Below are 55,789 nucleotides of genomic sequence, written 5' to 3'. Positions count from 1 at the left end.
CGCCGAGCCCGCCACGGCGGACCGGCTGGTGGAGCTGGCGCTGAGCACCTGGGGAAGGATCGACGCCTGTGTGACCAGCGCCGCGATCAGCTCTCCCGGCATGTTCCACAAGAGCGGTGCGGAGTCGTTCGCCTCGGTCATCCGCACCAACCTGCTGGGCAGCGCGCAGGTCGCCGCGGCGTGCGCGGCCGTGATGCGCGAGCAGCGGCACGGCCGCATCCTGCTGGTGGCCTCCACCGCCGGTCTGCACGGCGAGCCGACGGTCTCGGCGTACGCCGCGAGCAAGGGCGGGGTGATCGCGCTCGGCCGCTCCATCGCCGTGGAGGGTGCGGCGCGCGGAGTGTTCACCAACATGCTGCTGCCCTACGCCCTGACCCAGATGACGGACGCGGGCATGGAGTCACGGCACCGCGACCTCATGGACGCCGCCGCGGTGGCGCCGGTGGCCGCCGCGCTGTGCGACCCGCGCTGCACGCTCAACGGAGAGGTCATCGTCGCGGCCGGCGGAGGACTGCGGGTGGCGAGCTCCGTCGAATGGGGCACCGTCGCCCTGCCCACGGGTTCCGCGCTGGACCCGGCCGGGCTGGCCGGGCTTGTGGCCGACAGCCGCAAGGGGCCCGCCCACGAATACGTCAACGCCCAGGACGGCTTCCTGGACTTCGCCGAGGAGATGACCCGATGAACGCCGGCCCGCTACTGATCAACCTGCTCGTCACGGCGGTGGCCGTCACCGCCACCATGCTGGCGACCATGGCGTACGCGCTGCGCACCCGGACCCAGAGCATCGTCGACACCGTCTGGGGGCTGGGTTTCGTCGTCATCGCGGCCGTCACCTTCGCCGCCTCGGCGATCCAGGGTGAGGGCCTGACCGCACGCCGCGTCGTCGTGCTGGTCCTCACCGCCGTGTGGGGACTGCGGCTGGGCGCCCACATCCACCGGCGCAACCGGGGGCACGGCGAGGACCCGCGCTACGCGGCACTGATGCGCCGGAACACCGGCCCGGTCGCCCCGTACGTGCTGCGCACGATCTACTGGCCGCAGGGGGCGATCATGTGGGTGGTGTCGCTGCCGGTCCAGGTGGCGATGTACGAGCCGGCGGCGCTGGGCGTGGTGACCTGGGCCGGGATCGCGGTCTGGACGGTCGGGTTCCTCTTCGAGGCCGTCGGCGACCGGCAGCTCGCCCGGTTCAAGGCCGACCCGGGCAACCAGGGCAAGGTGATGGACCGGGGCCTGTGGGCCTGGACCCGGCACCCCAACTACTTCGGCGACGCCACCGTCTGGTGGGGGCTGTTCCTCGTCGCGTGCTCGCACTGGACCGGGCTGCTCACCGTCGTCGCGCCGATGCTGATGACCCACATGCTGGTCAACCGGAGCGGCAAGGCCCTGCTGGAACGGCAGATGGCCCGGCGCCGCGGCCCCGAGTACACCGACTACCTGGCCCGTACCAGCGGTTTCCTCCCCCGGCCGCCGAAACGCCGGCCGGCCGGCGCCCGCCCCTGAGACCCCGATGCGGTCCCGGCCCGGGGGCCTCAGGCCCCCGCGGCCGGGAGGTCCGCGGGCCCGGCCAGGTACTCGCGGTACTCGCGTTGCCGGCGGAAGCCGAGCTCCTCGTTGACCGCCAGCATGTGACGGTTGTCGTCGGCGTTGTCGGTCTCGATCTCGGTGACCTCGGGGCGCTCGGCCCGCAGCCATTCGAGCATGGCGGCCTTGACCCAGATGCCCAGCCGCCGCCCGCGGTGCCCGGGCACGACGACGGTGTCGTACTGCGCGGCCCGGGCGGGCGCCGCCGCGGGCACGACGATCTCGGTGAAGCCCGCCACCCGGTCACCGCGCACCGCGGCCACCGTGTAGAGCTCGTCGCCGCGTTTGGCCACCATCTCGGCCATCTCGCGGACCCGGTCGGCGTCCCAGCGCATCTGCTCGCCCGCGGGCAGCTCCGCCATCGCGACCTTGGCCTCGGCGAAACCGTCCGCGAACGCGTCGGGCACGGTGCCGGTCCACCGGACGAGCTCGTATCCGGGCGGCCCCGGCCTGAGCAGCGCCGCCAGCCGGTCCGGCCGGACGTCCGACATCCGCAGCACCAGTTCGCGCATGGTCAGCACGCAGCGGAAGCCGTGCGACTCCAGGAACGGGACGGCGGGGGCGTCGGCGAAGACCTGGGAGATGACAGTGCCGCAGTCGCTGGCCCGCAGCGCGTCGCCCGCGACCGCGAGCAGCCGGGAACCGATCCCCTGGCGCCGCCGGTCCGGACGGACCTGGACGTCGATCTCACCGGCCCGGCCGGCCTCGTGGGGAAGGCGCAGGCAGGCCACGCCGGCCATGCCGGTGTCCTCGACCGCGGCCCACAGGAGGTACCGGCTGCCGCCGCCCCATCCCAGCAGCCGGGCAGAGGTCTCGGCGAGCGTCGGCACCGGCCCGTCGGGGTGGTCGCATGCCTGGGCGGCGGCCACGACGCGGTGCCACTCCCGGATCTGGCCGTCCGACGGATCATCGACCGCGATGATGTCCATCACGCTGTTCTACCGGATCCCGGACCTCCGTAAGAGGTCCACGCGGTAAGACGCCTTGCCCCGTCGGGGGTTGCGGCGCCGAGGGCGGTCAGAGACTCCACCAGCAGTAGAGCCCGTGTCCTTTCTCCTCCGCCCGGCGGGCCAGGCCGGAGAGATCGCCGAGGAACTCGGTGAGCGCCTCCGGGTCGCCCTGGCCCCAGAACTCCTCGGTCTGCGACCACGGCACCGCCACCTCGGCGAGGCGCTCCCGATCGGAGATCGCCAGCGCCGTCGCGAGCGTGCCCGTCAGCGTGACCACTCCGTGCTCGGCCTCCTCGTCCCCCGGGTCGATGGGCTCCCCCCACCGGTCGTCCTCGATGACCTCCTCGTAGGGCCGTCCCGTCAGCAGTTCCTCCAGGGTGCCCATCTGCACCGACGGATCGATGCCCTTGGTCGCCACGGTGTCGAAGCCGCCCACGGACGGGCCGCCCGGCAGGTCGAAGGTGCCGGCGGCCGTCTCGTCGTCCGCCGCGGCGAAGTAGTCGTACAAGTTCCCCATTCCCCCATGCTCGCAGATGCCCGTACGCCCGCGACGGGTTCGGTCCGGACTCCCCTCCCGCGCACGCCCGGGCGCCGGGCCGGGCAGCCGGAGTTGGGCGGGCCCTGGCCGGGCGCATGGCTTATCCAGATGGTCCTCCGGGTACCGCCACCAGCGACAAACCAGGAGCAACCGGGGGGTTCTCATGCTCAGCATGATCCGTAAAGTGGGGCTTTCGTCCGACGTGCTCTACGCCATGGGATTCGGGTCGATCATCATGTCGGTGGCCTCGTGGACGCTGTCGAAGAAGATGGAGGCGGCGGGCATCGACCGCGCCGACCGGTGGGGCATCTTCGTCGGGGAGTGGGCGCCGGCCTTCTTCGCCCTCGGCTCGGCCATGCGGCTGGAGGAGCAGTGGGGCCCGGCCGGCGAGCCCGGGGAGCTCAGCGAGATGCGGGAGCGCTCGCGGACCGCGATGCCGGTCTGACGCGCCTCAGACCAGGTCCTTGAATTCGTGCAGGGTCAGGTCCAGCACGACGGCGGACATGACCACGAGAGTGCGCAGCGGCTCGGGGACCGGATCGGAGATCTCCACGGCGTAGCGGTCGGCGGTGGTCAGCAGTTCCGCGAGGAGCCCGGCCCATTTCTTGTTCACCAGTGCGGCCCGCCTGCCCTGGTCGTCGGACACGACGAAATGGCGAAGCGAGAGATCGCCGGTGATCGTGCCGACCGGCTGGTCCGCCGCGCCCAGCAGCGTGTAGTGGCGGGTGGTCCGCTCCGCGCGGATCGCGCCCACCAGTTCGCCGTCGGGCCGGCGTACCAGGGTGAGCCGCCTGCTCTCCTGCTGCTCGACGGTGAGCAGGGGGGCGCCGTCCGCGCCGCTCACGACCAGTGACCGCACGTCGGGCAGCGCTCCGGGCCGGGCGGCCAGCAGCGCCTTGCGGCGTGACCGCACGTCGGTCTCGGCGGCCACGGCCAGTAACGCGTTGTCCGCGTTGAAGATCTCGTATCGGACCTGTGTGGGCAGCATCTTGCGCGGCTGCTCGACTCGGAGAACCGGGAAATCGAAGAGGTCGCTCACGGATCGAGTATCACCGGAAAAACGGCTCTGGAACACGACGCGGGGGCCGGGCCGGCCCGCGCCATGCCCGAGGCTCCGCCGCTCCCCCGGATCGCCCCTGGTCGCGCGGGTCACGGACGGCTCATGCCCCGTCCCGCCGAGCCTGGAGGAGTTCGTCGAGTGCGGAGAGGATCCACCGCTCGGTGGTCTCCTTGGTGACACCGAGGCCGTCGAGGATCCGATGGCCGGCCCCCTGGTCGTCGCTGAGCAGGCCCAGCAGGATGTGCTCGGTGCCGATGTAGTTGTGCCCGAGCCGCAGCGCCTCCCGGACGGTCAGGTCCCGTACCTTCTTGGCCTGGGCGGTGAAGGGGATGTGGCCGGGCGGGACCTCCTCGCCGGGCGGGCCGGCCGCCGCGGCGACCGCGGCGCGGACCTCGTCGGGCGAGACGCCCTGCGCCTGGATCGCCCGGACCGCCAGGCTCTCCGGCTCGGCCAGCAGGCCCAGGACCAGATGGTCGGTGTCCACGTGGTCGCGTCCGGCCCGGCGCGCCTCCTCCTGTGCCTGGGTGATGACGTGCTGCGCCCGCTCGGTGAAGCGCGCCCACACCCCTGAGGCCAGCGGCTCGGGACCGTCCGCCGCGCGGGGCACGAAGCGCTTCTGCACGGCCTGTTTGCTCACTCCCATGCTCTGGCCGATGTCGGTCCAGGACGCCCCGGTCCTGCGGGCCTGGTCGACGAAGTGCCCGATCAGGTGATCGGACAGCTCGCCGAGCCGCTCCGAGACCAGGACCGCGTCGGACAGGTGCTCCAGCGCGCCTCCCTCGGGATGGCGGTTCTTGACGAAGGTGATCAGGTCGTCCAGTCGTGCCGGTAGGTTCTCCATGCGTCAACCCTAGGTTGACCCTCTTTCCATCGTCAACCCGAAGTTGACGATCAAAGGGCCGCGACCGAGGGGTTGACGACCGGCGGGTCGACGACCGAGGAGGTGCCGATCGGAGCGGGCCGGCCTGGGGGTCAGGCGGCGGGTTCGGCGTTGACGTTGTGCAGCAGCCGGCGGAAGCCGAGCACGGAGACCGCCACCGCGGCCGCTCCCAGCACGGCCACGATGCTGGTGCGCACCCAGAGGAAGAAGCCGATCGACTGGTGCAGCAGCAACCACAGGCTGATCAGGGAGTTGACCAGGAAGACCAGCGACCACAGCAGTGAGATGCGCAGGAAGAACTGCCGGACCCGGTCGTGCTCGAGGAACGCGTCGGGCATCGGCACCATGTCGGTGGCGATCTTCTGCGCGAGCGGGCGGCGGAGCGGCACCGAGCACAGAAAGGACATGCTGACCAGCAGCGTGCCGAGCGTGGGCTGCAGGAAGTAGACGACGACGCTCCCCGTGGCCGCGGCCAGGACGGCCCGGATCGTCACGCCCACCGCGGCGAGCATCAGCGTGCCGGACACCGGCCGCCGCCGCACCACCCGCCACAGCACGCCCGTGTAGACCCAGCCGACCGCCGCGATCAGCGCGCCGTGGAATCCCAGCAGCACCAGCGCCGCGTAGAACACCGCGACCGGCGCGATCACACCTTCGATGAAGTTCGGCAGCGCGTGCCGCAGCATGGCCGGCAGGCGGGGCAGGTCGAAGACCGGATGGTCGCAGGGACGATGCGCGAGTGCGGTCGCCGCTCCTGCGGAAGGAGGTTCCTCTGCGAGATCCATGCGGTCGAGGTCCATACGGTGTGGTCGTCCCCCGGTAGACGTGGAAGTGGTTCGCCGCCGATCCGCGCGGCCGACCTGAGGGTGCGTCGAGACTCGCCACACGCTACGGGATGATCGACCCGAGATTGCCGGAATCGAATCGAAATCGTGTGATTCCAGTCGCCCCATGCCGTCACCCCCTCCACGGAACGGGGTCAGGTACGGCGCCGGAACGCCGCGCGGCGGACACCACGCTCCCAGTCCGTTACGTCCGCCTGGTCGACGTCGGCTGGAGCGGCAGGAGTCGAACCTGCTTTTCGCCGGCGTTGGAAACCGGCCGCCTATCCGTTGGCTCACTCCATCGGGGTCGTTCTGCTTGGTTCGATGCGTCCGGGGCCGCGCTGGTTCGCGAACGGCGGCCACGATTTCCCGGTTCTCCCGCCACGCAACGCCGCGCCACGCCGCGCCACGCCGCCGTCGCGCGGCCCGGGCCGGGCGCGCGGCCCCGTCAGAGGTCGGGGTCGGCGGCGTTCGCGGTCGCCACCGGCCGCAGCGGCCGGCGCAGCGGGACGATCATCATGGAGAAGTCCGCGGAGGCGATGATCCGCTCCTCCGAGTCGGTGACCCGGCAGTCGACGATGACGAGCTGGCGGCCGGCCTTGAGCACCTCGGCGCGGGCGTAGACGACGTCACCGTGCGGACGGCCCAGGTAGCGGACGTGCAGATCGGCGGTGACCAGGCTCTGCTTGCCCTGCTCGAACCCGCTGCCCCGGGCCGCCGCGGTGCCCGCGGCCACGTCGATCAGGGTCGCGATGGCGCCGCCGTGCAGATTGCCGGTGCTGTTGAAGGCCTCCTCGCGCACGGGCATGGACAGCACCGCGTGCCGGGGGCCGATCTCCAGCATCTCCAGGTCGAGGAGAGTGTGCAGCGGGGTGCCGCCGCGCAGCGCGGAGCGCACGAACTCCCGATCGGACTCGGGCAGGTCGGCGATCCGGATCGTCTCCGGCGGCAGGTCGTTCATGGGGGTCATCCTATTGATGGCCGCCTTACCGGTCTTTCGCACCTGCCCGATATCTACCGAAAGTCATAGGTACATCACCGACTGTCGTTAGGTGGGCCCAAAGTTCATCCCCGGAGACCCGCACGTGGTAAACCAAAGCAGCGTCAAACGACTCTTGTGGTGAAAGTAGGCGAAGGGGGCCCGCCATGAGGCATGCACAGGACGGGGCGTCCGCGGCGATGAACGCAGCGTCCAGGGTTCTCGTGGTCCGGGGCAAGAACGAGCCCCAGGAGCTGGAGAACCCGGACGTCGCCTGGGCGGGGCGTGCCCGCGAGGGGGTCTGGGCACCGACCAAGGACGGGCAGCGGATCCATATCGGCATCGAGTGCGCGGCGGGCGACCGGCCGGCGACGGTGCTGCGGCCGAGCCTGCGGGTGTTCGTCGGCATCGAGGTGGACACCGACATCGTCGCGCAGACCACGGCGTCGGGGATCCGCCTGGTGACGGTGCTGCACGGGCCCGAGGCGCCCTCGGAGTTCCGGTTCCCCGTCACCCTCGCCGACGGCCTGGTCCTGGAGCCCATGCCGTCGGGCGGGTTCGACGTGGTGCACGTGCGGTACGGGGCGACCGTGGGCCGCTTCTACACGCCGTGGGCGTGCGACTCGATGTTCCGGCCGATCACCGCCGACTACCGGCTCGACGGATCGACGGTTGTGATGCGCGTGCAGCACGAGGGGGCGATCTACCCGGTGGTGGCGGACCCGCTGTACGCCCGCTGACCACGCGGCGCTGCCGGCGGGGGCCGGTCCGGCGCTCTCCCACACGGGCGCACTTCCCAGAGATGGTTGATCCACTCGCCCGCGGCGGGCCGCCGGGCCCGCCGGGCCGGGCGGCACGCCCGCGCTCGCGCCGATACCGGCCGCGAAGGCGAACGGTCCTCATAAACTGGGGCTAGGCCGACCGTGACGGGAGCACCGTGATCTTCACGCATGACATCGAGCACGCCCTCGGCGCCGTGGTGGATCTGATCAACACGGCGCCCGCCGCCGGCGAGGCCGAGCACCTGCCCGACCTGGCGGCCCTGCGGGCGTACGTCGAGCGCAACCGCATCAGCGACGTCCCGGAGCTCACCTCCGCCGACCTGGCGGCGGTGCGGCGGCTGCGCGCCGCCTTCCACGACGTGTTCGCCGCCGACGAGCTGACCGCCACCGTCTCACTGATCAATCGCATCGTCGGCGCCACCCGCACCTCACCGCACCTCACCGACCATGACGGGCACGACTGGCACATCCACTTCTTCGGGCCCGGTGCCCGGATCGCCGAGCATCTGGCGGCCGAGTGCGGGATGGCGCTGGCGTTCGTGGTCTCCGCCGGCGAGCTCGACCGGCTGCGGACCTGCGAGGCCCCCGACTGCGCACGGGTGCTGGTGGACCTGTCCCGGAACCGCTGCCGCCGCTACTGCGACAGCCGTACGTGCGGCAACCGCATGCACGTCGCGGCCTACCGGGCCCGGCAGCGGGAGGCGCTGGCCTGACCGCGGCGCCGCGGTCCCGATCACCCGGGGCGCCGTCGCGGCGTCATCCGGGCGGGGCGGTGCCGGACAGGGCGGCGACGGCGGCCAGCGCCCGGCGGGCGGCCGCCGGATCGTGCACCCGGAAGACGCGGGCGCCGAGCCAGGCCGAGACCCCGAGCACCGCCATGGTGCCGACCCCGCGCCGCTCGACGGGCTGGCCGAGGGTCTCGCCGATGAAGTCCTTGTTGGAGACCGCGACCAGCACCGGCCACCCGGTGGCGGTCAGCTCCCCGAGCCGCCGGGTGACCTCCAGCGAGTGCCTGGTGTTCTTGCCGAAGTCGTGCGCGGGGTCGATGAGGATCGCGTCGCGGCGTACGCCCAGCGCGGCGGCCCGCTCGGCCTCGGCGGTCACGTGCCCGACCACGTCGGCGACCACGTCGGCGTAGCCGGCGCGGTGCGGCCTGGTGCGGGGCCGTTGCCGGCCGGCGTGCGCGCAGACCAGCCCGATGCCGTGCGCCGCGGCCACCTCCGCCAGCCGCGGGTCGACGCCTCCCCAGGTGTCGTTGAGCAGGTCGGCTCCGGCCGCCGCGACGGCCTCCCCGACCTCGGCCCGCCAGGTGTCGACGCTGATCACCAGGCCGGGATGGCGTTCCCGTACGGCGGCGACGAGGTCGACGACCCGCCGCAGTTCCTCGGTCACGTCCACCTCCTCACCGGGACCGGCCTTCACCCCGCCGATGTCGACGATGTCGGCCCCCTCGGCGGCGGCCCGGCCGACCGCCGCGAGCGCGGCGTCGAAGCCGTACGTCGCGCCGCGGTCGAAGAAGGAGTCGGGGGTGCGGTTGACCACGGCCATCACCGCGAAGCCGGGGAACGTCCGGCCGCCCAGCCGCAGCGGCGGCCGCGGCGGGCAGGTCATCGGCTGGCCGGTCATCGGCGCCCTCCGCTCAGCAGGCCCCGGCGGCGGGGCCGCCGGGCGACGTACACCACACCCGCCCTGATCTCCACGTCGTGGACGGGCAGCCCGCGGCGGGCCGGCCCGCGCCGCACCTCTCCCCCGTCGAGCGCGAACCGCGCGCCGTGCAGCGGGCACTCCAGGCAGTCCTCCACCAGCCGTCCCCTCATCAGCCGGGCGGACGCGTGCGTGCATACCCAGCCGACGGCGTACAGCCGGTCGCCGTGCCGGCACAGCAGGACGGGCAGTCCCGCGACCCGGCGGATCTGGCCGGGAGCGATCTCACCGTACTCGCAGACCCGGACGAACCCGGCGTCGCGCCGGAGTCCGCCCTGGAGGCGCGCCCGGCGCCGGAGGAACCTCATAGAGATCACAGCGTCACATATCCGCGTTCCCTCGCGCCACGGTCCGCGCTTTCCGTGACCGTTCCCATACCCAGCGCGACATCGATCAAGAACGTGATTCGGTCGCGGCGCCCTCGGCTCGTCACCACCCCAAGACGGTCGCTAACCTCGTATTTCACACGCATCAGGTGAACCCCACCCGATGGACACCCGACGTTCTTCCGTCCGTAGCCAGGAGGTTCCGCTGACCAGGCGAGCACTCATCATCGGGATCACCGGGCAGGACGGCTCATACCTCGCTGAACACCTGCTCCGGCAGGGCTACGAGGTCTGGGGACTGGTCCGCGGACAGGCCAACCCGCACGTGGCACGGCTGCGCAAGCACATCGGTGACGTGCAGATCACCACGGGTGACCTGCTCGACGGGGGCAGCCTCATCTCCGCGATGGAGCGGGTCCGGCCGGACGAGGTCTACAACCTCGGCGCGATCTCGTACGTGCCCATGTCCTGGCAGCAGGCCGAGCTGACCGCGGAGATCACCGGCATGGGCCCGCTGCGGGTGCTGGAGGCGATCCGGGTGGTCGGCGGGGTCAGCGCGTCCCGGACCCCCACCGGCGAGCAGGTCCGGTTCTACCAGGCGTCCTCGTCGGAGATGTTCGGCATGGTCCGGGAGACCCCGCAGAACGAGCGGACGCCCTTCCACCCGCGCAGCCCGTACGGCGTCGCCAAGACCTACGGCCACTACATCACCCAGAACTACCGTGAGTCGTACGGCATGTTCGCGGTGAGCGGCATCCTGTTCAACCACGAGTCCCCGCGGCGCGGCGCGGAGTTCGTCACCCGCAAGGTCTCCCTGGGCGTGGCCCGGATCAAGCTCGGGCTGGCGTCCGAGCTGCGCCTGGGCAACCTCGAGGCCCGCCGTGACTGGGGGTTCGCCGGCGACTACGCCCAGGCGATGCACCTGATGATGACCCAGGAGACACCGGAGGACTACGTGATCGGCACCGGTCACACGCACTCGGTGCGAGAACTGGTCGAGTACGCCTTCTCCAGCGCCGGGCTGGACTGGCAGGAGCACGTCGTCCTGGACTCCAAGTACACCCGCCCGGCCGAGGTCGATCTGCTCTGCGCCGACCCGAAGAAGGCGCGCGACCAGCTCGGCTGGGAGCCGGACGTCACGTTCGAGGAGCTCGTCTCGATGATGGTCGAGTCCGATCTGGAGCTGCTGTCGCGCTCGGGCCGCCCCGACGACGAGCCGTTCAGCCCCGACCACTGGTGAACCCCGCCGGGCCGCCGGTGTAACGCCCCGGCTCGCCGGCACGGGCCCGCCGGTGAGGGGCGGCAGGCCGCCGCGGGCGGCGCGATCAGCAGGGACGGCGCCGTGCAAGGATGACCAGCATGAGTGCCACCGTTCGGCTGTCCTCGGCGGCGGGCCGCTGGATCCTGCTCGCGACCGTCCTCGGGTCCGGCGTCGCGATGCTGGACGCCACCGTCGTCAACGTCGCGCTCCCCCGGATCGCCGAGGATCTCGGGGCCTCCATGTCGGGCCTGCAGTGGACGGTCAACGCCTACACCCTGACGCTGGCCGGCTTCATCCTGCTGGGCGGCTCGCTGGGCGACCGGTTCGGCCGGCGCCGGCTGTTCGTGATCGGCGTCATCTGGTTCGCCGCCGCCTCGGCGCTGTGCGGGGCCGCGCAGAACATCCCGATGCTCATCGCCGCGCGGGCCCTGCAGGGCGTGGGCGGCGCGCTGCTGACCCCCGGCTCCCTGGCCATCATCCAGGCGTCGTTCGCGCCCGACGACCGCGCCCGCGCGGTGGGGGCGTGGTCGGGCCTGGGCGGGGTCGCCGGGGCGGTGGGCCCCTTCCTCGGCGGCGGGCTCGTGGAGACGGCGGGCTGGCGCTGGGTCTTCCTGCTCAACGTCCCGCTGGCCGCGATCGTGGTGCCCGTGGCGCTGCGGCACGTCCCGGAGACCCGTGACGAGGACGCCCGCGGTCGCTTCGACGTCCTCGGGGCGGTGCTGGCGGTGGTGGCGCTGGCCGGGGTCACCTACGCGCTCACCGAGGCTCCGGGCGGGGCCTCACCCGCGATCGTCGTCGCGGCCGCCGTGGCCGGCGTCGCGGCGGGCGCGGCCTTCGTCATGGTCGAGCGGCGCCGGTCCGCGGGCCGGGGCCCGCAGCCGATGCTGCCGCTCGGCGTCTTCGCCTCCCGGCAGTTCTCCGCCGTCAACGCCGTCACCTTCGTGGTGTACGGCGGGATGGGCGTGATGTTCTTCCTGCTCGTCCTGGATCTGCAGGTGGTCGCCGGTTACTCGCCGATCGTCGCCGGGACGGCCCTGCTGCCGGTGACCGTCCTGATGCTGCTGCTGTCGGCCCGCGCGGGAGGCCTGGCCCAGCGGATCGGGCCGCGGGTGCCCATGACCGCGGGGCTGCTGCTGGCCGCGACCGGCATGCTTTTGCTCACCCGGATCGGCCCGCACGCCTCGTACGTGCTCGATGTGCTGCCCGCCGTGACGGTGTTCGCCCTCGGGCTGGCGGGGGTGGTGGCACCGCTCACCGCGACCGTGCTGGCCACCGCCGACGTCCGGCACGCGGGGGTCGCCAGCGGGGTCAACAACGCGGTCGCGCGGGCCGCGGGACTGCTGGCGGTGGCCGCCATCCCGCCGCTGGCCGGGCTCACCGGCGACGCCTACAACGACCCCGGCGCCTTCGCGTCCGGGTTCCGTACCGCCATGGTGGTGAGCGCGCTGCTGCTCCTGGCCGGGGCGGTCCTGACGTTCTTCACCGTCCGCGACGACGTGCTGCGGACCGCCGCGGGCCCGGCCGAGCCGGAGTGCAAGATCCACTGCGCCGTCGGTGCGCCGCCCCTGGAGCCGGACCGCTCACCGCAGACGACCTAGCGTCACTTTGTTCTCTGAGTAGAGAAAGTTCTGTCGATCTTATAGAAAGGTCTTCTCCAGCTGGGCAAAAGTAGGTACCCTCGCGCCAGATGACTCGGAGCCAGACGACTCGGGGAGGGAACGGCGCGATGCGGACCACGGCTCGCCCGGAGAACGCCCATCAGGCGCGGCTGCTGCACCTGCTCCGCGACGAGGGGCCCCAGTCCCGTGCGGAGCTCGGCGACGTCGTCCGGCTGTCCCGCTCCAAGCTCGCCCTCGAACTCGACCGCCTGGTGGAGCTGGGCCTGGTCGAGGGGGCGGGGCTGGCGGCCTCCCGGGGCGGCCGGCGATCGGGGATCATGCGGCTCTCGCCGCGGCTGAGGTTCGTGGCCTTCGACATCGGGGCCAGCTCGGTCGACGTGGCGGTGACCAACGGCGAGCTGGAGATCCTCGGCCATGTCTCCGAGCCCTGCGACGTCCGGCAGGGCCCCACCGCGGTGCTCGACCGCGCGCTGGACCTGCTGGGCAAGCTGCGCGACGAGGGCCTGATCCCGGAGATACACGGCACCGGCATCGGGGTGCCCGGCCCGGTGAGCTTCCGGGAGGGCACCCCCGTCGTGCCCCCGATCATGCCCGGCTGGGACCGGTTCCCGGTGCGCGACGTCATCAGCCAGGAGCTGGGCTGCCCGGTGCTGGTCGACAACGACGTGAACCTCATGGCAATGGGCGAGCTGCACGGCGGGCTGGCCAGGTCGGTCGACGACTTCCTGCTCGTCAAGATCGGCACCGGTATCGGGTGCGGGATCGTCGTCGACGGCACCATCTACCGCGGCATGTCCGGCAGCGCCGGCGACATCGGCCACATCCGGGTCACCGACGACGGGCCGATCTGCGCATGCGGCAACCTGGGCTGCCTGGAGGCCTACTTCGGCGGTGCCGCGCTGGCCCGGGACGCCCTCACCGCGGCCCGCTCGGGGCGCTCCGCCTTCCTCGCCGAACGGCTGCGGGAGGCGGGCCGCGTCACCGCCGAGGACGTCGCGGCGGCGGCCGCCGCCGGAGACCCGGTGGCCGTGCAGATGATCAGGGAGGGGGGACGGCGGGTCGGCCAGGTGCTCGCCGGTCTCGTCAGCTTCTTCAACCCGGGCCTGGTGATCATTGCGGGCGGGGTCGCCCGGCTCGGCCACACGCTCCTCGCCGAGGTGCGCAGCGTCGTCTACCGCCGGTCGCCCCCGCTGGCGACCGGCAACCTGCCCATCGTCCTGTCGGAACTCGGGGACACGGCCGGGGTCATCGGGGCGACCCGGCTCATCAGCGATCACATTTTCTCAGCCGCCTAGTCAGCAGCGGCCGATCAGGAGGTCGGATGGCCACACCCGAGTCACCGTTGCTCGCCATGAGCGGCATCGTCAAGGAGTTCCCCGGCGTCCGAGCCCTGGACGGCGTGGACCTGGAGGTGCGCGCCGGCGAGGTGCACTGCCTGCTCGGCCAGAACGGGGCGGGCAAGTCCACCCTGATCAAGGTGCTGGCCGGTGCCCACCAGCCCGACGACGGCGAGGTGCGCTGGAACGGCGAGCCGGTCCGGCTGGCCGGGCCGACCGCGTCGATGCGGCTCGGCATCGCCACCATCTACCAGGAGCTCGACCTGGTGGACGGGCTGAGCGTCGCCGAGAACATCTTCCTCGGGCACGAGAGCAGCCGGCTCGGCTTCAGCCGCCGGGGCGAGATGAACGCCGCCGCCCAGCGGCTGCTCGACCGGCTCGGGCACGGTGAGATCTCACCCCGCCTGGCGGTGGGGCGGCTGCCCGCCGCGGGCCAGCAGATCGTGAGCATGGCCCGGGCGCTGTCCCACGACACCCGGCTGATCATCATGGACGAGCCCTCGGCCGCCCTCGCCCACGACGAGGTCGCCAACCTCTTCCGCATCATCCGGGAGCTCACCGCCTCCGGGGTCGCGGTCGTCTACATCTCGCACCGGCTGGCCGAGATCCGGGAGATCGGTGACCGGGTGACCGTGCTCAAGGACGGCCGCACCGTCGCCGTCGGGCTGCCCGCCCGGACCACGCCGACCGCCGAGGTCGTCGCGCTGATGACCGGCCGCAGCAGCGAGCACTCCTTCCCGGACCGGGACGCCGAGCCCGGCGAGGAGGTCCTGCGGGTCGAGGACCTGGCCCTGCCCGGCCGGTTCAGCGGAGTCTCCTTCCACGTGCGCGCCGGGGAGATCGTCGGGCTGGCCGGCCTGGTGGGCTCGGGCCGCTCGGAGATCCTCGAGACGGTCTACGGCGCCCGCAGGCCGTCGGCGGGGCGGGTCCTGGTCGGCGGCCGGCCGCTGCGGCCGGGCTCGACGAGCGTGGCGGTCGCGGCCGGCCTCGGCCTGGCGCCGGAGGAGCGCAAAGCGCAGGGACTGCTGATGTACGAGACGGTCGGGCGGAACGTCACCGCGGCCTCGCTGCCGCGGTACTCCCGGTTCGGCTGGCTGGACCGCCGCCGTGAGGCGCGCGACGCCCGGGAGATGGTGCGGGCGGTGGACATCCGCCCGGCCGACCCGGACCGGCCGGTCCGGACCCTGTCCGGCGGCAACCAGCAGAAGACCGTCTTCGCCCGCTGGCTGCTCAAGGGCTGCCGGCTGCTGCTGCTCGACGAGCCGACCCGCGGCGTGGACGTCGGTGCGCGGGGTGAGCTGTACGCCCAGGTCCGGGGGCTGGCGGCCCAGGGGGTGGCGGTGCTGCTGGTCTCCAGCGAGGTGCCCGAGGTGCTCGGCCTCGCCGACCGGGTGCTGGTGATCCGGGAGGGCAGTGTCGTCCACGAGGCACCCGCCGCCGACCTCGACGAGCACCAGGTCCTGGACATGATCATGGAGGGAAGCGCGCTTTGAACGAACACATCCAGGACACCGAGGCGCCGCCCGCCGACGAGCACGAGCGGGTCGAGGCGCTGGCCGCCGAGGCGGCCGCCAGCGGCCCGTCGGCCGGGCCGTTCGCCGGGCTCGGCGGGCGCAGCGAGTTCCGGCATCTGGCGCTGGTCGTGGCGTTGCTGATCCTCTGCGGTCTCGGCGCCATCATGAAGCCCGACAACTTCGCGACGACCGAGAACTTCATCCAGATCCTGACGCTCGCGTCCGTCATCGGCGTCATGACGGTCGGCATGACCTTCGTCATCATCGGCGGGGGGATCGACCTGTCGGTCGGTGCGCTGGTCGCGCTCGCCTCGGTGTGGTCGACGACCGTCGCGACGCAGTCGTACGGCATCGCCGGGATGATCTTCACCTCGCTGGTGGTGGCGACGGTGTGCGGCCTGGTCAACGGGGCGCTCATCGCCTACGGCAGGCTGGTGCCCTTCATCGTGACGCTGGCGATGATGGTGGCCGGCCGCGGTCTGGCCGAGCAGCTGTCGGACCGCAAGTCGCAGATCGTCACGGTCGACTCGTTCCTCGACATCGCCCTGACCAAGGTGCTCGGCATCCCGCTGCTGGTGTACATCTTCCTGGCCGTGGTGGCCGTCGGGTGGGTCGTGCTCAACCGCACCACCTTCGGCCGGCGCACCTACGCGGTCGGCGGCAACCCGGAGGCGGCCCGGCTGGCGGGCATCAACGTCCCGCTGCACACCGCCCTGCTCTACGTGGTGTCCGGTCTCTGCTGCGGCATCGCGGCGATCATGACCACCGCCCAGACCAACACCGGGGCGAGCACGCACGCCCCCAACTACGAGCTCGACGCCATCGCCGCCGTCGTCATCGGCGGCACCCTGCTCACCGGCGGCTTCGGCTCGATCATCGGCTCCATCCTCGGGGTCCTGGTCTTCACCACCATCCAGGACCTCTTCATCCTCAACAACCTCTCCACCCCGATCCAGAACATCGCTAAGGGGGCGATCATCGTCGCGGTCCTGCTGATCCAGCGCTGGGGCAGGACCAACCGCGCCGCCACCTGACCCCTCCCTCTCCACCCCTTCGACACCGGGGGCGCCCCCGCGCCACCGGCTGTGTTCCGCACGCCCCGAACCAGAGGAGAACACCCGTGACCACCCCACAGCTCGGCCGCCGCAACCTGTTGTTCGGCGGCGCCGTGATAGGCGCCGGCGCGCTCGCGACCGCGTGCACCAGCAACTCCTCCAAGCCGGAGGCCGCCCAGGTCAAGGCGGCCGGCGGTGACAACGCGGCCCCGGGCAAGCAGGTCACCATCGGCTTCTCGGCGCCCGCCGCCGACCACGGCTGGGTGGCGGCCGTCACCCAGAACGGCAAGGCTCAGGCCGGGCAGTACAAGGACGTGACGCTCAAGGCCACCGAGGGCACCAACGACGTCACCCAGCAGATCCAGCAGGTCCAGTCGCTCATCGACCAGAAGGTCAACGTGCTGGTGATCCTGCCGTTCGACGGTAAGGCCCTCACCGAGGTCGCCAAGAAGGCGATGGCGGCCGGCATCCCGGTGGTCAACCTTGACCGGATCTTCGCGAGCGCACTGGCGTACCGCACCTGGATCGGTGGCGACAACTACGGTATGGGCGTCAGCGCGGGCAACTACATCGCCCAGCAGATGAAGGGCAAGCCCAGCCCCGTCATCGTCGAGATCGCCGGGCTCGACAACCTCGAACTGACCCAGCAGCGCAGCAAGGGTTTCAAGGAGGCCCTCGCCGCCGCCGGCCTCAAGGTCACCACACGGCAGGCCGCGGACTTCACCGCCGCGACCGGGCAGAAGGTGACCGCCCAGGTGCTGCAGGCCAACAAGAAGATCGACGCCATGTGGAACCACGACGACGACCAGGGCATCGGGGTCATGGCGGCCATCAAGCAGGCCGGCCGCGACAAGGAGTTCCTGATGGTCGGCGGGGCCGGGTCCAAGAAGGCCATGGACGACATCAAGGCCGACAACACCCCGCTCAAGGCCACCGTGCTCTACAGCCCCAGCATGGCCTCCTCGGCGATCTCGCTGGCCCGGCTCCTCGGCCAGGGCAAGGGGATGGGCGACCTGGTGGAGCGCGAGGTTCCCGCCATGGTCACCACGTTCTCCGCGGTGGTCACCAAGGAGAACGTCGACCAGTACATGTCCGTCGGCTTCTCCTGATCGGGGCACCAATCGATGAACCACACCGGCAAGCCGTCCCTCGGGATCGGCATGGTGGGCTACTCCTTCATGGGGCGGGTCCACTCCCAGGCCTGGCGTAACGTCAGCGCCTTCTTCGACACCCCCTACGTCCCGGCCATGGCGGTGCTGGCCGGGCGGTCCGGGGACAAGGTGAGCGCCGCGGCGGCGCGGATGGGATGGGCCGCCGCGGAGACCGACTGGAAGGAACTGCTGCACCGCGACGACGTGCAGGTGATCGACGTCTGCACGCCCGGCGACTCGCACGGAGAGATCGCGATCGCCGCCCTCGACGCCGGCAAACACGTCCTCTGCGAGAAGCCGCTGGCCAACACCGTGTCCGAGGCCGAGGAGATGGTGCGTGCCGCCGAGCGCGCCGAGGCCCGCGGGATCCGGTCCATGGTGGGGTTCAACTACCGGAGGGTGCCGGCCGTCGCCCTGGCCCGGCGGCTCGTCGCCGAGGGCAGGATCGGCACGGTCCGCCACATCCGGGCGCAGTACCTGCAGGACTGGATCACCGATCCCGAGTTCCCGCTGGTGTGGCGCCTGGACAAGGACAAGGCCGGATCCGGTGCGCTCGGCGACATCGGCGCGCACATCATCGACACGGCGGAGTTCATCACCGGTGACCGCCTCGCCGGGGTCTCCGCGATCACCGAGACGTTCGTGAAGGAGCGGCCCGTCGCCGCCGAGTCCGCAGGGCTCGGCGCGTCGGGCGGCTCCGCCCGCGGCCCGGTCACCGTGGACGACGCCGCACTGTTCATCGGGCGCACGGCCGGCGGCGCGCTGGCGTCGTTCGAGGCGACACGGTTCGCGACGGGGCGCAAGAACTCGCTCCGTATCGAGGTCAACGGCTCCGCGGGGAGTCTCGCCTTCGACTTCGAGTCCATGAACGAGCTGTGGTTCCACGACGAGACGCTGGACGACACCGCCGGGTTCCGGCGCATCCTGGTGACCGAGCCCACCCACCCCTATGCCGGGGCGTGGTGGCCCGCGGGCCATCTCCTCGGCTACGAGCACACCTTCACCCACGAGGTCGCCGACTTCCTCTCGGCGATCGCCTCGGGGACCGGCCCGTCACCGTCCTTCGCCGACGGCCTGCACGTCCAGCGGGTGCTGGCGGCCGTCGAGGCCAGCGCCGCGAACGGCAGCGGCTGGACCCCCGTCTGATCCCTCAGGAGACACGATGCCCCGACCGATCACACTGTTCACCGGCCAGTGGGCGGACCTCCCGTTCGAGGAGGTCTGCCGGCTCGCCTCCGACTGGGGCTACGACGGCCTTGAAATCGCCTGCTGGGGCGACCACTTCGAGGTCGACAAGGCCCTCTCGGACGACACCTACATCCCGCGGAAACTGGAGACCCTGGACAAGTACGGTCTCAAGGTCTGGACGATCTCCAACCACCTCGTCGGCCAGGCGGTCTGCGACCACCCGATCGACGAACGTCACGAGGCGATCCTGCCCGCGTCCATCTGGGGCGACGGCTCACCCGAGGGCGTACGGCAGCGCGCCGCCGAGGCGATGAAGGACACCGCGCGGGCCGCCGCCAAGCTCGGCGTGCGGACCGTGGTGGGCTTCACCGGCTCGTCGATCTGGCACACCGTCGCGATGTTCCCGCCCGTGCCGCCGTCCATGATCGAGCGCGGATACCAGGACTTCGCCGACCGGTGGAACCCGATCCTGGACGTCTTCGACGAGGTCGGCGTCAGGTTCGCGCACGAGGTGCACCCGAGCGAGATCGCCTACGACTACTGGACCACGGTGCGGACGCTGGAGGCGATCGGGCACCGGCCGGCCTTCGGCCTCAACTGGGACCCCTCGCACTTCGTCTGGCAGGACCTGGACCCGGTGAACTTCCTGTACGACTTCCGGGACCGGATCTACCACGTCGACTGCAAGGACACCAAGGTCCGGGTGGGCGACGGCCGCCGTGGCCGGCTCGGCTCCCATCTGGCCTGGGCGGACATGCGGCGCGGCTGGGACTTCATCTCGACCGGTCACGGCGACGTGCCCTGGGAGGACAGCTTCCGCGCCCTCAACGCGATCGGCTACGACGGCCCGATCTCCATCGAATGGGAGGACGCCGGGATGGACCGCCTGCTCGGCGCCCCCGAGGCGCTGACCTTCGTCCGGCGGCTGGCGGCCATCGAACCCCCCGCCACCGCCTTCGACGCCGCCTTCAGCTCGGCCGACTGAGCGCCTCCCCGCTCCCCGGTCCCCGGTCCCCGCCGGGCCGACAGGCTCAGGTGCCTGGCTCAGGTGCCGCCCGGCTCAGGGGTCTGCGGGCTCAGGGGTCGCCCGGTTCAAGTGCCGGTGGCTCAGGTGCCGGTGGCGCGGGCGGGGGCCGGCTCGGCCATGAACCAGTCGATGGTGCGGCGCAGTCCCTCCTCGGCCGGCACCAGGGGGTGCCAGCCGAGGAGCTCGCGGGCGAGGCCGGTGTCCGGGCACCGCACCGTGGGATCGTCGGTCGGCCGGTCGACGAAGGTGACCGGCGACCGGGAGCCGGTGAGGTCCCGGATGGTCTCGGCGAGGTCGAGGATGGTGCCCTCGACCGGGTTGCCGAGGTTGACCGGGCCGGGGTGGCCGCTGCGGGCCAGCGCCAGGATCCCGGTGACGGTGTCGTCGACGTAACAGATCGACCGGGTCTGGCTGCCGTCGCCGGCGACCGTCAGCGGCTGCCCGGCCAGCGCCTGGCGGATGAAGGTGGGGATCGCGCGGCCGTCGTAGGGCCGCATCCGGGGCCCGTAGGTGTTGAAGATGCGGGCGATGGCGGTGTCGACGTCCCGGCTGTTGCGGTAGGCGGTCGTCAGCGCCTCGGCGTACCGTTTGGCCTCGTCGTAGACGCTGCGCGGGCCGACCGGGTTGACGTTGCCCCAGTAGTCCTCGCGCTGCGGATGCCGGAGCGGGTCGCCGTAGACCTCGCTGGTGGAGGCCAGCACGAAGCGGGCGTTCTTCTCTCGTGCCAGGCCGAGCGCGTGCAGGGTGCCGAGCCCGCCGACCTTGAGCGTCTCCACCGGGAGCCTCAGGTAGTCCACCGGGGAGGCCGCCGACGCGAAGTGCAGCACGAGGTCCACCTCGCCGGGCACGTGCACGAACCCGGTGAGGTCGCACTCCACCACCCGGAAACCGGGGCGTCCGATCAGGTGGGCGACGTTCTGCGGGGACCCGGTGAGGAAGTTGTCCATGCAGATGACGGAGACGCCCTCGTGGAGAAGCCGCTCGCACAGATGGGAGCCGAGGAACCCGGCGCCGCCGGTGACGACGGCGCGGCGGACATCGCGGGGCGTCATGCCGCCTCACCGCCGTCCGAGCGGGAGGTACGGGCCCGTTCCACCAGCCGGCTGGTGGAGCGCCCCTCGAGGTAGGGCAGCAGTACGATCTCGCCGCCGTGCCGGCGGACGGCCTGCGACTCGACGAGGTCGGTGCGGGCGTAGTCGCCGCCCTTCACCCACAGGTTGGGGCGGACGCGTTCCAGCACCTCCACCGGCGTCCGCTCCTCAAAGATCAGCACCGCGTCCACGCAGTCCAGCGCCGCGAGCACCCTGGCCCGGTCCTGCTCGCCGACCACCGGCCGCCCGGGGCCCTTGAGCTCCCGGACGGAGCTGTCGGAGTTCAGGCACACCACCAGGCAGTCGCCCAGGGCCCTGGCCTGCCGCAGCAGGCTGATGTGCCCGGCGTGCAGCAGGTCGAAGCAGCCGCCGGTCGCCACCACCGTGCCGCCGAGCTCCCGGGTGCGCCGGATGACCTCCCAGGCGTGCCGCCCGGCCTCGGGACCGCCGGCGTCGTCGTGCACGCCGCCCGAGACGACGAAGGCGGACGCGCGGTGCACCGCCTCGGTGACCGCCTCGGTGAGCGTCCGCCCGTCCCGGAGCGCGAGCGCCGCCGCCGCGGCGAAGCAGTCGCCGGCACCGCAGGCGTCCGGCCGCCCGGCGACGCCGGGCGCCGGCACGGCGAACGGGACGCCGCGGCCGGTCCGCAGCAGCGCCCCCTGCGCGCCGAGCGTCACCGCGACCCCGCCCACCTGCCAGTGCGGCACCAGCGCGGCGGCGTCCGCCGCGGCCTGGCCGACGGGGTCGTCCACGCCTGGAGGGGCCGGCGCGAACGCCCGGGCCTCCGCGCGGTTGGGCGTCACCAGCCGGGCGCCACGCAGCGGCGGCGCGCCCCGCGGATGCGGATCCCACACCACCGGGACGCCGCCGGGCAGCTCCGCCAGCAGCCGCCGGATCCCCGCGTGCGCGGCGACCCCGCGCCCGTAGTCGGCGACCAGCACGGCTCCGGCCGCGCGGATCGCGGCCGCCACGTGGTCGCCGACGGGTTCGTCCGCCGCCCGGCCGTCCCCCTGGTCGACCCTCACCAGGGACTGCCCGGCGGCGCGCACGCGCGTCTTGCGCACCGTCTCCCCCCGCAGCGGCAGCCGGGCCAGCCGGACGCGCCCGGCCAGCAGCCCGGCGAGCCGGTCGCCGTGGTGGTCGTCGGCGAGCGCGGTCACCAGGGTGACGTCCGCCCGGCCGAGCTCGGCGGCGAGGGTGGCGGCCAGTCCCGCGCCCCCGGCCCGGCAGCGTTCCCGCACGGCGGCCACCACCGGCACGGGCGCGTCCGGGCAGACCCGGTCGGCCGTGCCGTCGAGATCGATGTCCAGCAGGGCGTCGCCGACGACGACCAGCGGCCCGGGCCTCACGTGCCCGCCTTCCGCAGGCCCCGTTCCCGTACGACCTCGTCCACGACCGTGCAGAGCATGTGGACCACCGCCAGGTGCACCTCCTGGACCGTGGCGGTGAACGGGGCGTCCACGGTGACGGCCTCGGCGCAGACGCCGGCCAGCGGGTTGGGCCCCGGGCCGGTCAGCGCCCAGGTCTCCATCCCGAGCTCCGCGCCGACCTTGGCCGCGGCGATCACGTTGCGGCTGCTGCCGCTGGTGGACAGGCAGACGAGCACGTCACCGGGGCGGCCGTGCGCGCGCACCTGGCGGGCGAACAGTTCGTCGGCCCCGTAGTCGTTGAGGATCGCGGTCAGCGCCGAGGTGTCGGCGTGCAGCGGGAAGGCGGAGAAGGGCCGGCGCTCGTCCTGGAAGCGGCCGACCAGCTCCGCCGTGAGGTGCTGCGCCTGGGCGGCGCTGCCGCCGTTGCCGCAGGCCAGGAGCCGGCCGCCCGCGTCGAGCAGCGCGGCCAGCCGCCGCCCCCAGTCCTCCACCGCGGCGGACTGCCGCTTGAAGTGCCGCAGCGCCAGCTCCAGCCGGCTGAGATGCGCGTCGATCATGATCTTGCTCCTTGGGCCGCCGACCGGAGCCGGGTGGTCTTCCGGCGCTCGTACGCGGTCTCGGTCAGAGCCGCGATCCGCTCCCACGAGTAGCGGGCGTGCGCGCGTGCGGCCCCGGCGCGGGCCAGTGCGGTCCGCCACCGCGGGTCGCCCAGCAGGTCGCGCAGCCGGGCGGCCAGCACCAGGGGATCGCGCGGCGGGACCTGCAGACCGGTGAACCCGTCGCTGATCGTGTCGAGGTGGCCGCCGACGGCCGAGCCGATCACCGGTACCCCGCAGGCCATCGCCTCGACGGGCACCATGCCGAAGGGCTCGTACCACGGCACGCTGACGACGACGTCGGCCGAGCGCATCAGCGCCGGCGCGTCCTCGTGCGGCACCTGTCCCAGGAACACGACCCGGTCCTCGACACCGTGCTCCCGTGCCAGCGCGCGTAACCGGCGCGCCTCGGGGTCCCCGTCGAGCTCGGGCCGCGGCGGGCCGCCGCCGACGAGGAGCTCGGCGCCGGGCACGTGGGCCATCGCCTCGATGACGGTGTCGACGCCCTTGCGGGGCACCAGCCGGCCCAGCGACAGCACGCGGGGCCGGCCGCCCCGCGGCGCCACCGGCCCGGACGGCCGGAACCTCCGCAGGTCCACGCCGCAGGGAATGACGGTCACAGAGTCCGCGGGGACTCCAAGCGCGCATAGTTCTTGGACCTCGTCGGAGCAGGTGGCGATGATCAATTCCGCCTCCCGGGCGATCCGGGCCTCCAGCCACCGGCGTTCCGGCGGGCTGGTGTCGGAGGCGCTCTGGTACCGGCGCTTGACGACGCCCAGCGCGTGGAAGGTCTGGGCCACCGGCAGGCCGAACTCCCGAGCGGCGGCCAGCGCGGCGAGCCCGCTCATCCAGAAGTGCGCGTGCACGACGTCGGGGCACCGGGTGTGCCAGCGCCGGGCCAGATACCGCGCGAACTCCGGCATGTGCGGCAGGAGCTCGTCCTTGGGCACGGGCACGGGCGGACCGGCGGGCACATGCTCGACCGTCACTCCGGACGCGATCCGGACCTTCTCCGGCAGGTTCTCGTCCGATCGGCGGGTGAAGACGGTGACCCGGTGGCCGCGGTGGCCGAGCGCCACCGCGAGCGCGGCGACGTGCACGTTCTGCCCACCGCCATCGGCACCCCCGAGCGCCGCGAGCGGACTCCCATGTTCGGAAACCATGTCGATGATCAATGGATCCCCCCGTGCGTGAACAGCCGAATCAGCCCGAAACGGACCTCATGTCGTTCACGAGAAGTGACACCCCGCGGCATCTCCCGCATATAAGCGGCAGATATGCCGTTTCTCATCAAGCACGTGATAAACCCTTTTCCGCACTGCACGGCATCAAACGCCCAGATCTTCCCGGCAATGCAAAAAGAATCAATGGCCGAGCGCCTCCACCAGTGACCGCAGCAGAGGATTGGTGCGCGCACCGGCCCGCATACGGGCCGCGGCGGCGCCCTCGGCCGACAGACACCATTCCCACCAGAGGTCGAGGGTCTGCTCCCGGGCCGACTCCTCGGCCGTGACCACGGCCGGCCACTGCCAGGCGAGCGCCTGCGCCGTCACCTTGCCGCCCCCCGCCACCGGGTCCACCGCCAGGGCGGGAACGCCGTGCCGCAACGCCAGTACCAGCCCGTGCAGCCGGGTGGTCACCACCAGGTCCTGCCGGGCGATCACCGCGGCGAACTCGGCGGCACTCGCGCACATCGTCCAGTCGCCGCTGTCCAGGCGGGTGTCCAGGCGGAGCCGGGCGCACGCGCGCCGCCCGAGCCACCCGGTCAGCCGCGCCGACACCTCGTCGTGCCGACGGCGCGCCCCGTACTCGCCCTGCCCGGCGGACAGGATCACGCCCACCACGGGCACCGACGGCGTCCGCGGGACGGCCGCCAGGTCGCGCTGGGGCGGTCCGGCGTCCCCATCCCGGGCCAGCACCAGGTCGAAGCCGGTGACCGAGGGGTCGGCCGGGTCGATGACCGAGACCCCGACCGCGACGCGGCGGCAGCCTGCGTAACGGACGTGCAGGTCACGGACCTGCGCTCCGTGCAGCGGGCCGCAGACGAACACCAGGTGGGTGTAGTGCTCCGGCGCGGCGTCCTCCAGCGACAGGCCGCCCGGGCGGAACACCGGGCTCCAGGCCACGTCGTAGCGGATCCCGCCGGTGTCGAGGGCGCCGCACACGGCCTCCAGCGCGAGGGCGTCCCCCGCCGTGATCTCGCCGTGCAGAAAGCTGAACCATCCTGCCAGGAGCACCCGCATACGCGGCGCTTACCCACGTAATAGCTAAATGCACCATTGTTTGCCCCCCTTTTTCGCAGGGCACGGAGAGCAACGGGGGCTGCGCCGGGCACCTCCTTTTTCGAGACGGGGGGTCTCTATGCGTGTGCTCGGAATAAACGCGGTCTTCCACGATCCGGCCGCCGCGCTCCTGGTGGACGGCCGGGTGGTGGCGGCCGCGGAGGAAGAACGGTTCAGCCGCCGCAAACACGGGAAACGGCCGGTGCCCTTCGCCGCCTGGGAACAGCCCCTGGCGGCCGCCCGGTGGTGTCTCGGCGAGGCCGGCCTGCGGCCCGGGGACATCGACCTCGTCGGGTTCTCCTACGACCCGTCGCTGGTGCTGCCGGCCGACGAGCTGGGCCTGGACGACCCCTGGGATCACCTGCGGACGCTGTTCGCGCGGCACGCTCCGGGCTTCCTGGCCGACGGGCTGCCGGGGCTCGATCCCGAGCGCGTCCGGTTCGTCCCGCACCATGTGGCGCACGCCGCCTCCGCCGGGCTCGCGGTGCCCCGCCCCGGCTGCGCCGTGCTGGTCTGCGACGGGCGCGGGGAACGCCACTCGCACCTGTCCGGCGCCTACCGGGACGGCGTCCTGGAGATCCTCTCGAGCCAGCCGCTCCCCCACTCGCTCGGCCTGATGTACGAGGAGCTGACGGCGCATCTGGGGTTCCTGCGCTCCTGCGACGAGTACAAGGTCATGGCCCTCGCGTCGTACGGCAAGCCGCGCTTCCTGGACCGGCTCCGGGAGGCCGTCCACGCCACGGCCGGCGGCGGGTTCGTCACCGAGCCCGTCGACTGGGCGGAGCTGGCGCCGCCGCGCGCGCCCGAGGAGGACTGGACCGACGCGCACGCCGACCTGGCCGCCAGCGTGCAGCGCCGGCTGGAGGAGGTCCTGCTGGACCTGGCCCGCTGGCTGCACGAGCGCACCGGCGAGCGGCTGCTGGCGATGGCGGGCGGGACGGCGCTCAACTGCGTGGCCAACACCGTGCTCTCCCGGGAGGGGCCGTTCGAGGAGGTGTGGGTGCAGCCGGCCGCGGGCGACGCCGGCACCGCCCTGGGCGCGGCGCTGCAGCTGGCCGCCGGGGCGGGCGAGAGCGCGTGGGCCATGCGCGGCGCCGACCTCGGCCGCGGGTTCGGCGACGCGGAGATCGAGGCCGCGCTGCGCCGGGCCCGGGTCCGCTATGACCGGCCCGCCGACGTGGCCGAGGCCGCCGCCGAGACGCTGGCCGGCGACGGGATCGTCGCCTGGTTCCAGGGCCGCAGCGAGTTCGGCCCGCGGGCCCTCGGCCACCGCTCGCTGCTCGCGCACCCGGGGCGGCGGGCGAACCTCGAACGGCTCAACGACGTCAAGGGCCGTGAGCAGTTCCGGCCGGTGGCGCCGATGGTCCGGCTGGACCGCGCCGCGGAGATCTTCAAGCGCGGCCCGATCCCCAGCCCGTACATGCTGTTCGTCCACGACGTGGTGCCGCAGTGGCAGGACCGCATCCCGGCCGTGGTGCACGTGGACGGCACCGCCCGGGTGCAGACGGTGGATCCGGAGGCCGAGCCGCTCACGGCCCGGCTGCTGGCCGCCTTCGAGCACCGGACCGGCCTGCCGGTCCTGGTGAACACCAGCCTCAACACCGCCGGGCGGCCGATGGTCGACGACGTCCGGGACGCGCTGGAGTGCTTCGGCTCGACCCCGGTCGATCTGCTGGCCATCGGCCCCTTCGCCGTGCGGCGATGACCGGCTACTCGGTCGTCGTGCCGACGCTGGGGCGGCCGTGCCTGACCGCCTGCCTGGAGTCGCTCCGCGACGCGCGGGGCCCCGCGCCGCGGCGGATCGTGCTGGTCGACGACCGGCCCGACACCGGTCACGCGCCGCTCCGCCCGCCCGCGGGCCTGGCACCGGACGGTGCGGTCGAGGTGGTGGTCTCCGGCGGGGCGGGGCCCGCCGCCGCGCGCAACCTCGGCTGGCGGCGCACCGGCACGCCCTGGGTGGTGTTCCTCGACGACGACGTACGCGTCCGCGCGGACTGGCGGACGATGCTCGTGGCGGACCTCGCCGACCGGTCACCGCGGGTCGCCGGGGTGCAGGGCCGCATCACCGTGCCGCTGCCCGCGGGGCGGCGGCCGACCGACTGGGAACGCGGCACCGCCGGGCTGGCGCGGGCCCGCTGGATCACCGCGGACATGGCCTACCGGCGCGACGTCCTGGTGGAGACCGGCGGCTTCGACGAGCGCTTCCCGCGCGCCTTCCGGGAGGACGCCGACCTGGCGCTGCGCGTCCTGGCGTGCGGCTGGACGCTGGAGACCGGCAGGCGCGGCACCACCCACCCGGTGCGCGACGCCGGACCGTGGATCAGCGTCCGCGCGCAGGCCGGCAACGCCGACGACGCCCTCATGCGGGCCGTGCACGGACCCGGCTGGCACGAGCGCGCCGGGGAGACGCCCGGCCGGCGGCACCGGCATGTCGCGATCACCGCGGCGGGGCTGGCCGCGGCCGGCCTGGCACTGGCGGGCCGGGGGCGGCCGGCCGGCGCGGCCGCCGCCTGCGCGCTCGCCGCGACCGCGGAGTTCGCCTGGGCGCGCATCGCGCCGGGGCCGCGCACGCCCCGCGAGGTCGCGGTGATGACGGCCACCAGCCTGGTGATCCCGCCGGCCGCCACCTGGCACTGGCTGCGCGGGACCTGGGCCGCGCGCGGCGCCCGCCCGTGGCCCGCCCCGGCGCGGGCGATCCTGTTCGACCGGGACGGCACCCTCGTCCGGGACGTCCCCTACAACGGCGACCCGGCGCTGGTGGAGCCGATGCCGGGTGCCCGCGCGGCGCTGGACCTGGCCCGGAGCCGGGGCCTGCGGGTGGGGGTGGTCACCAACCAGTCGGGCATCGCCCGCGGCCTGGTGAGCCACGACGACGTGGCGAAGGTCGACGCGCGGGTGGCCGAGCTGCTCGGGCCCTTCGACACCTGGCAGCTGTGCCCGCACGGCGAGCACGACGGCTGCCGGTGCCGCAAGCCCGCCCCGGGCATGGTGCGCCGGGCCGCCGCCGAGCTGGGGCTGGCACCGCACGAGTGCGTCGTCGTCGGTGACATCGGCACCGACGTGGCGGCGGCCCGCGCGGCCGGTGCCCGCAGCGTCCTGGTGCCGACCCCGCACACGCGGGGCCCGGAGCTCGCCGGCGCGCGGATCGCCGCGGACCTGACCGAGGCGGTCCTGTTCGCGCTGGCCGGCGGGCCGGGGTGGGCGGTGGCCCGGTGACCCGCCGTGCGCTGGTCGTCCGGCTCGACAACGCCGGGGACGTCCTGCTCACCGGTCCCGCGGTCCGGGCCGTCGCCGCGCGGTGCGGGCACGTCACCGTCCTGGCCGGGCCGCACGGCGAGGCCGCGGCCCGGCTGCTGCCCGGAGTGGACGAGACCCTGGTCTGGCGGGCGCCCTGGGTGGAGCTGGCACCGCCGCCGGTGCGCCCCGACGACCTCGCGGCGCTGGTGGACCGGCTGGCCGGTGGACGCTTCGACCTGGCGCTGGTCCTGACGTCCTTCCACCAGTCGCCGCTGCCGACCGCGCTGGTGCTGCGCCTGGCCGGTGTGCCGTGGATCGGCGCGATCAGCACCGACTATCCCGGCGCCCTGCTGGACCTGCGGCACCGGCTGGACGACGACGTGCCGGAGGCCGAGCGCGGGCTGTCGCTGGCGGCCGCGGCGGGCTTCACACCGGAGGCCGGTGACGACGGGCTGCTCGCGGTGCGCCGCCCGCTGCCGGACACCCGCCGGCTGACCGGGGACGCCCCCTACGTCGTCGTGCACCCGGGGGCCTCCGCCCCCGCCCGGCAGTGGCCCGAGCGGCGCTGCGCCGAGGCGGTGCGGGAGCTGGAGGCGCGCGGCTGGCGGACCGTGGTGACGGGCGGCCCGTCCGAGCGGGAGCTGACCGCCCGGGTGGCGGGCCGCCGGGCGGCGGACCTCGGCGGCCGGACGAGCCTGGCCGAGCTGGCCGGGGTCCTGGCGGGCGCGGCCGCCGTCGTGGTCGGCAACACCGGCCCGGCCCATCTGGCCGCCGCCGTGCGGACACCGGTGGTGTCGCTGTTCGCGCCCGTGGTGCCGGCCGCGCGCTGGGCGCCCTACGGCGTGCCGCACGTGCTGCTCGGCGACCAGGGCGCCGCCTGCCGCGGCAGCCGCGCGCACACCTGCCCCGTCGCGGGGCATCCCTGCCTGTCGTCGGTCACCGGCACGGAGGTGGCCGACGCCGTGGAGAAGCTCGTCGTGGAGGCGGCCTCATGAGGGTGCTGATCTGGCACGTGCACGGCTCCTGGACCACGGCGTTCGTGCAGGGCCCGCACACCTACCTGCTGCCGGTGACCCCGGATCGCGGACCCGACGGGCTCGGCCGCGCCCGCACCTGGGACTGGCCCGCGTCCGCCCGCGAGGTCCCCCCGGAGCGGCTGCGCGCCGAGGACGTCGACGTGGTGATCCTGCAACGCCCGCACGAGGAGGACCTGGTCCGGCGATGGCTGGGCCGCCGCCCCGGCGCCGACCTGCCCGCCGTCTACCTGGAGCACGACGCGCCGGCCGGCGACGTGCCCCTGACCAGGCACCCGGTGGCCGACCGGCCGGAGCTGACCCTGGTGCACGTCACGCACTTCAACGACCTGTGCTGGGACGCCGGCCGGACCCCGACCCGGGTCGTGGAGCACGGCATCGTCGACCCCGGACCGCGCTGGACCGGCGAGCTGGCGCGCGCGGCGGTCGTGGTCAACGACCCGCTGCGGCGCGGCCGGTACGTCGGCACCGACCTGCTGCCCTTCTTCGCGGCCGTCACGCCGCTGGACGTCTTCGGCATGCGGGTCCGCGACGTGCCGGGGCGGCTCGGCATGCCCACCGCACGCGCCTTCGAGGACCTGCCGCAGGCGCGGATGCACACCGAGCTCGCCCGCCGCCGCGTGTACCTGCACCCGGTCCGGTGGACGTCGCTGGGCCTGTCGCTGCTGGAGGCCATGCATCTGGGCATGCCCGTGGTCGCCCTCGCGACGACCGAGATCGTCGAGGCCGTGCCACCCGGCGCGGGCGTGATCTCGACCCGGACGGACGAGCTGATCAAGGCGGTCCGGCGGCTGGTGAACGATCCGGCGGAGGCCGCCGAGCTCGGCAAGGCGGCCCGCGAGGCCGTCGTGGACCGGTACGGGCTGACCCGGTTCCTGGCCCGCTGGGAGGAGGTCCTCGGCGAGGCGACCCGATGACCCGCCCGGCCGTGCTCATGCTGCGGGCGCTCGGTCTCGGCGACTTCCTGACCGGGGTCCCCGCGTACCGGGCGCTGCGCACCGCCTTCCCGGCGCACGAGACCGTGCTGGCGGCGCCCGCGGCGCTGGAACCGCTGGTGCGGCTGTGCGGCGCGGTGGACCGGCTGCTGCCGGCCGCCGAGCTGGCGCCGGTGCCCTGGCGCGGCGAGCCGCCCGAGGTCGCGGTGGACCTGCACGGCAACGGCCCGGCCAGCCATCGGCTCGTGCGGGCGACCGGCGCCGCTCACCTGCTGATGTACGCCTCGGCGGCCGACCCCGGCGTCACCGGGCCGTGGTGGGACGACGGCGAGCACGAGGTCGGCCGCTGGTGCCGGCTGCTGGAGTGGTGGGGCCTCCCGGCGGACCGGACGGCGCTGCGGCTCGACCCGCCCGCCCTCCCCCCGCCGGTCGCGGGTGCCGTGGTGGTGCACCCGGGCGCGGCGAGCCGGGGCCGCCGCTGGCCACCGGACCGCTTCGCCGCCGTCGCCCGCGCGCTCGCCGGCGGCGGCCACCGGGTCGTGGTCACCGGGACCGCGGCCGAGCGGGCGCTCGCCCGCGAGGTCGCCTCCCGGGCCGGGCTGCCGCCGGGCTCGGTGCTGGCGGGGACGACCGGGCTCGCCGGCCTGGCCGCACTCGTCTCCCGGGCCGCTCTGGTGGTCAGTAACGACACGGGGACGGCGCATCTCGCCTTCGCCTACGGCCGCCCGTCGGTCACGTTGTACGGCCCGGTCTCCCCCGCCCTGTGGGGACCTCCGCCGGAGCCCGGCCGGCACGCCGCGCTCTGGCACGGCACGGGTGACCGGCCCGGTGACCCGCACGCCGCCGCCACCGACCCCCGCCTGCTGCGCATCACGGCGGACGAGGTGCTGGCCGCCGCCGCACGGGTGGCCCGGCCCGCGGCTCAGCCCACGTAGCGCCGGGCGGGTGAGGTGCGCTGCGGCTCCTCCAGCAGGCGCAGGCCGCGCTCGATGTGGCCGGGGACCACCCGGCGCTCCCGTACGACCCAGTGCAGCCCCGCCAGCGCGGCCGCCACCGCCGAGACGCTCGCCCGGTCCCGGGGAACCGTGCGCAGGACCGTCACCGTGCGGCGCGCGGCGTCGCGCAGCGGGCGGCGCAGCCAGGCGGTCCACAACGTGTTGCGGATCCCCAGCTTGCGCCGCTGCCTCGGGTCGCGGGCGGTGGAGGCGGCGTGGTGCACGACGACGTCCTCGGCCCAGCACATCCACCACCCCAGCGCGGCCAGATCGAGGCTGAGCAGCTCCTCCTCGCCGCCCAGCCACAGCCTCGGCGAGAAGCCGCCCGCCGCGCGGAACGCCTCCACCCGCAGCATCGAGGCGCCCGCGAGGATGCTCAGCAGCGCCGGCCCGGGCAGCCAGTCCGGTGCGGGCACCGGCGAGTGCCGCAGCTCCGGGGTGATCGGGTCCTCCTCCAGACCGGGCTCGACCAGGATCAGACCGGTCACCGAGGCCAGCCCCGGATGCTCGTCGAGCAGGTCGGCGGCGCGCGTCAGGGCGCCGGGCTCCCACCAGGTGTCGTCGTCGCAGAAGGCGACGTACGGGGTGGTGACCCGCTCCACCGCGAGGTTACGGGCGACCGCGCCGAGATTGCGGGCACTGCGGATCAGCCGTACCTCCGGATGGGCGGCGGCGACCGCGTCCGCGCTGCCGTCCGCCGAGCCGTTGTCGACCACGATGACGGGCGGCCGCTCCGGGAGCCGCGTCATGTGCGCCAGCGTGCGGAGCAGCTCGTCGCGCCGGTCCCGGGTCATGATGACGACCGTCACCCGCGCGCCGGCCCCGGCTCCGTGGGCCCCACGGGCCCGGCCGCCGGTCATGCGGTGACCTCGATGAGCCGGGCCGCCCGTTCGACGGCCGCGGGCAGCCGCCGCCGGCGCAGCAGCGCGGACGGCATCCGGCGCAGCGCCCCGGCCAGCGCCGCCCGGGCGTCGGGGTCGCGCGCCGCCCGGGCCGCCAGCCGCCCGGTCTCGCGCAGCGCCGTCCGCGCCGGCCTGCGCAGCCATGCCGTCAGCAGGGTGTTGCGCAGCTCCGCCCGGTGGCGCCGGCCGGACGGCGGCCGGCTGGCCGAGGGCTCGTGCACGGCGACGACCCCGGGCAGGTAGCAGCGGCTCCATCCCGCCGCCGCGAGATCGTAGGCCAGCAGGCGTTCCTCGCCCACGAAGAACAGCACCGGGCTGAACCCGCCGGCCTCGAGGAACGCCCGGCGCCGCACCACGGACGCGCAGGCGAGGAAGCCCAGCACCGGCGGCCCCGGCAGCCCCGGCTCGCCGGGCAGCGGGGTCCCGGCCATCGCGGCGTTGATCGGGTCGGGCCGGCGGGCCGGGCCCACGAGCGTGTGCGCCGCGATGAGCCCGAGGCCGGGATGGGCGTCGAACGCCTCCGCCGCCCGGCCCAGGGCACCCGGCTCCCACCAGGAGTCGTCGTCGCTGAAGGCGACGTACGGCGTCCGCGCCGCGCGTACCCCGAGGTTGCGCGCCGGGGCGCCGAGGTTGCGGGCCGCCCGGACCACCGCCACCCCGGGAAAGCGGGCCCGCACCGCGTCGGCCGTGCCGTCGGAGGAGGCGTTGTCCACCACGATCACCGGTGGCCGTTCGGGGAGGTCGCGCAGACGGCCCAGGGTGCGCAGCAGCTCGTCGCGGCGGTCCCTGGTGGCGATCACCACGGTGACCTGCGGGCCGTGCCGCCCCGCCCCGGGCCGGACCTCGCCACCGGTCATGAGCACCCCCTCGTTCCGCGTGTCCCCCGCTGTGATCGGCCCGTTGCACCCATTGCACCCGGGGCGGACGGGCCGGTCCGGCGACCGCGGCGATCCGGTCACCCGGCACCAGGGAGATCAATACCGCCCGATGAGCCCCATTCGCCTCACGTGTGTGCGATGCCCCGCCGGTATCGCGGTAAACGGCGGCCCGGGCCGCCGGGGCCGGGCTGAGGACCTTCGCCCCTGACCGCCGGGGCCGCTCCGGGAGATGCTCGGTAGGTGGGCGCCCCACCGGCGCGGGCACAGACCCGCGGCGGCCCGGAGGCGCCCCGATCGCCCTGATGGTCCTATGGCACAGCCGGAACGGAGCGCACCATGGCGCAGACAGCAGGGGCCACCTCGCCCACGGCCGGCGACGCGGCCGCGCCCGACCGGGTCGTCGTCGGTTTCGACGGTTCACCGGGCTCGCACCTGGCGCTGCGCTGGGCCGCCCGGGAGGCCGAGCGCCGCGGTGCCCCGCTCCAGGTGGTCTCCTCCTGGGAGAAGGCCGGCGACCCGGATCCGAGCTCGCCCGACGAGCCCGCGGAGGTCGCCGCGGAGCGTGTCCAGCAGGCGCTCAGGGCGCTCCTGCTGGAGGGGGTGCGGCTGGAGCGCATCTCGTACTCCACGCCGCAGGGACCGGCCGGCCCGGTCCTGCTGGAGGCGGCGACCGGCGCCGACCTCCTGGTGCTCGGCACCACCGGGCTGGAGGCCAAGCAGTCGCCCGGCCCGGTCAGCGCCTTCTGCCTGCGGCACGCCCGGATCCCGGTCGCCTTCGTGCCCAGTTCCTGGCCCGGGCCCGCGGATACCGCTCACGGCCCCGCCTGAGCCGTCCGCGTCCGCCATCCGCCGGTCACGACGCCTGCCGACCGGATAAGGTCGCGGGGGCGTGATCGGGGGTACGGTTCCGCCACGCGGCGCCTGGACGTCCCGGCCGCCGCAGGTGCCGTGCGGGGGGACACGCGGGGGCGTTCATGGAGGCGTTACGGCCCGGGGATCCGGACCGGATCGACGGCTACCGGCTGCTGGCCCGGCTGGGCTCGGGCGCGATGGGGCAGGTCTTCCTGGCACGTTCGGCCACCGGCGCGCCCGTCGCGATCAAGATCGTGCACGCGGACCTGACCCGCGCTGACTCGTTCCGGGAGAGGTTCCGGCGTGCGGTGACCGCGGCACGGGCCGTCAGCGGCGCCTTCACCGTCCCGGTGGTCGACGCCGGTCCCGACGCGCCCCGCCCCTGGCTGTGCACCGCCTACCTGCCGGGCCCCACGCTGCAGGAGGCCGTCACCGCCCATGGGCCGTGGCCCGCTCCGGCGGTGTACGCGCTCGGTGCCGGGCTCGCCGCGGCGCTGATCTCCATTCACCGCGCCGGGCTGGTGCACCGGGACCTGAAGCCGTCGAACGTCCTGCTGGGGCCGGACGGGCCACGGGTGATCGACTTCGGGATCGCGCACGTCGTGCTCACCCGGCCCGGCCGGTTCCTCGGCTCCCCCGGCTACGTCGCGCCCGAACAGGCCACCGGCGGTGTCGCCGGCGTCCCCGGGGACGTGTTCTCCTTCGGCGCGGTCCTGGCGTTCGCCGGCACCGGCAGCGGTCCCTTCGGCGAGGCGCCGCCGCACGCCCTGGTCCACCGCGTCGTCCACGAGCCGCCCCGGCTCGACGCCGTCCGCGACCCCGCCCTGCGCAACCTCATCGCGGTCTGCCTGGACAAGCAGCCCGGCCGCCGGCCGCTGCCGGCCTGGTTACTGGACGGCCTGGCCGCGCTCGTCCCGCCGGACACCGTGCTGAACGGCACGTCATGGCTGCCGCCCGCGGTCGGCGCGGAGGTCGCGCGGGGCGCGGCGACGGCCCGCGCCCTGTGCCGCCCGGTCGTACCGGGCCCGAGCCGGCGCGGTCTCGTCGCGCTCGGCGCGCTGGGAACGGGGGTCCTCGCGGCGGGCGGCGGCACCGCCGTGGCGCTGCTGCGCTCGGCGCCGGACCCCCGGCGGGCGGGCCCGGCCGGGCGGCCGTCCGCTCCCGGCGCTGCCCCGGCGGCGAGCACCGCCAGGCTCGCCTGGAAGCGCTACACCGGCAGCACCCGCGCGGCCGCCCCCGTCGTCGCCGGTGGGGTGGTGTACGTCGGCGCCGGCAACGGCCGGCTGCTCGCGCTCGACGCCGGCGACGGGCGGATCAGGTGGCGGATGCGCGCCGGTGCCCGGATCGTGGGCGCGCCGGTGCCCTCCGGCGGCATCGTGTACGCGACCGGCCTGGACCACTCGGTGTACGCGGTCGACGCCCGGTCCGGCGCGGTGAGATGGCGGTTCCGGCCCGGACCGGTGCTGGGCGGAGCCACCGTGCTCGACGGGATCCTGTGCGTCGGCACCGACGGGCACGGCTTCTACGGGCTGAGCGCCGCGACCGGCACGGTCCGGTGGCGGCACCGCGCCGGCGACCGGCCCGCCGGGCTTCCCGCCGCGATCGGCCGGATGTTCTGCCTTCCCACCGACCAGGGTGTGACGGCGGTGGACGCCCGCACGGGGCGCGTCCGCTGGAGGTCCCCGGCCGGCCACGGCGGCGGCGACCTCGTCGCGGCGGCGGGGACGGTGTACTGCCGAGCCCGGCACGGACGGCACCCGCTCTACGCCCTGGACGCCGCGACGGGCGCACGCCGCTGGACGTACCCGGGCGGTGCCTCCACCGACCGGCCGCTGGCGGCGGGCGGCAGCGTGTTCGCCGGGGACTCCGGTGGCGGCCTGTACGCCCTGGACGCCGTCTCGGGAGCGCCGCGCTGGCGCTCACAGCCCCCGGGCGGCGTCTCCGGGACGCCCGTCCTCGCGGGCCGGGACATCGTGGTGACCTCGGGCCCCTCCGGTGACGGCCGGGTGCACGCGGTCGACGCCGGCACCGGCCGCGCGGCGTGGTCGTACCTGATCCGCGGCGGCCTGGAGCCGGGCCCGGCGGCGCACGGCGGCGACGTCTATGTCAGCGGGAGGGACGGCTACGTCTACGCCCTCACCGGCGGCGGCGCGACCACGTCGCCCTGAGCGGCCGAGACGGCGCGCTGCGGCCCGCGCGCGTCGGTCAGCACGATCGGTCAGCACGATCGGTCAGCACGATCGGTCAGCACGATCGATCAGCACGGTTTCAGCATTGGCCGTCGGCGAGGATCCAGTAGCCGGGACCGGTCTGCTTGAGCGTGTGCGTGGTGAAGGTGTTCCACAGGCCCATCGCGTCATTGGACCCGTTGGCGTAGGTGGAGCCGCCCGACTGGTGGGCCCGCCCCGCCGTGGTGTGCGCGTAGTTGCTGGCCGTCGCGCAGACCGCGCCCGGCGTGGGGGTGGGCGTCGGGGTCACGGTCGGCGTGGGGGTCGGCGTCTGGGTGGGAGGCGGTCCCGAGCCCTCCAGCCCGAAGAACTGGGCGTCGCGGTAGGCCGAGCAGATGGTGTCCAGGAAGTAGGCGCCGGCGGTGCCGCACTGGTCGACGGCGCCGCCCGGGTGGACCGGGGTGCCATGGCCGGCGTTGGCGATCTTGTAGAGGCGGACGGCGTCGTCGCCGTACTTCTCGAGGGTGACACCGCCGGGCAGGCTCTCGGTCGAGGCCGGGGACGAGGAGACGCCGAGCACGTTGGTGAACTGGTCGCGCAGTTCCAGCCCGTTCTTGGGGACGACGACGGCGTCGGACTGGCCGTGCCAGATCGAGACCCGGGGACGCGGGCCGGAGTAGCCGGAGTAGGCGGCCCGGACCAGGTCGCCCCACGCCTGCGGGGTCTTGTCGACGCCGGAGTACTGGCAGGTGTAGGTGGCGTCCGGCGGGGAGCAGCGGTAGGGCAGGCCGGACACCACCGACCCGGCGGCGAACAGGTCGGGGTAGGTGGCGAGCATGACGGCGGTCATCGCGCCGCCCGCCGACAGGCCGGTGATGTAGATCCTGCGCGGGTCGAGGTGGTAGGTGCTGGTGGCGTAGCCGACCATCTGCGCGATGGACAGGGCCTGGCCCTGACCCCGCGTGATGTGCGCCTCCTGGAACCACTGGAAGCAGTTCGGCGGATAGGCCGAGGAGTCGATCCGCTCGGGGAAGACCACCGCGAAGTGGTACAGGTCGGCGTACTTCTTCCACCCGGAGTTGGTGTAGTAGTCGTTGGCGGTCTGTGTGCAGCCGTGCAGGGCCACCACGGCCGGTGCGCCGTCGGGCAGTCCGTCGGGCCGGTAGACCCACATGTTCAGGCCACCGGGGTTGGACCCGAACCCGGTCACCTTGGTGAGGGTGGCGGCATTGGCCGGGCTGGAGGCGAGCCCGACCGCCGCGACCAGCGACAGCGTGCCCAGCGACAGGGCGAGCAGGATGCGCAGGAACCGTTTCACCGATCCGCTCCTTCCAAGCGGGGACCGATGGTGCGGGGGACCCGGAGGCAGGGGTGGTGTGACGCGGGTCACCCCATCGGTCTCCGGCAGGCTAGAAGCGGGCTCCCGGCCATGAAATGTGGGACGTGCCCACATTCCCCCGGCCGCCTGTGGCGGCCCCGTCAAGCACGCGGGTCCGGCGGGCCGGTCCGGTGCCCGGCTCAGGTTGGTGGGGAGGGCTCGCGGCCGGCGGCGGATGCGGGCGGGGCCACGGGAGGTGTGCATACTGTGCGGCATACATCCGATGTCCGGGGGAGAACGCCATGGCCGTCACGGACGAAGCGATCGAGCAGATCAAACAGATGATCGTCTCCGGCCGGCTCCGGCCCGGCCAGCGACTGCCCAAAGAAGCCGACCTCGCCGCCCAGCTCGGCCTCTCACGCAACTCACTGCGCGAAGCGGTCAAAGCCCTGTCCCTCATACGCGTCCTCGACGTACGCCAAGGCGACGGCACCTACGTCACCAGCCTCGAACCCGCCCTCCTGCTCGACGCCCTCAGCTTCGTCGTCGACGTCCACCACGACTCCTCCGTACTGGAGTTCTTCCAAGTCCGCCGCATCCTCGAACCCGAAGCCGTCGCCATGGCCACCACCCGCATCACCGACACCCAGATCGAATCACTGCGCACCCACCTCACCCAGGTCACCGCCGAATCCACCACCGACGAACTCGTCACCAACGACCTGGAATTCCACCGCACCATCACCGAAGCATCCGGCAACACCGTCCTGTGCTCACTACTGGAAAGCCTCGCAGGACCCACCATGCGCGGCCGGATCTGGCGCGGCCTGACCCAGGAAGGCGCCTGGGAACGCACCCACACCGAACACCGCGCCATCCTCGACGCCATCGCCGACCGCCGGCCCGACGTCGCCCGCGCCTGGGCCACGGTCCACATCGCCGGCGTCGAACAATGGCTGCACAACGTGCTCTGATCCCGCCGGAGCCTCACCGGGCGGGCGCCGCGGCGGGCACCTCGGCGCCGTGATCAGCTCCGGTCCTTGGCGAAGGCGAGGAAGTCGCGGGCCACCGGCGGCAGCGGGCGGTGCGCGTGCACCAGGCCGATCGTGCGGGTGATGGAGGGCAGGAACGAGCGGACGATGACGCCCTCGGTGTCCTCGAGCTGGTTTCGGTACCAGAGCAGCGAACCCATGCCCGCCCGCACCCAGTCCAGCCAGGACCCGCGCTCGTCCGACTCGACGGCCGCCACCGGGCTCGCCCCGATCCGGGCCAGCATGGACTCCAGCTCGGCCCGGCGGGCGCCGCCCTTGGCGGGCATGACCAGCCGCATGCCGTCGAGCGCGCGCAGCGGCACCGGATCACGGAGCCGGAGCCCGGGCGGCGAGATCAGCACGACCTCCCGCTGCTCGAACGGGTGCGCCGCGAGGTCTCCGGGCACCGGCAGGTCGGTGATGGCCAGGTCGGCCTGGCCGGTGCGGACCGCGGTGCCGACGGCCTCCCTGCCCTGGCACCGGACGACCCGTACCCGTACCGCGGGCTGGTCCCGGGAGAAGTGCGGCAGCAGCCTGCCGGTGAGCTCGGGCTCCAGGGTGGGCGCCGCCGCGATGCGCAGCTCGGTGCCGCGCCCGTTGCCGCGTGCCGCCGAGACCGCCTCGATGGCGTCGGTGGCGTCCAGGGCGATCCGGGCCTGCCGGACGACCTCCTCGCCCGCCACGGTGAGCACCACCCCCCGCCCGGACCGCGCGAACAGCTCGATCCCCAGCTCACGCTCGAGCTCGCGGATGGCCCGGGACAGCGCGGGCTGGGCGACATACAGGGCCTGCGCGGCCGACGTCATGGTCCCGTGGTCGGCGGTGGCGACCACATACCGCAGCTGCCGCAGATTCATGCATTGAAGGTATGACAACAAGCCGTACCGGTCTTGGACATAGCGGGAATCACCCCTCTGACATTGGGGAGTTATGGGGGGTTATCCCAAAGGTCGATGATGAGAGTTTTAGCAGTTACGTGGGCGAATACCCCGCGCCGCGAGGATTTGTGGTCACACTTCTCCCCTACCGTGATCATGCGGCCGGTGCGGCACCGGCCGCGTGATCACGGCGACGGGGTCAGGCGGACGACCCGGCGGGCAGTTCGGTGGCGTGCGCCTCCTTGACCACGTCCAGGTGATGCCAGGACTCCCGCAGCGTCGCGCCGCGGACCGTCCTGATCCCGTCGAGGGCCTCGACCAGCGCCTCCCTCGACGCGGCCTCCACCTGCCCGACGATGTCGTAGCGGCCGAACCCGAGGGCGAGGTAGCGCACGCCCTCCAGCCGGGCGACCTGTTCCGCCACCCGCCGGGCTCCCCCGGAGGTTCCCGAGACCGACAACCCGAAGCCGGCGAGCTCGGCCGAGCCCAGCGCGAGCGGGGCGGCCAGTCCCGTCACCTGGATGACGCCCGAGCGCATCAGCCGCACCACCCGGGCCCGGGTCGCGGCCTGCGACAGCCCGATGATCCCGGCCAGCCGGGTGTACGGCGCCCGGCCGTCGCGCTGCAGCTCGCGCAGCAACCGCCAGTCGATGTCGTCCAGGGTGACCTCGCCGAGCTCCCGGACGACCGAGTACGCGTCCCGCACCACCGAGACGGAGCGGAAGACCTCGGCGGCCCGTACGCCCGGAATCCGGCGGATCTCGTCCATCTCGCCGTCCAGCGCGTCGTCGTCACGGGCCCGTACCTCGGCGACGAGGGCGAAGCGCCCCGCGGTCACCGCGGCGAACCGCACCGCCGTGCGCTTGGCGATGGCCTGGCCGACACCCCGCGCTGCGCCGTCGACGAGGACCGAGACGTGCCCGATCGCCCCCGTGCCGACGACCTTGGAGTGGACGATGCCGACCACCCGGACGACCCCGGTCTCGAGGAGGCTCTGCACACGGGCCCGCACCGCCGTACGGGAGAGCCCGACGCGGTCGGCCAGCGCCTGGAACGTCGCCCGGCCATCACGCTGGAGCTCGCGGACGAGCACGGCGTCGACCGCATCCAACACGGGGATCCTCCTCGGCATGCACTGAATCGTTTGGTCACCGACTGCAAGATCATTCCATTTCCGGGGGGTTCACCGCGAAGTACGGATCTTGCTCGTGTTCGCGGTGCTGGGGGGCGATAGATGCGTCGGCGATCAGCCGCTGGGGCGACGATTGCTAAGGAGTGTCCACCGCTCCGGCACCTCTCCCCGGTGCCGGACGGGCACCCGGGCGGACCGCGTACCCGCGCACCGGACCACGCCGGAGCCTCTCCGTCGCACGAGCCCTCCGGCCCGGCAAGCCTGACCTGCATGCGCCTCTCCCGATGGTGAGCGAATGCCTCCAAGAGGGAGGCATACGTAAGAAAAGTGCAATGATGCCGCATTCACGTCAAGTAGCGACGCGAGAAAGCGCCAAATCTCACCCTCGCCGTCAGATCTCTCGCACCTGCCGGGTACTGACCGTCACGCCGGGCGGGTGATAACGCGCCCCGCGAACGGAACGGCGCCCTCCGCCACGCCCGCGAGCGCCCCGGAGCGCCGGCCCGCGGCCCGGCCGCCGACCGGCCGGTTCTGCGCACACCCGGGTATGGCACACAATTGAGGGTGGTCTTCGACCACGAATTCCCTTCATGTGATTGGTGTGGACAGCGGTGCGCCTGCTCAACGGTGAGAATCTCGCTCACGACCTCACGTACAACGACGTGTTCATGATCCCCGGCCGCTCCTCGGTGGGGTCCCGGCTCGAGGTGGACCTGTCCACGGCAGACGGCAGCGGCACGACCATCCCGCTGGTGGTCGCCAACATGACGGCCGTCTCGGGCCGCCGGATGGCCGAGACCGTCGCCCGGCGCGGCGGCCTCGCGGTCATCCCGCAGGACATCCCCATCGAGGTGGTGACCGGCGTCATCGACTGGGTGAAGAGCCGGCACCCCGTCTTCGACACCGCGATCACACTCGGGCCCGGCGCCACCGCGGGCGAGGCGCTCAGCCTGCTCTTCAAGCGCGCGCACGGCGCCGTCATCGTCGTGGAGGACGACCGGCCGGTCGGGGTCGTGACCGAGGCCGACTGCCACGGCGTGGACCGGTTCGCCAACCTGCGCGACATCATGTCCCGGGACCTGGTCACGCTGCCGGACTCCGTGGGCGCCCAGGAGGCCTTCGACCTCCTGCACGGGCGCGGGCACCGCCTCGCACCGGTCGTCGACCCGCAGGGCCGGCTGACCGGCATCCTCACCCGCAAGGCCGCGCTGCGCGCCACCCTGTACCAGCCCGCCGCCGACCCGGCCGGGCGGCTGCGGGTCGCCGTGGCGGTGGGGGTGAACGGTGACGTGGCGGGCCGGGCCAAGGCGCTGCTGGAGGCGGGCGCCGACCTGCTCGTGGTGGACACCGCGCACGGCCACCAGGACAAGATGGTGCACGCGCTGCGCCAGGTGCGCGGAACCGACCCCCAGGTGCCCGTCGTGGCGGGCAACGTCGTCACCGCCGAGGGCACCCGCGACCTCATCGACGCCGGCGCCGACATCGTCAAGGTCGGCGTGGGCCCGGGGGCGATGTGCACCACCCGGATGATGACGGGCGTGGGCCGCCCGCAGTTCTCCGCCGTGCTGGAGTGCGCCGCCGAGGCCCGGCGGCTGGGCCGGCAGGTCTGGGCCGACGGCGGGGTCCGCCACCCGCGCGACGTCGCCCTGGCGCTGGCCGCCGGAGCCGCCAACGTCATGGTGGGCTCCTGGTTCGCCGGGACCTACGAGTCCCCCGGCGACCTCCAGCGCACCGCCGACGGCCGGTCGTACAAGGAGAGTTTCGGCATGGCCTCCGCGCGGGCCGTCCGGCTGCGCACCTCCGAGGACTCCCCCTTCGAGCGCGCCCGTAAGGCGCTGTTCGAGGAGGGCATCTCGACCTCGCGGATGTTCCTGGACCCCGCGCGGCCGGGGGTCGAGGACCTCATCGACTCGATCGTGGCCGGGCTGCGCAGTTCCTGCACCTACGCGGGCGCCCGCACGCTCGAGGAGTTCCACGAGCGGGCCGTGGTCGGAGTGCAGAGCTCCTCCGGCTACGCCGAGGGAATGCCGCTCTCCACGAGCTGGTAGCCGCGCGACACCCCGGGAGTCCGCCGCCCTGGGCACCCCAGGCCTGACCGAAATGCATATGATAGGGGGGCGTGCGCGTGATGTCCTGACCGTTCACATTCGCTCGGTTTCGACGCAACCCGGACGACCATTTTTTTACGTCCGAAATAGGGGCTAAAGGGGCATTTTGCGTACGTGGGGGATCGGAGCGTACATGGGACGACTAGCCGTTGCGCGGCGCGACCGGGCGGAGCAGGGCAAACGCAGCCTGCCCCGGGCCCTGGGCCTGACCTTCGCGTCCGCGCTGGTCTGGGGCGTGGCGCACCTCGCCACCGGCCGCCGGATCGCCGGCGCGCTGCTCATGGCCGTGTTCGCGCTGCTGGTCGCCACCGTCGTCATCGCCGTCACGTCGTTCCAGGACGATCTGAAGATCATGGCCGTCAAGCCCGACTGGGTGACCGGAATCATGGTCTGCGCCGTCAGCGTCGGCCTGGTCTGGATCACCGTGGTGATCCGCTCGTTCCAGATCACCCGCCCGTCCGGGCTCGCCTTCCTGCCGAACGCCGGCGCGGGCGTCCTGGTCACCGTCCTGTGCGCCGCGATCGTCACGCCGTTCGTCGGGGTCGCCAAGTACGGCAACACCTACCAGGACGGGCTGACGCACATCTTCCAGACCGGCAGCGGCAGCAAGTCCGTGAACACCGACGACCCGTGGAACGGCCGGCGGCGGGTCAACATCCTGCTGCTGGGCGGGGACGCGGCCTACAACCGGGTGGGAGTCCGCACCGACAGCATGACCGTCGCGAGCATCGACACCCGCACCGGCAACACCGTCCTGCTCGGGCTGCCCCGCAACCTCGAGCACTTCCCGATGCCCCCGGGCCCGGCCCGCGAGCGCTTCCCCGCCGGGTTCACCGGCGACGGACCGCAGAACCCCGGCCTGCTGAACGAGGTCTTCGAGTACGCCGAGAACCACCCCGAGATCGTCCCGGGCATCGCCAAGGGCCGCCGCGGGCCCGAGCTGCTCACCAAGACGATCAGCGGGATCCTGCAGCAGCCCATCGACTACTACATCCTTGTCGACATGTTCGGCTTCGCCGACATCATCGACGCGATGGGCGGCGTCAAGATCAAGATCGACCGGCCGATCCCCTACGGCCGCGACGGCGGCGTGCTCAAGGCCGGCGACCGGACGCTGCATGGCAAGGAGGCCCTGTGGTACGGGCGCTCCCGGACCGACAGCGACGACTACACCCGGATGGGGCGGCAGAAGTGCCTGCTCCGGGCGGTCGCCAAGCAGGCGAACCCCGCCAAGGTGCTCACCCAGTTCGACCGGCTGGTCACCGCGGCCAAGCGGACCATCTCCACCGACATCCCGACGGCGCTGCTGCCCGCGTTGATCGAGCTGTCCGGTACGGTGAAGAAGGACGCCAAGATCGACAGCCTGTCGTTCGTGCCGCCGTTGATCCACACCGGGAACCCCGACTTCGCCGAGATCCGGTCCCTCACCGCCAAGGCGCTCGCCGACAGCGAGGGCAGGCCCTCCGCGTCCCCGAGCGCCGCGACCCCGTCCGTCACCGTCTCCCCCGGACCGGACTCGGCCGGCGCGGAACCGCGGACGCGTACGGGCGATCCGGCGGTGGGACCGCGGACCGTGTCCAAGAGCCCGGGCGGGCCGGCCGCCAAGCCGGTCTCGCTGGACTCCACCTGCCCGTCCTGAGCCGATGCGGTCTCGCCACCGGGTGCGCCTGGCCGCCAACCTGCTCAACCTGTCGACGCCGCTCGGCCTGCTCATCGCGCTGGCCGGGCGCTGCGAGATCCGCGGGGCCCGTGACGGCCTGATCATCTGCGACGGTTACCGGATGCCGCTTCCGGCCGCGCCGGCGTTCACGGTCGGCAACGTCCTGCTGTTCCGGGACGCCCGCGAGCTCGACGGCCGGCCGGAGCTGCTGGCCCACGAGGCCCGGCACGCCACCCAGTACGCGTTCTGCCTCGGCCCGGTGATGCTGGTGCTCTACCTGGCCTGCGCGGGCGTCTCGTTGCTGCTGAGCGGCTGCCACGCCTCCTACAACCCATTCGAGCGCCTGGCGGGCCTGGCCGACGGCGGATACGTCAAACGCCCCCTCCGCCGCCGCGACCTCCCGTGACCTACCGCCCGCACCCCCTCCCACACCTCCACTTCGTGATCATGCAATCGTTCGTCGATTGATTGCATGATCACGGAAGGGGGCGCGACGGGAGGGGAGGGTCAGAGGCGTTCGATGACGGTGACGTTGGCCTGGCCGCCGCCCTCGCACATCGTCTGCAGCCCGTACCGGCCGCCGGTGCGCTCCAGTTCGTGCAGCAGGCTCGTCATGAGCCGGGCGCCGGTGGCCCCGAGGGGGTGGCCCAGCGCGATCGCGCCGCCGTTGGGATTGGTCCTGGCCGGGTCGGCGCCGGTCTCCTTCAGCCACGCCAGGACGACGCTGGCGAAGGCCTCGTTGATCTCGATGACGTCGATGTCACCGATCGACATGCCGGACTTCTTGAGCGCGTGCGCGGTGGCGGGGATCGGCGCGCTGAGCATCCGGACCGGATCCTCGCCACGGGCGCTGAGGTGGTGGATCCGGGCCCGCGGGGTGAGGCCGTGGTCGCGCACGGCCTGCTCGGAGGCGATCAGCAGCGCCGCCGAGCCGTCGGAGATCTGCGAGGAGAGCGCCGCGGTGAGCCGCCCGCCCTCGACCAGCGTCTTCAGGCCCGCCATCTTCTCCAGGGTGGTGTCCCGGCGGGGCCCCTCGTCGGTGGTGATCCCCTCGTACGGGGCGATCTCGCGCTCGAACCTGCCCTCGTCGATCGCGCGGAGGGCGCGCCGGTGGCTCTCGAAGGCGAAGCGCTCCATGTCGGCACGGGAGATGTCCCAGTTCGAGGCGATCATCTCGGCCCCGTTGAACTGCGAGATCTCGGTGTCGCCGTAGCGGGCCTCCCAGCCCTTGGAACCCGCGAACGGCCCGGCGAACCCCAGCTCGACCCCGGCGATCATGGCGTACGCGATCGGGATCTTGGACATGTTCTGCACTCCCCCGGCCACCACCAGGTCGGCGGTGCCGCTGAGGACCGCCTGGGCGGCGAAGTGCACCGCCTGCTGGGACGAGCCGCACTGGCGGTCCACCGTCACCCCGGGGACCTCCTCGGGCAGCCCCGCGGCCAGCCAGGCGGTGCGCGCGATGTCGCCCGCCTGCGGGCCGACGGTGTCGACGCAGCCGAAGATCACGTCGTCGACCGCGGCGGCGTCGACGCCCGAGCGCTCGACCAGCGCCCTGAGCGAGTGCGCGCCGAGGTCCGCGGGATGCGCCTCGGCCAGCCCGCCGTTGCGCCGCCCGACCGGCGTGCGTACGGCCTCGACGATGTATGCCTCTGCCATGGGGTGCTCCTTGCCCTCGAAGAACGGCCGACCGGGCCGACGGCGGTACCGGCGGTGGCTATGCGTGCTGGCTGCTGACGGAGACGACCTCGCCCGTCATGTACGACGAGTAGTCGCAGGCGAGGAAGACGATGACGTTGGCGATCTCCCATGGCTCGGCGTAGCGGCCGAACGCCTCCCGCCGGGTGAGCTCGGCCAGCAGTTCCTCGCTGGTCACCTTGGCCAGATGGGGGTGCATGGCCAGGCTGGGCGAGACCGCGTTGACCCGGACGCCGTGCTCGGCGGCCTCCAGTGCCACGCAGCGGGTCAGCGCCATCACCCCGGCCTTGGCGGCGGCGTAGTGCGCCTGGCCGCGCTGCGCCCGCCATCCGATCACCGAGGCGTTGTTGACGATGACGCCGCCACCGCCCTGCGCCACCATCAGGCGCAGCGCCGCCCGGGTGCAGCGCATGGTGCCGTTCAGCGTCACGTCGAGCACCCGGTCCCACTGCTCGTCGGTCATGTCCACCAGGTCGGCGGTGCCGCCCAGTCCGGCGTTGTTGACCGCCACGTCGATCCGGCCGAACCGCTCGGCCGCCAGGTCGTACAGCGCCCGCACCTGGCCCTCGTCGGTCACGTCGCAGGCCTGCGCGGCCACCCGGTCCGCGCCGTGGGCGTCCGCGAGGGCCGCCAGCGACTCCTTGAGCCGCCGTTCGTGGGCGTCTCCGATGACGACCACGGCGCCCTCCTCCAGACAGCGCCGCGCGGTCGCGCCGCCGATGCCCGCACCGGCCGCCGCGGTGACCACGACGATCTTGTCCTTCAGCAGCCCGCGCCCCTCGGGGTACGGCGGCAGGGTCGGCACGCTCACCGGTCACTCCTCTGTCGGTCCGATGCCGGTAGCGTACCAAGCACTTGTTTGGGTGACGACGGCGCGGCCGCCGGGGATGTACGCGGCGCCGCGGGAAGGGGGGATCATTGGAGCAGCGGCTTCGAGCAGGGGAGGTGCCCGCGACGTGCCCAGAGTCATCGGCTTCGACGCCTTCCGGGTGGCGATGCCCCGCGCCCGGCGCCCGGTGAGCATCCTCGTCCGGCTCACCGCCGAGGACGGCGTGGCCGGCTGGGGCGAGGTCCGCTCCCCCGAGTCCGGCGACGCCACCTGGACCGAGATCGAGGAACGCATCGGCCCGGCCCTGCTCGGCGTCGACTGGGACCGGCCGGAGGACATCGCCGGGCTGGCCCAGCTGGCGGGCCGGCGGGCCGCCGCGGCCGTGGACATCGCCTGCTGGGACCTGTGGTGCCGGGGCCGGGGCGTGCCCGTGGCGCACGCCCTCGGCGGCACCCGCACCTCGGTGGTGACCGGGGCACGGCTGGGCACCGAGCCTCCGCTCGAATTGCTGGCCGGCCGGGTCAACCGCTACATCGGGGCCGGCTACGCCCGGATCACCCTGAACGTGCGGCCGGGCTGGGACGTCGAGCCGGTCCGCACGGTGCGGCTGGCCTACCCCGCGCTGGCCCTCCAGGTGGACGCCGGCAACGCCTACTCCGAGTCGCCCGAGGACCTCACCGCCCTGGAGGCGCTCGGCGCCTACGGGCTGCTGGCGATCGAGCGGCCCTTCGCGGGCGGCGACCTCGGCGCGCACACCCGGCTGCAGCGCCGCATCGACACCCCTGTCGCGCCCGGTCTCGGGGACCTGGACTCGCTCCAGGCCGCCATCGCCCAGGAGGCCGGCCGCGCGCTGAGCCTGCGCCTCGCCCGGTTCGGCGGGCTCACCGCGGCCCGCGCCGCGCACGACCTGGCCTACGCCGCCGGCTGGGACGTCTGGTGCACCGGCCCCGGCCCGTTCGGCATCGGGCAGGCCGCCGCGGTGGCGGTGGCCAGTCTGCCCGGCTGCACGCTGCCCAGCGACGTGAGCGAGATGGCCGGCGGCCCGCGGTTCGTGTCGCCGCCGGTGCGCTCCACCGGTGGCGTCGCCGCCGTCCCGCTCACCCAGCCGGGACTGGGCCACGACATCGACGAGGAGCTCATCGCCCGGCTGGCCGACCGCACCCTGCGCATCCCCGCCCTGTGAGCACCGCGCGGGTCCCGGGTCAGTAGGACTTGGGCAGCCCCAGGCTGTGCTGGGCGACGTAGTTGAGGATCATTTCCCGGCTGACCGGCGCGATGCGCATGAGCCGTACCGCGGTCAGCAGCACCCCGACGCCGTACTCGGTGGTGAGCCCGTTGCCGCCGTGGGTCTGCACGGCCTGGTCGACGCAGTGGACGGCCGCCTCACCGGCGGCGTACTTGGCCATGTTGGCGGCCTCGGCCGCGCCCATGTCGTCGCCGGAGTCGTACAGCCAGGCGGCCTTCTGCCCCATCAGCCGGGCCAGTTCCAGCTCCACCTTGCCGGCCGCGAGCGGATGCGCGAGGCCCTGGTGCGCGCCGATCGGCGTCCGGAACACCTGCCGCGTGTTGGCGTAGTCCACGGCCTTGGCCAGGGCCAGCCGGCCGATGCCCACGGCCATCGCCGTCGCCATGATCCGCTCCGGGTTGAGCCCGGCGAACAGCTGCAGCAGCCCGCCGTCCTCGTCCCCGACCAGCGCCTCGTACGGCAGCCGCACGTCGTCGAGATGGCAGACGAACTGCTTCTCCGGCGAGACGATCTCCATCTCGATGACCGTCCGGGTGAAGCCGGGCGCATCGGTCGGCACGATGAACAGCGACGGGCGCAGCGTGCCCTTCTGGTCCGCGGTGCGCGCGACGAACAGGACGGCGTCCGCCTCGTCGACCCCGGAGATGAACGTCTTCTGCCCGTTCAGCACCCAGCCGTCGCCGTCGCGCCGGGCCGTGGTGGTGATCCGGTGCGAGTTGGACCCGGCGTCCGGCTCGGTGATGGCGAAGGCCATCTTGACCGTGCCCTCCGCGAACCGCGGCAGCCAGTGCTTCTTCTGCTCCTCGGTGCCGGACCGGGCGATGATGGTGGCGCAGATCGCCGGGGAGACGACCATGAGCAGCAGCGGGCACCCGGCCGCGGCCAGTTCCTCGCAGACCGCCGCGAGGTCGCCGATGCCGCCTCCACCGCCGCCGTACTCCTCGGGCACGTTGACCCCGAGATACCCCAGCCGCCCCGCCTCCGCCCACAGCTCGTGGGTCTTGCCGCCGGTCTTGGCCTTCTCGATGTAGTACGACGTGCCGTACCCGGCGCCCAGCTCGGCCACCGCGGCCCGCAGCGCCCGGCGCTCCTCGGTCTCGACGAAGCTCATTCGGTGGACTCCTCCGCGCTGACGGCCGCCGTGGCCGTGCTCTGCTCTGCCGCCGGCTCGGCGGTGATGACGGCCAGGACGGCGCCCGTCTCGACCTGCTGGCCCTGCCGCACGTTCAGCTCCGCGACCACCCCGGCCACCGGAGCGGCGATCTGGTGCTCCATCTTCATCGCCTCCAGGACCACGAGCCGCTGACCGGCCACGACCCCGGCGCCCTGCTCGATCTCGACCCGCACGACCGTGCCGGGCATCGGGGCCAGCAGCGACCCGGGGGCCGCGCGGCCGCCCGGGTCGGGGAAGCGGGGCAGCGCCCGCAGCGTGACCGGCCCCAGGTCGGAGTCGACGAAGACCTCGTCACCGGCCACCGTGACCTCGAACCGCCGCTGCACTCCGGACGCCGCCAGCGTGACCTGCCGGCCGGCGCCCGCCGCGGTGTCCCCGGAGGGCACCAGTCGCACGCCGTCGTGGCCGTCGGCGCGCAGGCCGTCGCGGGTCAGGCGGTAGCCGACCTCGACCGGGCCGCCGGGGCCCTGGTAGCTCTTGCGCTGCGGCTGGGACGGCACGTTGCGCCAGCCGGACGGCAGCCCGCGCTGGACCGCCGCCGCGGCCCGGTTGGCCGCGGCGTCGGCGAGCGCGGCGGCCAGCGCCGACAGCCGCACGGCCTCCTCGTCCGCGAGCGGCGCGGCCAGCCCGGCCAGGTCGCCGCGGTCCAGATAGCCGGTGTCGGTCCGCCCGGCCAGGAAGCCCGGCTCGGCCAGGATGCGGGCCAGCAGGTCGCGGTTGGTGGCCAGGCCGTGGATCCGGGCGCCGCGCAGCGCCGCCGCCAGCCGCCGCGCCGCCGCCGTACGGGTCGGCGCCCAGGCGATGACCTTGGCCAGCATCGGGTCGTAGTGCGTCCCGACCTCGGCGCCGCCGCGCACCCCGCTGTCCAGGCGCAGCCCGTACGACTCCGGTACGCGGAACTCGGCGTCCACGCCCGGGACCTCGAAGGTGTGCAGGGTGCCCGTGGACGGCAGCCACTCCAGCGCCCCGTCCCCGACGGCGGGGCGCTCCGCGTAGAGCCGGGCCTCGATGGCGTGGCCACGCGGCTCGGGCGGCCGTGCGGGCAGCCGCACGCCCTCGGCGACCTCGATCTGCGACCGGACCAGATCCAGCCCGTACACGCACTCGGTGACCGGATGCTCGACCTGGAGCCGGGTGTTGATCTCGAGGAAGAGCGGGCGCCCGTCCGCGGTGACCATGAACTCGACGGTCCCGGCGCCCTCGTAGCCGATCGCCCGGGCCGCGTTCACCGCGGCGTCGCACAGCTCACCGCGCAGCGGGGGTTCCACCGCCGGGGACGGCGCCTCTTCGATGATCTTCTGGTGGCGGCGCTGGATCGAGCACTCCCGCTCCCCCAGCGCCCAGACCGTGCCGTACCGGTCGGCGAGGATCTGCACCTCGATGTGCCGGGCGCCCTCCAGCAGCGGCTCGCAGAACACCGTCGGGTCCGCGAACGCCGACTGTGCCTCGCGCTGCGCCGCGGCCACCGCGCCGGGCAGTTCACCGAGCGTGCGGACGACCCGCATGCCGCGCCCGCCGCCTCCCGCCGCGGCCTTGACCAGGATCGGCAGGTCCCGCTCGGTGACGGCGGCCGGGTCGAGCTCGGGCGGCACCGGCACTCCGGCGGCGGCCATCAGCTTCTTGGCCTCGATCTTGGAGCCCATCGCCGCGATGGCCGCGGGCGGCGGGCCGATCCAGGTGAGCCCGGCGTCGATGACCGCCTGCGCGAAGCCCGCGTGCTCCGACAGGAACCCGTACCCGGGGTGGATCGCGTCCGCCCCGGCGGCCCGCGCCGCGCTCAGCAGCAGGTCGCCCCGCAGGTAGGTCTCGCCCGGAGCCGCGCCCGGCAGCGGTACCCCCAGGTCGGCCTCGGCCACGTGCGGGGAGCCGGCGTCGGGATCGGAGAACACCGCGACGGTGCCGATCCCGAGATCACGGCAGGTCCGGAACACCCGGCGGGCGATCTCGCCCCGGTTGGCGACCAGCAGTTTGTTGATCATGCCCTCACATCCGGAAGACGCCGAAGCCGTCGGCTCCGGAGATCGGCGCGTTGTGGATCACGGACAGGCACAGCCCGAGGACGGTACGGGTGTCGCGCGGATCGATGACGCCGTCGTCGTAGAGCCGGCCGGACAGGAAGTACGGCATCGACTCGGCCTCGATCTGGCCCTCGACCAGCTCCCGCATCGCCGCGTCCTGGGTCTCGTCGTAGACCTGGCCGCGCGCCTGCGCGGCCTGCCGGCCGACGATGGACAGCACCCCGGCGAGCTGCTGCGGCCCCATCACCGCCGACTTGGCGCTCGGCCAGGTGAACAGGAAGCGCGGATCGTAGGCCCGGCCGCACATCCCGTAGTTGCCGGCGCCGTAGGACGCACCCATGATCAGCGAGATGTGCGGCACCGTGCTGTTGGCCACCGCGTTGATCATCAGGGCGCCGTGCTTGATGATGCCGCTCTGCTCGTACTCCCTGCCGACCATGTAGCCGGTGGTGTTGTGCAGGAACAGCAGCGGCGTGTCGCTCTGGTTGGCGAGCTGGATGAACTGCGCGGCCTTCTGCGCCTCCTGGCCGAACAGCACTCCCTGGGCGTTGGCCAGGACTCCCATCGGATAGCCGTGGATCCGGGTCCAGCCGGTGACCAGGCTGGTGCCGTACAGCGGCTTGAACTCGTCGAACTCACTGCCGTCCACGATCCGCGCGATGACCTCCCGCGGATCGAACGGGACCTTGAGATCCTCGGGGACGATGCCCGCGAGCTCCTCCTCGTCGTAGCGGGGGGCCTCGGCGGCACCGGGCCGCGGGCCCAGCCGGCGGTGGTTGAGGCGCCGGACGATCTGGCGCCCCAGCCGCAGCGCGTCCCGCTCGTCGGCGGCCATGTGGTCGGCCAGCCCGCTCTGCCGCGCGTGCATCTCGGCCCCGCCCAGCTCCTCGTCGCCGGACTCCTCGCCGGTCGCCATCTTCACCAGCGGCGGCCCGCCCAGGAACACCTTCGCGCGTTCCTTGACCATGACGACGTGGTCGCTCATGCCCGGGATGTACGCGCCGCCCGCGGTCGAGTTGCCGAAGACCAGCGCGATCGTGGGGATCCCCGCCGCCGACAGCCGGGTCAGGTCGCGGAACATCCGGCCGCCCGGAATGAAGATCTCCTTCTGGGTGGGCAGGTCCGCGCCGCCGGACTCGACCAGGTTGATGACGGGCAGCCGGTTCTCCAGTGCGATGTCGGAGGCCCGGAAGCTCTTCTTGACCGTCCACGGGTTGCTGGCACCGCCGCGCACCGTCGGATCATTGGCGACGATCATGCACTCGACGCCCTCGACCACGCCGATCCCCGTGATCACACTGGCACCGACCGGGAAGTCGGTGCCCCAGGCCGCCAGCGGGGAGAGCTCCAGGAACGGCGAGTCCGGATCCAGCAGCAGCTCGATGCGCTCGCGGGCGAGCAGCTTGCCGCGCCCCCGGTGCCGTTCCACGTACTTGTCACCACCGCCGGCCAGCGCCTTGGCGTGTTCCTGATCGAGCTCGGCCAGCTTGGCCAGCATGGCCGCGCGGCGGGCCTGGTAGTCGGCGCCCCGGGGATCCAGCGCGCTCTTGATCGGACTCACAGCAGCCCCTCCGGGATGTCGACGACGCGCGATCGCAGCCACTCCCCCAGGCCCTTGCCCTGGGGATCGAACCGCGTCGAGGCCGCGACCCCCTCCTGCAGCAGGCCCTCGATCACGAAGTTGACCGCTCTCAGCCGGGGCAGCACATGCCGGGTCACGCTCAGCTCCCGGGTCTCGGGAAGCAGTGACCTGACCCTGTCCTCGGTGAGGAAGTGCGCCAGCCACCGCCACTGCTCGTCCGTCCGGGCCCAGACCCCCAGGTTGGCGTCCCCGCCCTTGTCGCCGCTGCGCGCCCCGGCCACCGCGCCCAGCGGGGCCCTGCGGCTCGGTGCGTCCGGATCGTACGGCTCCGGCAGCGGGCCTCCCGGTTCCGGGCCCTGCGGCTGCGGGGTGCCGGCGGCCGGGTCCTGCGGCGGGATGGCGGCCTCGGTGCCGTCGGGCCGCACGGCGGTGTGGGCGATGTCGCGGGCGGGCACGAAGGCCGGGGTGTAGACGCCGTACGGGGTGCCGTCGCCGGGCGGGGTGGTCATCGTGAAGCCGGGGTAGCCGGCCAGCGCCAGTTCCACCGCCGCGCCGCTGAAGGCCCGGCCGACCACACGACGCTCGGGGTCCTTGACCGAGCAGCGCAGCAGTGCGCTCGCCTCCTGCTCGGTGCCGGCGTCCTCTCGGTCGGTGCGCGCCAGACTCCACTCCAGGTGCCGTGGGCGCTCCGCGAGCCCCTGCTCCAGCTGGGCCTTGACCCACCCGGCCTTGGCGTCGATGGCCAGGCCGGTCAGCACGAACGTCATCTCGTTGCGGAAGCCGCCGAGATGGTTGAGGCAGACCTTGGTGGTCGCGGGCGGCGGCTCGCCCCTCACCCCGCTGATCCGCACCCGGTCGGGGCCCTCCTGGGCCAGCTCGATCGAGTCGAAGCGGGTGGTGACATCAGGCCCGGGATAGCGCGGGCCGCCGATCTCGTACAGCAGCTGCGCGGTGACCGTCTCGGCCGTGACCGCTCCACCGGTGCCGGGGTGCTTGGTGATGACGCTGGAGCCGTCCCGGTCGATCTCCGCGATCGGAAAGCCCAGGGGCTTGCCGAAGCCCGGCGCCTTTACCTTGTAGATCTCTTCGAAGAAGGCGAAGTTCCCGCCGGTGGCCTGCGCGCCGCACTCCAGCACGTGCCCGGCGACGGTGGCGCCGGCGAGCGCGTCCCAGTCGTCACGCGCCCAGCCGAAGTGGGCGGCGGCGGGGCCGGTGACCAGCGACGCGTCCGTCACCCGGCCGGTCACCACCACGTCGGCACCGCTCCGCAGGCACTCGGCGATGCCCCAGGCCCCGAGGTAGGCGTTGGCGGTGAGCGGCCGCCCGTACGGCCCGTCCGCGAGCCCCAGCTCCTCGGCGCGCGGCAGCAGGTCGTCGCCCTCTACGTGAGCGATCGCCACGTCGAGGCCCAGCCTCCCCGCGAGCTCCCGCAGCCGGTCCGCCAGGCCCCGGGGATTGAGGCCGCCGGCGTTGGTCACGATCGCGGTGCCCCGGTCCCGGGCCAGGCCCAGGCAGTCCTCCATCTGGCGCAGGAACGTCGTGGCGTATCCGCCGCCCGGATCCTTCATCCGGCCACGGCCGAGGATGAGCATCGTCAGCTCGGCGAGATAGTCGCCGGTGAGCACGTCGAGCGGTCCGCCCTCCAGCATCTCCCGGACGGCCGTGAAGCGATCGCCGTAGAAGCCCGACGCGTTGCCGATCCGCAACGGCGCCGTTCGGTCTGATCCCATGCGTGCACCCTGTCAGCCGGGGAAGAAGAAATCAATCGCGCTTGATTGTTTTCTTGACGGGCGGGTGCTTGACTGGTGGCCTCATGACCGCCCAGGCCTCCTTCCGCGAACCCCAGCAGGACCGCAGCCGCGCCACCCGGCAGCGGCTGCTGGAAGCCGCCATCGGCTGTCTGGCCTCCGTGGGCTGGGGCGGCACGACCGTCGCGGTGGTGGCCGAGCGGGCCGGCGTCTCCCGGGGAGCCGCCCAGCACCACTTCCGCACCCGCGAGGAGCTGGTCACCGCGGCCGTCGAGTACGGCACCGAGGTGCGGCTGGAGCACCTCCGGCGACAGCTCGGGGACCTGACCTCGCCCCGGCTCAGCACGCTGGAGGTCCTGACGCTGCTGGCGGAGATCTTCACCAGCCCGCTGTTCCGGGCGTCCCTGCAGCTGTGGGTCGCGGCCAGCTCCGACCCCGCCCTGCGCGACCAGGTGCTCCCCCTGGAGGCCCGCGTGGGCAGAGAGGCCCACCGCGCCACCGTCGAGATCCTCGGCGCCGACGAAAGCCTGCCCGGCGTACGGGAGAGCGTGCAGGCCACCCTGGACCTGGTCCGCGGGCTCGGGCTCGCCGACCTGCTCACCGACGACTCGGCCCGCCGCGGCCGGCTGCTCGCCCAGTGGGCCCGCCTCCTCGACGGCGCGCTCCACCCGCCTTCCTGAGCGGACCGGCCGTCCCCTCGCCGCGCCGCCGTCATGGGATGCCGGCAATGGCGTGCGTGCGTGCGCGCGATGAACGTGCAGGGAAACGGGCTGGGGTAATGGTGTGGTGGTATTGGTGTGGGAATGCGAACGGCCCCCACCGGTGTGGTGGGGGCCGTTCGTGAGGGTGTGTCCGGCGGTGTCCTACTCTCCCACACAGTCTCCCGTGCAGTACCATCGGCGCTGAAGGGCTTAACTTCCGGGTTCGGGATGGGACCGGGTGTTTCCCCTTCGCTAAAACCACCGGAACGTGGTGCTCAACACCCACCGGGGTGGGGTTGAAGTTTCCGGAGCGCAAAGGCTCTTCGATTCAGTTATGTGTGCGGTCGGCCGGCCCTGTTGGGGGGTGTGGCTGTTGGTTGGGAACCGCACAGGGACGCGAGCATGTGCTCTTCGTTTCGCTTGAAGTGTTTGTGGTGTGTTCAAGCCGCTCGGCCTATTAGTACCAGTCAACTCCACACCTTACGGTGCTTCCATTTCTGGCCTATCAACCCAGTGGTCTAGCTGGGGGCCTTACACCCCTCGAAGGGGG

The 55,789-nt window shown here is 73.4% G+C and carries 50 protein-coding genes, 1 tRNA gene and 2 rRNA genes (1 of these 53 cut by a window edge); 26 read left to right on the top strand and 27 right to left on the bottom strand.

Annotated elements, in window-relative coordinates; translation table 11 throughout:
• Together ACRYCC_RS14620 and ACRYCC_RS14615 are read left to right on the top strand one after the other, a co-directional pair.
• Positions 1-682, top strand: the 3' portion of a protein-coding gene (locus ACRYCC_RS14620) for an SDR family NAD(P)-dependent oxidoreductase (protein ID WP_433812297.1). It extends 257 nt beyond the left edge of the window; 682 of the gene's 939 nt are visible here — the last part of the coding sequence; its start codon lies off the left edge, out of view; its stop codon occupies positions 680-682.
• Complete coding sequence (locus ACRYCC_RS14615; RefSeq protein ID WP_433812295.1) at positions 679-1,500, top strand: DUF1295 domain-containing protein; 822 nt, start codon at positions 679-681, stop codon at positions 1,498-1,500. Before ACRYCC_RS14620 ends, ACRYCC_RS14615 begins: the two co-directional genes overlap by 4 nt.
• Before the next feature lie 29 nt (positions 1,501-1,529).
• Here ACRYCC_RS14615 and ACRYCC_RS14610 read toward each other — a convergent pair whose 3' ends face one another.
• Together ACRYCC_RS14610 and ACRYCC_RS14605 are read right to left on the bottom strand one after the other, a co-directional pair.
• A complete protein-coding gene (locus ACRYCC_RS14610; RefSeq protein ID WP_433812293.1) occupies positions 1,530-2,510 on the bottom strand; it encodes a GNAT family N-acetyltransferase in 981 nt (326 codons plus the stop codon).
• Between the two features lie 88 nt (positions 2,511-2,598).
• Positions 2,599-3,048, bottom strand: coding sequence for a hypothetical protein (locus tag ACRYCC_RS14605; protein ID WP_433812291.1), 450 nt, complete (start codon positions 3,046-3,048; stop codon positions 2,599-2,601).
• Between the two features lie 193 nt (positions 3,049-3,241).
• On the opposite strand from ACRYCC_RS14605, the gene ACRYCC_RS14600 reads away from it, so the two are divergent.
• Positions 3,242-3,514, top strand: coding sequence for a hypothetical protein (locus ACRYCC_RS14600; RefSeq protein ID WP_433812289.1), 273 nt, complete (start codon positions 3,242-3,244; stop codon positions 3,512-3,514).
• A gap of 6 nt (positions 3,515-3,520) precedes the next feature.
• Here ACRYCC_RS14600 and ACRYCC_RS14595 read toward each other — a convergent pair whose 3' ends face one another.
• From ACRYCC_RS14595 to ACRYCC_RS14575, 5 genes are all read right to left on the bottom strand, one after another.
• Positions 3,521-4,108 carry a phospholipid scramblase-related protein gene (locus ACRYCC_RS14595; RefSeq protein ID WP_433812287.1) on the bottom strand — a complete coding sequence of 196 codons (588 nt, stop codon included), beginning with the start codon at positions 4,106-4,108 and terminating at the stop codon, positions 3,521-3,523.
• A gap of 121 nt (positions 4,109-4,229) precedes the next feature.
• On the bottom strand, positions 4,230-4,970 hold the full coding sequence (locus ACRYCC_RS14590) for a Clp protease N-terminal domain-containing protein (RefSeq protein ID WP_433812285.1): 741 nt from the start codon (positions 4,968-4,970) through the stop codon (positions 4,230-4,232).
• A 131-nt stretch (positions 4,971-5,101) separates the two neighbouring features.
• Positions 5,102-5,794, bottom strand: a complete 693-nt coding sequence (locus tag ACRYCC_RS14585; protein WP_433812283.1) for a VC0807 family protein — start codon at positions 5,792-5,794, stop codon at positions 5,102-5,104.
• A 268-nt stretch (positions 5,795-6,062) separates the two neighbouring features.
• Positions 6,063-6,134, bottom strand: a tRNA-Trp gene (locus tag ACRYCC_RS14580).
• A gap of 147 nt (positions 6,135-6,281) precedes the next feature.
• On the bottom strand, positions 6,282-6,794 hold the full coding sequence (locus ACRYCC_RS14575) for a PaaI family thioesterase (RefSeq protein WP_433812281.1): 513 nt from the start codon (positions 6,792-6,794) through the stop codon (positions 6,282-6,284).
• A 185-nt stretch (positions 6,795-6,979) separates the two neighbouring features.
• Here ACRYCC_RS14575 and ACRYCC_RS14570 point away from each other — a divergent pair, with 185 nt between their 5' ends.
• Entirely contained in the window at positions 6,980-7,552 is a 573-nt protein-coding gene (locus tag ACRYCC_RS14570) for a hypothetical protein (RefSeq protein ID WP_433812279.1), read from the top strand.
• A gap of 197 nt (positions 7,553-7,749) precedes the next feature.
• Entirely contained in the window at positions 7,750-8,307 is a 558-nt protein-coding gene (locus tag ACRYCC_RS14565) for a CGNR zinc finger domain-containing protein (protein ID WP_433812277.1), read from the top strand.
• A 43-nt stretch (positions 8,308-8,350) separates the two neighbouring features.
• On the opposite strand, the gene folP is transcribed toward ACRYCC_RS14565, so the two are convergent.
• Together folP and ACRYCC_RS14555 are read right to left on the bottom strand one after the other, a co-directional pair.
• Complete coding sequence (folP, locus tag ACRYCC_RS14560; protein WP_433812275.1) at positions 8,351-9,220, bottom strand: dihydropteroate synthase; 870 nt, start codon at positions 9,218-9,220, stop codon at positions 8,351-8,353.
• Positions 9,217-9,606 (bottom strand): Rieske 2Fe-2S domain-containing protein, encoded by a 390-nt coding sequence (locus ACRYCC_RS14555; RefSeq protein WP_433812273.1) that lies wholly within the window; start codon positions 9,604-9,606, stop codon positions 9,217-9,219. Before ACRYCC_RS14555 ends, folP begins: the two co-directional genes overlap by 4 nt.
• A 223-nt stretch (positions 9,607-9,829) precedes the next feature.
• Between ACRYCC_RS14555 and ACRYCC_RS14550 the strand changes: the two genes are divergently transcribed.
• From ACRYCC_RS14550 to ACRYCC_RS14515, 8 genes are all read left to right on the top strand, one after another.
• Positions 9,830-10,864 (top strand): GDP-mannose 4,6-dehydratase, encoded by a 1,035-nt coding sequence (locus ACRYCC_RS14550; RefSeq protein WP_433813884.1) that lies wholly within the window; start codon positions 9,830-9,832, stop codon positions 10,862-10,864.
• A gap of 119 nt (positions 10,865-10,983) precedes the next feature.
• Positions 10,984-12,483: an MFS transporter gene (locus tag ACRYCC_RS14545; protein WP_433812271.1), complete on the top strand. Its 1,500-nt coding sequence runs from the start codon at positions 10,984-10,986 to the stop codon at positions 12,481-12,483.
• Positions 12,484-12,611: 128 nt separating this feature from the next.
• Entirely contained in the window at positions 12,612-13,799 is a 1,188-nt protein-coding gene (locus ACRYCC_RS14540; RefSeq protein WP_433812269.1) for an ROK family protein, read from the top strand.
• Positions 13,800-13,825: 26 nt separating this feature from the next.
• Positions 13,826-15,334, top strand: a complete 1,509-nt coding sequence (locus tag ACRYCC_RS14535; protein ID WP_433812267.1) for a sugar ABC transporter ATP-binding protein — start codon at positions 13,826-13,828, stop codon at positions 15,332-15,334.
• The gene (locus tag ACRYCC_RS14530) at positions 15,331-16,389 is read left to right on the top strand and encodes an ABC transporter permease (RefSeq protein WP_433812266.1); all 1,059 of its coding nucleotides are present in this window, start codon (positions 15,331-15,333) and stop codon (positions 16,387-16,389) included. The genes ACRYCC_RS14535 and ACRYCC_RS14530 overlap by 4 nt, the downstream gene beginning before the upstream one ends.
• A gap of 86 nt (positions 16,390-16,475) precedes the next feature.
• Positions 16,476-17,519 carry a substrate-binding domain-containing protein gene (locus ACRYCC_RS14525; protein ID WP_433812264.1) on the top strand — a complete coding sequence of 348 codons (1,044 nt, stop codon included), beginning with the start codon at positions 16,476-16,478 and terminating at the stop codon, positions 17,517-17,519.
• Positions 17,520-17,534: 15 nt separating this feature from the next.
• Positions 17,535-18,707 (top strand): Gfo/Idh/MocA family protein, encoded by a 1,173-nt coding sequence (locus ACRYCC_RS14520; RefSeq protein ID WP_433812262.1) that lies wholly within the window; start codon positions 17,535-17,537, stop codon positions 18,705-18,707.
• Positions 18,708-18,723: 16 nt separating this feature from the next.
• Positions 18,724-19,734, top strand: a complete 1,011-nt coding sequence (locus ACRYCC_RS14515; RefSeq protein WP_433812260.1) for a sugar phosphate isomerase/epimerase family protein — start codon at positions 18,724-18,726, stop codon at positions 19,732-19,734.
• A 122-nt stretch (positions 19,735-19,856) separates the two neighbouring features.
• Here ACRYCC_RS14515 and ACRYCC_RS14510 read toward each other — a convergent pair whose 3' ends face one another.
• The 5 genes from ACRYCC_RS14510 to ACRYCC_RS14490 form a co-directional block, all read right to left on the bottom strand.
• The gene (locus tag ACRYCC_RS14510; RefSeq protein WP_433812258.1) at positions 19,857-20,828 is read right to left on the bottom strand and encodes a UDP-glucuronic acid decarboxylase family protein; all 972 of its coding nucleotides are present in this window, start codon (positions 20,826-20,828) and stop codon (positions 19,857-19,859) included.
• Positions 20,825-22,216 (bottom strand): D-glycero-beta-D-manno-heptose 1-phosphate adenylyltransferase, encoded by a 1,392-nt coding sequence (gene rfaE2 / locus ACRYCC_RS14505; RefSeq protein ID WP_433812257.1) that lies wholly within the window; start codon positions 22,214-22,216, stop codon positions 20,825-20,827. The genes ACRYCC_RS14510 and rfaE2 overlap by 4 nt, the downstream gene beginning before the upstream one ends.
• Positions 22,213-22,791, bottom strand: a complete 579-nt coding sequence (locus tag ACRYCC_RS14500) for a D-sedoheptulose-7-phosphate isomerase (RefSeq protein ID WP_433813882.1) — start codon at positions 22,789-22,791, stop codon at positions 22,213-22,215. Before ACRYCC_RS14500 ends, rfaE2 begins: the two co-directional genes overlap by 4 nt.
• Entirely contained in the window at positions 22,791-24,008 is a 1,218-nt protein-coding gene (locus ACRYCC_RS14495) for a glycosyltransferase (protein WP_433812255.1), read from the bottom strand. The genes ACRYCC_RS14500 and ACRYCC_RS14495 overlap by 1 nt, the downstream gene beginning before the upstream one ends.
• A 189-nt stretch (positions 24,009-24,197) precedes the next feature.
• Positions 24,198-25,076, bottom strand: a complete 879-nt coding sequence (locus tag ACRYCC_RS14490; protein WP_433812253.1) for a polysaccharide pyruvyl transferase family protein — start codon at positions 25,074-25,076, stop codon at positions 24,198-24,200.
• Positions 25,077-25,194: 118 nt separating this feature from the next.
• On the opposite strand from ACRYCC_RS14490, the gene ACRYCC_RS14485 reads away from it, so the two are divergent.
• From ACRYCC_RS14485 to ACRYCC_RS14465, 5 genes are read left to right on the top strand one after another with little or no spacing between them, the layout of a single operon-like run.
• Positions 25,195-26,820 carry a carbamoyltransferase family protein gene (locus ACRYCC_RS14485; RefSeq protein WP_433812251.1) on the top strand — a complete coding sequence of 542 codons (1,626 nt, stop codon included), beginning with the start codon at positions 25,195-25,197 and terminating at the stop codon, positions 26,818-26,820.
• Positions 26,817-28,331: an HAD-IIIA family hydrolase gene (locus ACRYCC_RS14480; RefSeq protein WP_433812249.1), complete on the top strand. Its 1,515-nt coding sequence runs from the start codon at positions 26,817-26,819 to the stop codon at positions 28,329-28,331. Before ACRYCC_RS14485 ends, ACRYCC_RS14480 begins: the two co-directional genes overlap by 4 nt.
• The gene (locus ACRYCC_RS14475; RefSeq protein ID WP_433812248.1) at positions 28,328-29,347 is read left to right on the top strand and encodes a glycosyltransferase family 9 protein; all 1,020 of its coding nucleotides are present in this window, start codon (positions 28,328-28,330) and stop codon (positions 29,345-29,347) included. The genes ACRYCC_RS14480 and ACRYCC_RS14475 overlap by 4 nt, the downstream gene beginning before the upstream one ends.
• Positions 29,344-30,303 (top strand): glycosyltransferase, encoded by a 960-nt coding sequence (locus tag ACRYCC_RS14470; protein ID WP_433812246.1) that lies wholly within the window; start codon positions 29,344-29,346, stop codon positions 30,301-30,303. Before ACRYCC_RS14475 ends, ACRYCC_RS14470 begins: the two co-directional genes overlap by 4 nt.
• Positions 30,300-31,256: a glycosyltransferase family 9 protein gene (locus ACRYCC_RS14465; RefSeq protein WP_433812244.1), complete on the top strand. Its 957-nt coding sequence runs from the start codon at positions 30,300-30,302 to the stop codon at positions 31,254-31,256. The genes ACRYCC_RS14470 and ACRYCC_RS14465 overlap by 4 nt, the downstream gene beginning before the upstream one ends.
• Here the strand turns inward: ACRYCC_RS14465 and ACRYCC_RS14460 are convergent.
• Positions 31,244-32,176, bottom strand: coding sequence for a glycosyltransferase family 2 protein (locus tag ACRYCC_RS14460; RefSeq protein WP_433812242.1), 933 nt, complete (start codon positions 32,174-32,176; stop codon positions 31,244-31,246). The two genes, ACRYCC_RS14465 and ACRYCC_RS14460, sit on opposite strands and share 13 nt — an antisense overlap.
• Complete coding sequence (locus ACRYCC_RS14455; protein WP_433812240.1) at positions 32,173-33,075, bottom strand: glycosyltransferase family 2 protein; 903 nt, start codon at positions 33,073-33,075, stop codon at positions 32,173-32,175. Before ACRYCC_RS14455 ends, ACRYCC_RS14460 begins: the two co-directional genes overlap by 4 nt.
• Positions 33,076-33,432: 357 nt before the next feature.
• Between ACRYCC_RS14455 and ACRYCC_RS14450 the strand changes: the two genes are divergently transcribed.
• Positions 33,433-33,924, top strand: coding sequence for a universal stress protein (locus tag ACRYCC_RS14450; RefSeq protein WP_433812239.1), 492 nt, complete (start codon positions 33,433-33,435; stop codon positions 33,922-33,924).
• Positions 33,925-34,070: 146 nt separating this feature from the next.
• On the top strand, positions 34,071-36,116 hold the full coding sequence (locus ACRYCC_RS14445) for an outer membrane protein assembly factor BamB family protein (protein WP_433812237.1): 2,046 nt from the start codon (positions 34,071-34,073) through the stop codon (positions 36,114-36,116).
• Between the two features lie 100 nt (positions 36,117-36,216).
• On the opposite strand, the gene ACRYCC_RS14440 is transcribed toward ACRYCC_RS14445, so the two are convergent.
• Complete coding sequence (locus ACRYCC_RS14440) at positions 36,217-37,434, bottom strand: extracellular catalytic domain type 1 short-chain-length polyhydroxyalkanoate depolymerase (RefSeq protein WP_433812235.1); 1,218 nt, start codon at positions 37,432-37,434, stop codon at positions 36,217-36,219.
• A 302-nt stretch (positions 37,435-37,736) separates the two neighbouring features.
• Here ACRYCC_RS14440 and ACRYCC_RS14435 point away from each other — a divergent pair, with 302 nt between their 5' ends.
• Positions 37,737-38,408, top strand: coding sequence for a FadR/GntR family transcriptional regulator (locus ACRYCC_RS14435; RefSeq protein WP_433812233.1), 672 nt, complete (start codon positions 37,737-37,739; stop codon positions 38,406-38,408).
• 53 nt (positions 38,409-38,461) lie between these two features.
• On the opposite strand, the gene ACRYCC_RS14430 is transcribed toward ACRYCC_RS14435, so the two are convergent.
• Both ACRYCC_RS14430 and ACRYCC_RS14425 read right to left on the bottom strand, forming a co-directional pair.
• Positions 38,462-39,322, bottom strand: coding sequence for a LysR family transcriptional regulator (locus ACRYCC_RS14430; protein WP_433812231.1), 861 nt, complete (start codon positions 39,320-39,322; stop codon positions 38,462-38,464).
• Positions 39,323-39,542: 220 nt separating this feature from the next.
• Positions 39,543-40,457 (bottom strand): Lrp/AsnC family transcriptional regulator, encoded by a 915-nt coding sequence (locus ACRYCC_RS14425; protein ID WP_433812229.1) that lies wholly within the window; start codon positions 40,455-40,457, stop codon positions 39,543-39,545.
• 629 nt (positions 40,458-41,086) lie between these two features.
• On the opposite strand from ACRYCC_RS14425, the gene ACRYCC_RS14420 reads away from it, so the two are divergent.
• The 3 genes from ACRYCC_RS14420 (at position 41,087) to ACRYCC_RS14410 (ending at position 44,649) form a co-directional block, all read left to right on the top strand.
• Positions 41,087-42,523, top strand: a complete 1,437-nt coding sequence (locus ACRYCC_RS14420; protein WP_433813881.1) for a GuaB1 family IMP dehydrogenase-related protein — start codon at positions 41,087-41,089, stop codon at positions 42,521-42,523.
• A 193-nt stretch (positions 42,524-42,716) separates the two neighbouring features.
• Positions 42,717-44,222: an LCP family protein gene (locus ACRYCC_RS14415; RefSeq protein ID WP_433812227.1), complete on the top strand. Its 1,506-nt coding sequence runs from the start codon at positions 42,717-42,719 to the stop codon at positions 44,220-44,222.
• 4 nt (positions 44,223-44,226) lie between these two features.
• The gene (locus ACRYCC_RS14410) at positions 44,227-44,649 is read left to right on the top strand and encodes a hypothetical protein (protein ID WP_433812225.1); all 423 of its coding nucleotides are present in this window, start codon (positions 44,227-44,229) and stop codon (positions 44,647-44,649) included.
• A 101-nt stretch (positions 44,650-44,750) separates the two neighbouring features.
• Here the strand turns inward: ACRYCC_RS14410 and ACRYCC_RS14405 are convergent, their stop codons facing one another.
• Together ACRYCC_RS14405 and ACRYCC_RS14400 are read right to left on the bottom strand one after the other, a co-directional pair.
• Entirely contained in the window at positions 44,751-45,902 is a 1,152-nt protein-coding gene (locus tag ACRYCC_RS14405) for an acetyl-CoA C-acetyltransferase (protein WP_433812223.1), read from the bottom strand.
• A gap of 58 nt (positions 45,903-45,960) precedes the next feature.
• A complete protein-coding gene (locus ACRYCC_RS14400; RefSeq protein WP_433813880.1) occupies positions 45,961-46,746 on the bottom strand; it encodes an SDR family oxidoreductase in 786 nt (261 codons plus the stop codon).
• A 151-nt stretch (positions 46,747-46,897) separates the two neighbouring features.
• Between ACRYCC_RS14400 and ACRYCC_RS14395 the strand changes: the two genes are divergently transcribed.
• On the top strand, positions 46,898-47,953 hold the full coding sequence (locus tag ACRYCC_RS14395; RefSeq protein ID WP_433812221.1) for an enolase C-terminal domain-like protein: 1,056 nt from the start codon (positions 46,898-46,900) through the stop codon (positions 47,951-47,953).
• 19 nt (positions 47,954-47,972) lie between these two features.
• On the opposite strand, the gene ACRYCC_RS14390 is transcribed toward ACRYCC_RS14395, so the two are convergent.
• From ACRYCC_RS14390 to ACRYCC_RS14375, 4 genes are read right to left on the bottom strand one after another with little or no spacing between them, the layout of a single operon-like run.
• Entirely contained in the window at positions 47,973-49,127 is a 1,155-nt protein-coding gene (locus tag ACRYCC_RS14390) for an acyl-CoA dehydrogenase family protein (RefSeq protein WP_433812220.1), read from the bottom strand.
• Entirely contained in the window at positions 49,124-51,169 is a 2,046-nt protein-coding gene (locus ACRYCC_RS14385) for an acetyl/propionyl/methylcrotonyl-CoA carboxylase subunit alpha (RefSeq protein ID WP_433812218.1), read from the bottom strand. Before ACRYCC_RS14385 ends, ACRYCC_RS14390 begins: the two co-directional genes overlap by 4 nt.
• 4 nt (positions 51,170-51,173) lie before the next feature.
• A complete protein-coding gene (locus tag ACRYCC_RS14380; RefSeq protein WP_433813879.1) occupies positions 51,174-52,760 on the bottom strand; it encodes an acyl-CoA carboxylase subunit beta in 1,587 nt (528 codons plus the stop codon).
• Between the two features lie 5 nt (positions 52,761-52,765).
• Positions 52,766-54,520 (bottom strand): acyclic terpene utilization AtuA family protein, encoded by a 1,755-nt coding sequence (locus tag ACRYCC_RS14375; RefSeq protein WP_433812216.1) that lies wholly within the window; start codon positions 54,518-54,520, stop codon positions 52,766-52,768.
• A gap of 83 nt (positions 54,521-54,603) precedes the next feature.
• Between ACRYCC_RS14375 and ACRYCC_RS14370 the strand changes: the two genes are divergently transcribed.
• Complete coding sequence (locus ACRYCC_RS14370; RefSeq protein ID WP_433812214.1) at positions 54,604-55,218, top strand: TetR/AcrR family transcriptional regulator; 615 nt, start codon at positions 54,604-54,606, stop codon at positions 55,216-55,218.
• A gap of 170 nt (positions 55,219-55,388) precedes the next feature.
• Here ACRYCC_RS14370 and rrf read toward each other — a convergent pair.
• Together rrf and ACRYCC_RS14360 are read right to left on the bottom strand one after the other, a co-directional pair.
• Positions 55,389-55,505, bottom strand: a 5S ribosomal RNA gene (gene rrf, locus ACRYCC_RS14365).
• A 170-nt stretch (positions 55,506-55,675) separates the two neighbouring features.
• Positions 55,676-55,789: ribosomal RNA gene (locus ACRYCC_RS14360) — 23S ribosomal RNA — on the bottom strand; the annotation flags it as partial.

The sequence above is a fragment of the Actinomadura scrupuli genome, assembly GCF_050971785.1.
In the GTDB taxonomy this organism is placed as follows: Bacteria; Actinomycetota; Actinomycetes; order Streptosporangiales; family Streptosporangiaceae; genus Actinomadura_E; species Actinomadura_E scrupuli.
The sequence above is the reverse complement of the archived record's forward strand: the minus strand, read 5'-3'. Positions and strand labels throughout refer to the sequence as shown.

What these genes read in the sequence shown, in the direction of transcription:
- ACRYCC_RS14615 (WP_433812295.1), top strand. Translation starts at nt 679, where the DNA reads ATGAACGCCGGCCCGCTACTGATCAACCTGCTCGTCACGGCGGTGGCC.
- ACRYCC_RS14610 (WP_433812293.1), bottom strand. Translation starts at nt 2,510, where the DNA reads ATGGACATCATCGCGGTCGATGATCCGTCGGACGGCCAGATCCGGGAG.
- ACRYCC_RS14605 (WP_433812291.1), bottom strand. Translation starts at nt 3,048, where the DNA reads ATGGGGAACTTGTACGACTACTTCGCCGCGGCGGACGACGAGACGGCC.
- ACRYCC_RS14600 (WP_433812289.1), top strand. Translation starts at nt 3,242, where the DNA reads ATGATCCGTAAAGTGGGGCTTTCGTCCGACGTGCTCTACGCCATGGGA.
- ACRYCC_RS14590 (WP_433812285.1), bottom strand. Translation starts at nt 4,970, where the DNA reads ATGGAGAACCTACCGGCACGACTGGACGACCTGATCACCTTCGTCAAG.
- ACRYCC_RS14585 (WP_433812283.1), bottom strand. Translation starts at nt 5,794, where the DNA reads ATGGATCTCGCAGAGGAACCTCCTTCCGCAGGAGCGGCGACCGCACTC.
- ACRYCC_RS14575 (WP_433812281.1), bottom strand. Translation starts at nt 6,794, where the DNA reads ATGAACGACCTGCCGCCGGAGACGATCCGGATCGCCGACCTGCCCGAG.
- ACRYCC_RS14570 (WP_433812279.1), top strand. Translation starts at nt 6,980, where the DNA reads ATGAGGCATGCACAGGACGGGGCGTCCGCGGCGATGAACGCAGCGTCC.
- folP (WP_433812275.1), bottom strand. Translation starts at nt 9,220, where the DNA reads ATGACCGGCCAGCCGATGACCTGCCCGCCGCGGCCGCCGCTGCGGCTG.
- ACRYCC_RS14555 (WP_433812273.1), bottom strand. Translation starts at nt 9,606, where the DNA reads ATGAGGTTCCTCCGGCGCCGGGCGCGCCTCCAGGGCGGACTCCGGCGC.
- ACRYCC_RS14545 (WP_433812271.1), top strand. Translation starts at nt 10,984, where the DNA reads ATGAGTGCCACCGTTCGGCTGTCCTCGGCGGCGGGCCGCTGGATCCTG.
- ACRYCC_RS14540 (WP_433812269.1), top strand. Translation starts at nt 12,612, where the DNA reads ATGCGGACCACGGCTCGCCCGGAGAACGCCCATCAGGCGCGGCTGCTG.
- ACRYCC_RS14535 (WP_433812267.1), top strand. Translation starts at nt 13,826, where the DNA reads ATGGCCACACCCGAGTCACCGTTGCTCGCCATGAGCGGCATCGTCAAG.
- ACRYCC_RS14520 (WP_433812262.1), top strand. Translation starts at nt 17,535, where the DNA reads ATGAACCACACCGGCAAGCCGTCCCTCGGGATCGGCATGGTGGGCTAC.
- ACRYCC_RS14515 (WP_433812260.1), top strand. Translation starts at nt 18,724, where the DNA reads ATGCCCCGACCGATCACACTGTTCACCGGCCAGTGGGCGGACCTCCCG.
- ACRYCC_RS14510 (WP_433812258.1), bottom strand. Translation starts at nt 20,828, where the DNA reads ATGACGCCCCGCGATGTCCGCCGCGCCGTCGTCACCGGCGGCGCCGGG.
- ACRYCC_RS14490 (WP_433812253.1), bottom strand. Translation starts at nt 25,076, where the DNA reads ATGCGGGTGCTCCTGGCAGGATGGTTCAGCTTTCTGCACGGCGAGATC.
- ACRYCC_RS14485 (WP_433812251.1), top strand. Translation starts at nt 25,195, where the DNA reads ATGCGTGTGCTCGGAATAAACGCGGTCTTCCACGATCCGGCCGCCGCG.
- ACRYCC_RS14480 (WP_433812249.1), top strand. Translation starts at nt 26,817, where the DNA reads ATGACCGGCTACTCGGTCGTCGTGCCGACGCTGGGGCGGCCGTGCCTG.
- ACRYCC_RS14470 (WP_433812246.1), top strand. Translation starts at nt 29,344, where the DNA reads ATGAGGGTGCTGATCTGGCACGTGCACGGCTCCTGGACCACGGCGTTC.
- ACRYCC_RS14465 (WP_433812244.1), top strand. Translation starts at nt 30,300, where the DNA reads ATGACCCGCCCGGCCGTGCTCATGCTGCGGGCGCTCGGTCTCGGCGAC.
- ACRYCC_RS14460 (WP_433812242.1), bottom strand. Translation starts at nt 32,176, where the DNA reads ATGACCGGCGGCCGGGCCCGTGGGGCCCACGGAGCCGGGGCCGGCGCG.
- ACRYCC_RS14455 (WP_433812240.1), bottom strand. Translation starts at nt 33,075, where the DNA reads ATGACCGGTGGCGAGGTCCGGCCCGGGGCGGGGCGGCACGGCCCGCAG.
- ACRYCC_RS14450 (WP_433812239.1), top strand. Translation starts at nt 33,433, where the DNA reads ATGGCGCAGACAGCAGGGGCCACCTCGCCCACGGCCGGCGACGCGGCC.
- ACRYCC_RS14445 (WP_433812237.1), top strand. Translation starts at nt 34,071, where the DNA reads ATGGAGGCGTTACGGCCCGGGGATCCGGACCGGATCGACGGCTACCGG.
- ACRYCC_RS14435 (WP_433812233.1), top strand. Translation starts at nt 37,737, where the DNA reads ATGGCCGTCACGGACGAAGCGATCGAGCAGATCAAACAGATGATCGTC.
- ACRYCC_RS14430 (WP_433812231.1), bottom strand. Translation starts at nt 39,322, where the DNA reads ATGAATCTGCGGCAGCTGCGGTATGTGGTCGCCACCGCCGACCACGGG.
- ACRYCC_RS14415 (WP_433812227.1), top strand. Translation starts at nt 42,717, where the DNA reads ATGGGACGACTAGCCGTTGCGCGGCGCGACCGGGCGGAGCAGGGCAAA.
- ACRYCC_RS14410 (WP_433812225.1), top strand. Translation starts at nt 44,227, where the DNA reads ATGCGGTCTCGCCACCGGGTGCGCCTGGCCGCCAACCTGCTCAACCTG.
- ACRYCC_RS14405 (WP_433812223.1), bottom strand. Translation starts at nt 45,902, where the DNA reads ATGGCAGAGGCATACATCGTCGAGGCCGTACGCACGCCGGTCGGGCGG.
- ACRYCC_RS14390 (WP_433812220.1), bottom strand. Translation starts at nt 49,127, where the DNA reads ATGAGCTTCGTCGAGACCGAGGAGCGCCGGGCGCTGCGGGCCGCGGTG.
- ACRYCC_RS14385 (WP_433812218.1), bottom strand. Translation starts at nt 51,169, where the DNA reads ATGATCAACAAACTGCTGGTCGCCAACCGGGGCGAGATCGCCCGCCGG.
- ACRYCC_RS14375 (WP_433812216.1), bottom strand. Translation starts at nt 54,520, where the DNA reads ATGGGATCAGACCGAACGGCGCCGTTGCGGATCGGCAACGCGTCGGGC.
- ACRYCC_RS14370 (WP_433812214.1), top strand. Translation starts at nt 54,604, where the DNA reads ATGACCGCCCAGGCCTCCTTCCGCGAACCCCAGCAGGACCGCAGCCGC.